Origin of the sequence: Luteimonas terrae (assembly GCF_031457535.1) — a bacterium.
Taxonomy (GTDB): domain Bacteria; phylum Pseudomonadota; class Gammaproteobacteria; order Xanthomonadales; family Xanthomonadaceae; genus Luteimonas; species Luteimonas terrae_A.
The window spans coordinates 1-54089 of sequence record NZ_JAVDWO010000018.1 but is presented as its reverse complement, the minus strand read 5'-3'; the positions used below and the strand labels follow the sequence as shown (position 1 = coordinate 54089).

The following is a 54089-nucleotide window of genomic DNA, read 5'->3' as shown; positions in this document are numbered from 1 at the left end:
TCGGCTCGATTCATGCACTGCACCCGATAAGCCGCTTTCACTCGGCGATGGCGACCGCTGGCTCCGCGGGCTTCACCGCTTCCGGACTCACCTTTTCGATCGAGTGCCGCAGTTCACGGCCGAGGATGACCTTGGCGTCCTTGGCCCAGGTGGCGAGGCGGTCGTCGAAGACGAGTTTGCTGTTGCCGTCGAGTTTGACGAGGCCGAGTTCGCGGAGTTTCTGAATGAAGCCGCGGAACAGGGATTTGTCGAAGAACTCGGGCGCCGCCGGTGCGTACAACAGCGACAGGCGCTGGGCGGCGAGCTGGCAGAGGCTTTCCAGTTCTCCGGCGCCAAGCGTGCCGGGGCCGTTCTTGGCGAGCACGGAAATCGCGATGTAGTACCGCTCGAACGCCTGCTGCAGCGGGTGGCTCAGTGCACGCAGGCGGAAGACTTCATCGGATTGGCCGGCGTTGCGGGCGTAGATGCCGTCGTCCTCGTCGCTGACGCGCTCGAGCAGCGCTTCGCGCTCGAAGGTTTCCAGCGTCAGGGCGATGCGCTCGGCGAAGGTGTCCTCGTCCCACGGTAGGTACAGCTCGGCCTGCAGGAAGGGATACATCGTGCGCCCCAGGCGCAGCAGCGTGTGCCGGCTCATGCGCCGGTTGTGCAGGAAACAGCACGCGATCCATGCCGATGCGGTGAACAGGTGCAGCACGTTGTTACGGAAATAGGTCAGCAGCACCGACTTCTCGTCGTCGACGCGGAACACGTCGCCGAGTGGATGTGCGACACGCTCGAGCACGCCGATCTCCTCGCCGTGCGCGACGATCTCCTGCGGCGTATGCGGGGTGACCGTAACGCGATCCGAGTACGGCACGTCGACCAGCAACTGCTTGGACAAGGTGATCTGCGCGAGCAGGTCGGCCTCGCCCATCGCGTGCTTCGGCGTCGACAGCAGCGCGAGCGCCAGCAGGTTGATCGGATTGACGTCGGCGGCGCGGTTGATGTTGACGTTGATCTTCTGCGCGATGACGTCGACCGTACGCGACAGCCACTCGGGTCGTTCGCTGTCGGCGACCGCATTGCCGTCCCAGCCGGTCGCGTGTTCTGCAAGCACATCGGCCAGCGCGATCGGCTCGCCGAAGTTCACCACCACCTGGCCGTAGTTGGAACGCAGCACCTGCGGAATGCTCCATAGCAGCTGCCAGATCGATTCCTTTTTCTTGCTCTTGCCCGACAGCTCGTCGAGATAGCTTCCGCCCTCCATCAGCTTTTCATAGCCGACATAGATCGGCTGGAACAGCACCGGGCGGGTGGGCTGGCGCAGGAATGCGCGCAGCGTCATCGACACCATGCCGCCCTTGGGCGCAAGCAGGCGTCCGGTGCGCGAACGTCCGCCTTCGACGAAGTACTCGATCGAATAGCCACCTGCGACGAGCTGGGCGACGTACTCGGCCAGCACGGTCGAATACAGCGCATTGCCGCGGATCGAGCGGCGGATGAAGAACGCGCCGCCCTTGCGCAGAATCGTACCGATGACCGGCAGGTTGAGATTGATGCCGGCGACGATGTGCGGCGGCACGATGCCGCGGTTGTAGAGCAGATAGCTCAACAACAGGTAATCCATATGGCTGCGGTGGCTGGGCACGTAGACGATTTCGTGCCCGGGCGCGGCCGCCTTCAGCGTGTCGATGTGGTGCACCAGCACGCCGCGGAAGATGCGGTTCCACACCGTGGTGAGCAGGTAGCTCGCCGAACGCACGACCGGGTGCGAGTAGTCGGCCGCGATCTCGTAGGCGTAGGCGTGGGCCTTCTTCCACGCATCTTCGGGCTTGCTGTTGTCGCGCCGCGCCTGGTCGCCGATCGCGTCCTTGACCGCCGGCGAGGCCAGCACCTTGTCGACCAGCAGGCGGCGGGTCGACAGATCCGGGCCGATGATCGCTTCGCGCACGCGGTTGAAGTGGGTACGCAGCACGCGCGAGAGCTTGCGCACCGTGCGCTCGGGATCGAGGCCTTCTGCCAGCAGCGGCCGCACGTCGACCGGTTCGGCGAAGCGCACCAGGGTGTCGCGGCCATTGAGCAGGATCGCCAGCAGCCGGCGGAAACGGCCGACGATGGTCCAGTTCTCGGAGAACAGCACCGCGAACCAGCCGTTGTTCTTGTCCGGCGAGCGGCCGACGAAGATCGAGACCGGCACCACCTGCACATCGAGTGCGTGATCGCGGCGATGCGCTTCGAGCAGACGGGCCAGCGATTCGGAATGCGTTGCTTTCGATTGTGGCTGGCCGGTGGCCATCGCCAACGCGCCGCCGGCATTGCGTCGCGATAGCGCCACATAGGCGCGCTTGCGGCCGAGCGGATCGCCGGGCAGCGGCTGCAGCGGGGACGGCAGGCCGGCCTCCCGGCACGCGCGTTCGAGGATCAGCGCATTCGACAGGCCGTAGTCCTCGAGCACGTAACAGACCGGACGGTGGTCGACGAGCGTCTCGGGCGTCTGCGGTTCCACCTTCAGGCCGATCCACGGTCGCATGACCCGGCCCAGCAGGCCGGCCCACCAAGGGCGGCGCACCGCGCGACGCGGCGCGGCCAGCGGCACCGGCAACGCACCCGGCGCGATGGCGGCAGCCATCGGCCCGTCGCCCACAGGTGTCGCACCGGATGCGGGCGACGGGCCGTCGTTCGCGGGCGGCGTATCCACTGTGGGTCCGGACGTGGCAAGCGGGGCCACGGCGTCATCGGCCGGGCGCTGGTCGGCGCGCCGGGCGTTGTCGCCGTCCGGGAACTCGAGGGTCGGTTGGTCAGGCATCGTCGGCATTATGCCCAAGCCGCCCGTCCGGGCCGCACCCGTGGACGCGCACTCAGGGTTCCGATGGCGCAGATGCCGGCGCGGCGGTCGCTGGTGGCGCCGCGGCCTGTCGGGCATGCGTCAGAAAGTCGCTGAGGTACCAGCGCCCGTCATGGCGCTCGACGGCAATGACCGCATCGACCGGCCGGCCCGCCAGCAGATAGCGCATGCGGACCCGTGCGGTGTCGCCGGTCTGGCTCTCCAACGTGGCTTCCACGCTGTCGAAGGTCTGGTCCAGATCCAGTCCATAGGCTGCAAGCCGACGCTTGCCGGCATTGAACAGGGGCGACAGCCGGGTCAGCCCCTCGTGCATGCCGGCGGCGCCCAGGGCCGCGTCGCTGGCGAGACCACCTTCTTTCGCGGCGGCCACCAGTGCGGCGATCGTGTCCCGTGCGCGACCGCGGTCGGCGAGCGGCGCGGCAGTGGCCCATTCGCTGGCGGCGGCGATCAGCTGCGTGTAGTGCGCACGTTCGTCTTCACTGAAGTCGCCGCCTTGTTCCAGGTACTGGATGGCAAAGCCGCCCAGCCCTACCGCGGCCGAACGCATCTCCCGCTCGGCGCCGGCGAACTGCCGGTTGAAGGTCTGCAGCAGCACACGCTCGGCCTGTGGCGCGCTCAACGCCGCCAGCACCGACGGCAGTTGCGCCGAGAGCGGCAGCTCGTCGAGCGGCCAGCGTGTGCGGCCCGCGCGCCAGGCCGTGTCGAGTTCGGGCAGCAGATCGGGCGTGGCCGCGTCCTGCGCAAACGCGGCCAGATCCCCGGCGCGCAGATGCGCCGTGAGCAGGGTCACCGCCTCCACCGGCGTCGCAGCACCGGTCGTAGGCGCCGCCTCGACCGCATCCTCGCGCTGGCAGGCCGCCAGCCACAGCATCAGCGGCAGCAGCAACGCAGTGGTGGCGCGGCGCCGGGCGGGCGCGCAGGCGGAGGGGGGCATGGGCGGAATTCTCTGAAGCCGGACATCGCATCTTGCAAGCCGGCTGATGACCGGACAAGCGCGTTGGTCAGAGGTCGCGCAACACCCAGCCGTGCGGCGTGTCGGTCGCGCGGGCATCAAGCGCGGCCTGGGCGATCTCGTCCGGGCTGCGACCGGCCTTCCAGGCGCTCGCGATCGCCGCCAGACGCTCTCGCGTGGCACGGGTATACGCACCTTCCAGCTCGTTCTGCGCGTCCACGGCCAGCTTCTGCGGATACAGCGTGCGTGCGTCCTCGGATTGGTTCAGCAGCGCGATCATCCGCGACAGGCTGGTGTGGAAGGTCTCGGCCGACAGCGCCGTGCGCTGGGTGCGCTGCAGGTGCCAGACGGTGAGGTATTCGACCGGTCCCAGCATCCGGCGCGGTGTGCCACCGAAGAACTGGCCCGAAAAATCGCTGGCCGACACAGGCGCGGCGCTGTCGGGCAGCCGGGTCGCGCCCCAGGAACTCAGGGCCCCGCCGGGCAGGTCCATGCGCCGCAGCGCGGTGCCGATCGTATCGGCCAGCAGGCGCTGCGCACGGGGATCGTCGCTCTCCGCCACCACGCCCAGCAGGCGTAGAAACACGGGATATCGGTCTTCCCCCAGCCGCCGCACCAGCCGCTTGAGCACCGTCAGGCGGTATTCGGGATCGCCATGCGCCGCCAGCGCCGACACCATGCGGTCGGCGGCGGCACGCAACGATTGCGCGGAAGGAACGGCGTTCATCGACGGGAACCAGCGTCAGACGGGAAGTCGGGGTGCCCGGACTTTAACCCAGCCGCTGGACGGGCCTAGGCGGGGAGAAGATCAGTGGACGTCAGGCGAGTGCGTCGAGAATCGCGTCGGCGCCTTGATCGGCCGCCTGTGACAGATCGATCGCGGACAGGCGCGTTTCGAACGCAAAATCACCGGGCAGCTGGCGACTGCCGGCTGCAATCCCCTCCCAAGCCGCGACGTTGAGCACATCCTCCCCAGGATCGGCCTGCGGGCCGCGTGGGGCATCCGCATAGCCACCATCGGCCGGCGCGAGTCCGGTGCCCGGCTGCTGGCGCAGATCGTCAAAGGCAACGTGTCCATCCAGCCGGTCGAGGCTGGCGGCACTGAAGCTGACGTCGGAAGGAATGCTGCTCATCGGAACGGAGGCCTGAGAAACCCTTGGGGACGGGACCGCTTCTGCGGCGATGGCGGGACTGTAACGTCCGTGCCATGGAACGGCTATCTCGGGCTGGCCCTAGGGTGCCTGCAAACCCGCCTGGCCGGGGCCTCGTGGCTGAATCCCAGCGCGCTGGTACAGGGTCGCGGCCTGGCATCCGCCACGTGCGCGAGGGTCTGTAGTTCGAACAGACGCGTCACCCACGCATGCTAGCCTGCGGGCCAGACGCGCGATACCGCGCGCATTCGATCGATCGGAGTGCGGATGGCCGAAGAGAACGAGGGCGCCGACAAAACCGAAAAACCCACCAGCAAGAAGCTCAAGGACGCGCGCAAGGACGGCAACGTCGCCAAGAGCCGCGAGCTGACCAGCACCGTGCTCATCATGGGCTGGCTGGCGGGTGGCTGGATGCTGATGGGCTACATGTTCAGGCGGATCAGCGGGCTGTTCGATCAGAGTCTGAACGTGATGAACCAGCCGTTCGACATCGCGTTGCGCACGATCGGCCCACTCGCCGCCCAGACCCTAGTTGCGGTCACATTGCCGCTGTTGCTGCTCGCCGTGTTGCTGGCCCTGGTCGTCGAGTTCCTGCAGGTCGGCCCGGTTGTGACGCTGAAGAAGGTCACGCCGGACCTGTCCAAGATGAATCCGGTCAGCGGCGTCAAGAAGATGTTCTCGATGGACAACCTCGTCGAGCTGATCAAGAGCATCCTCAAAAGCGCAGCGCTGCTCACCATCGGCGGCTTTGTGCTGTGGGGCATGTTGCCCAGCCTGCTGCACCTGCCGTTTGCGCAACCTGCCGCGATGGGCAGCGCCATCTGGCATGCGCTCAAGTGGATCGGCATCTGGACGATCTTCGTCTTTTTCTTCGTGTCCGCCGTCGATGCCTCGTACCAGAAGTATTCCTACCTGAAGAAGCTGCGCATGAGCCGGCGCGACATCAAGCAGGAGGTCAAGGAAAACGAGGGCGACCCCTACGTGAAGCAGCGGCGCAAGCAGTTGCACCAGGAGTGGTCGCAACAGAACATGCTCAACGCCGTCCGAGGATCGAACGTCATCGTGACCAATCCCACACACATCGCCGTCGCACTCCAGTACGAGCAGGGCGACGACCTGCCGCTGGTCGTCGCCAAGGGCGAAGGCCACGTCGCCGAAGAGATCAAGCGTGTCGCAGAGGAAGCCGGCGTTCCGATCCTGGAAAACGTCCCGCTCGCGCGCGGCCTCAATGCACGCGTCGAGATCGACGACTACATCAGCGACGATTTCTTCGAAGCCGTGGCGCAGGTGCTGTACTGGGCCGAAGGCGTGCGCATGGGCGAACATCGCCCGGAGCCGCCGGAATTCGACCCGCCGCCGGACATGCGCGAGGAGATAGGCCTGGCCGATCCCGAGGCGTTGCCGCCGCCGCTGGCGGACGATCCGTCGGTGACGGTGCGGTTCGAGGATCCGCGGGATCCAATGCGATAGAAATGTGTTGCGGCGCTAAGGCGCCGCTTTTATTTTTCACCTCTTTTCCGGGCGCGCCCGGCACGCGCTGATGTGGGGTTCCTGCGTTTCGCGTTTCGAGCCTGCCTCGGCTTTTGCCTTTGCCTTTGCCTTTGCTTTCGGCTTCGGCTTCGGCTTCGGCTTCGGTTCTGGGCTTTGCTGTGCTTTTGATTTGAATCGAGCCGTAAAGCGAGCCGAGCATCGCAGGGCGGCGGGGTCGAAGAGCAGCCCATGTCTGAGCGTAGCGAGTTTGGGCTGCGTGCCCCGTCGTCCGAGAAGCGCAGGGGACCGCCGCGGTTGTATCGCGGCGGATCGCGTCCGGCGAAGGGACCTTTTGGTTCCTATTGGGTCCATCCAAAAGGGACTCGCACGCGCAGCGGGCGAAAGCCCTGCACTTGCTCGGGCTTCTTCGCTCGTCGCTTTGCGACTTTGATGTTCCGATCAAAAAAGAATCAACCGCAGGAGCGAAGATCAAGTACAGGGCTTCCGCGCTGTCGCGCGGCTTACTTTTGTCTTGGCAAAAGTAGGCAAAACCGTCTTCGCCGGACGCGATCCGATGCGATGAAGCCGCATCGGTCCCCTGTGCTCCTCGCCTGCCGCGGCACGCAGCCCAAACTCGCTGCGCTCAGACATGGGCTGCTCTTCGGCCACGCCAAGCTCCGGTGCTCGGCTCGCTTTACGGCTCGATTCAAGTCAACGGCTGGAAGCCAAAGCCAAAAGCCAAAGCCAAAGCCAGAGAGCACGTCAGAGCCGAAGCTCAACGCACGTGTGCGCGTCGAAGCGTTCGGCGCCTAGGTCGCACTGAACGCGTGCTTGAGCGCCTCGATCAAGCCACTGTTGTCGACCAGTCGCGTCATCACGATTTCGACGAACACCCCGATCATCAACAGGATGATCGCCGTCGCCAGCCACGCCTTGATCGGCATCGTCAGGGCGAACACGTTGAGCTGCGGGGCATAGCGGTTGACCAGTCCGAAGGACAGGTCGATCACGAGCAGAATCACCATCGCCGGTGCGGCGATCAGCAACATCGCGGTCATCAGGTAGCCGAACTGGCCGACGAATAACGCCATCCCGCTCATGCGTAGATCCGGGAAGAAACTCATCACGGGCCAGACCGTGTAACTCGTCATCAGCAGATCGAGGAACACAAGGAACGCGCCGCTGGCCATGAACAGCCAGGTCGAGAACTGCGACAGGAATTCGCCGTGGAGCGAGGTCTGGTGGCCCTGGATCGGGTCGAAGATCTGCGCCATCGACATGCCGACCTGGGTGTCGATGATCACACCGGCCGAGCTGATCGCCCAGAACACGATGCCGTAGCAGAACCCGATCGAGATGCCGATGAAGGTCTCCTTGAGCACGATCAACGACCAGTGCGAGGTGCCCGCCGCCTCGATCAATGGCGCGCCGGCGAGTGCGATCGGAATCGCGACGACCGCCAGGCTCACCATGAAACTGTTGCGCACCATCGCCGGCACCGTCTCGGTGGTCAGCAGCGGCAGCATCAGGAACGCGCCGGCCACGCGTGGCAGGGTCAGCGCCAGGGCCAGCATCGGGTTCGTGCCAAAGTCCATCAGCGTCGGACGAGGCCGGGGAAATCGATGAAGATGCGGTCGGCGAACACGTACAACGTACCGCCCATCAGCGAGGCGGTGACGAACAGGGTGATCACGACGGCCAGGAATTTCAGCGCATAGGGAAACGTCTGTTCCTGCAACTGCGTGGCGGCCTGCAGGAACGCGACGACGAGACCGATCAACGCCGCTGCCGCCACCGGTGGGCCCGACAGCAGCAGCACCAGCCACAGGGCTTCCTTGGTGAACTCCAGCACATCGCTCATGTGGTCACTCCATAGGTGAGCACGAGGCCGTGCACGAGCTTGGCCCAGCCGTCGATGAGCACGAACAGCAGCAGCTTGAACGGCAGCGAGACCGTCGTCGGCGACAGCATCATCATGCCCAGCGCGAGCAGGATGTTGGCGACGACAAGATCGATGATCAGGAACGGCAGGAAGATCAGAAAGCCGATCTGGAACGCGGCGGTGAGCTCGCTGACGGTGAAGGCCGGCACGATGACGATGAAGTCGTCGGGCGTCAGGCCGCCGCGGCGCTCGGGCGGCAGCATGCGCTGCACGCTGCGCAGGAAGAACGCCCGTTCGGAATCGCTGGAGTGCTGGATCAGAAAAGTGCGCAGCGGCTCCTTGCCGGCATCGATCATCAGCAGCATGCGGTTGGTGTCGAAGCCGCCACCCGCTGCCGCCGGCGCAGCGCCGCCAGTGCCGGCGTTGCCGCCGGTGATTTCTTCCGCCAGGCCACGCGATTGCTCGGTCGCGGCGTCTTCGCGCGGATCGTTGCTCGAGCCACCGCGTACGCCAGCGAACATCGGGTCGACGCCTTCCGGCGTGCCCTGCGCCTGCGCTTCCGCGGCGAGCGCATCAGCGGCGGCCGGGCTGGTCGGCGCCGACGGCGCTTCGGTCTCGGCCGGTGCCGGCGTGGATGCGGGACGCACGTCGATCGGTCGGCCCTCGCGGATCGCCTGCTGCTCGGCCCGCGCCTCGATCTGCCGCTGTACCGAGGCCGGCGGTGGACGCCCTTCCAGACGCGCATTGACCGCGTCCTGGACGTCGAGGATCACCGGATACATCACATAGATCGACAGCACGATCGCCAGGCCGTTGATGACCACGTTCGGCGGCACCTGCTGCAGGCCGAGCGCGTTGCGCAGCAGACTCAGCACCACGACGATCTTGGTGAACGAGGTGACCATCACCGCCACGAACGGCGCCAGCGCGAGGCTGACCACCGTCACCAGGACGAGGGCGGGCGAGAACGTGCTGAAATCCATGCCTCAGCTCCAGGACAGCAGGCGGACGCCCAGCGTATCGCCGACCGCGACCAGTTCGCCCTGTCCGGCGACGCGGCCATTGGCGCGGATGGTGACGTTGGCGCCCTCGAGGTGCACCGGCAACGCGAATACGTAGCCGGGTTGCAGGCCGGCGATCTCCGACATGCGCAGCTCGACCTTGCCGACTTCGAACTCGACCTCGACCGGCAGGCGGCCGGTCGGATCCTCGGCGGCGGGCGCCTCTTCGGTCTGCGGCGTTTCGGTTGCGTCGGTCTCGCTCATGCGGGGGGTCTCCTGGTGGCGGGGGCGTTGGGTGGGCGGGCCGTCGATGCGCCATCCGTCCGGTCCGGATCGGACCGGCCAGCGCAGACCGACGGCAGTGGCGTGGAGGGGCGGCATTTTGACGTGGCCGACCACGATGACGTCACCGGGCCGCAGGCCGTGGAGATCGGCGCGCGTTAACGGCGGCGCGGGGATCGCGATCGTCGCGATCGTCGGCAACTGGCGCCAGTGTCCCGGATCGATTGGCGGACGCGGCTCGGCGTCCGTGCGTGCAAGCAAGGCCTGCAGCCAAGCGGCCGGCGCGCGCAGTACGCCGCTGACCGTAGCGCCACCATCGATGGGGGCGAAATCGAGTTCGAGCCAGAGTGCGTCGCTCGAAGGCGCCTCAAGCGGCGCATCCGGCAGGGGCAGTAGCGAGGTGCCGAGCGCTTCGCTGATCTGCACCAGCGTGGTCTCGTGCGCCAGGCTCCAGGCCAGCACGCGGCCGCGGCCGCGCCGGTCCTGCCAGTGCAGGCCGTCGTCGTCCGTGCGCGGCGGCGATGCAAGTTGCAGTGCGAGCCGCGTGCCGTCGGCATCGAGCTCGAATACGCCGCCGTCCATCGTCGCAACCGCGGGCGCCCGTCCGCTGCGCAGGCGCAGCAGGCCGGTCGGCGTGGTCCATTGCCGCGCGCGCGCGTGCAGGCTGCGCAGGGTGTCGGCCTGGGTGGGCGAAAGGCGTGGCAGGCGCTCGCGCAGCGGCGCATGGGAGGGCGCCTGGGAGAGGGTGGCAGGGGTCGCGTCATCCATGGCCCAGTGCCACCTTCATCAGTTCGGGGAGAGAACGTACTCCGAGTTTGCTCATCATGTTGGCCCGATGCAGTTCGACGGTCTTGATGCTGATGCCGAGGATGTCGGCAATGATCTTGTTGGGTTTGCTGGCGACGACGAGATCCAGCACCTGCCGTTCGCGTGGGCTCAATTTCGCGAGTGCGGCCGCTTGTGGCGAGCCTGCCTGCGTGCGTTCGCGGCTGAGCGCGTTGCGGATCGAATCGACGATCGCATCATCGCTAAAGGGTTTTTCGAGGAAGTTCGAAGCGCCTTTGCGCATCGCTTCGACCGCGAGCGGCACATCGCCGTGCGCGGTCACGAACACCAGCGGCAGTGTGGAGCCTCGGCGCAGCAGTTCGTCCTGCAGTTGCAGGCCGCTCATTTCCGGCATCCGGATGTCGGATACCAGACATTCCCCATCGCCATGGCGGGTACTGTCGAACACGGTCAGGAACGCCGCGCCGGATGCGAACGCGCGTACCTCGAAGCCCGCGGTTTCCAGCAGCCATGCGGTGGAGTCGCGGAAGCCATCGTTGTCGTCGACGAGATAGACACAGATTCCGGTCACGCGTCAGATCCTCCTGTCCGGGGTCGGTAGCGTGAACCCGAACACGCTACCGCCGCCATCCCTGGCCTCGAAGAACAGACGGCCTTCGTGGTATTCGATGATCGAACGGCAGATTGCCAGGCCGATGCCCAGCCCGTCCGACTTGGTGGTGTAGAACGGCGAGAACAGCTGTTCGCTCTCCGCCTGGCTCAGCCCGGGACCGCGGTCGCAGACCCGCACCTCGACATCGCCATCGAGGTTCACCCGCGCCTCGATGCGCAGGCCACGCTGCGCGGCGGGCACTTCGCGCATGGCTTCGATCGCGTTCTTGACCAGGTTGAGCAGAACCTGCTCCACCATCACCCGGTCGGCGTACACCTGCGGCAGTTGCGGCGCCAGTGCCAGTTCGACCCGCAACTGCTGGCGTTCCGCCTCCAGGCGAAGCAGCTCGAGCACGGTGTCGACGATCAGCGGCAGATCCTGCGCATCGCGCCGTGGCTCGCGGGCCCGCACGAACTCGCGGACGCGCGCGATCACCGCGCTGGCGTGCTCGGCCTGGGTGCGTGCGGCCTGCAGGGCGCGTTCGACCTGGACCGGCCCGCCGGCCTGGTCGACCAGACGCAGGCTGCCATTGAGGTAGTTCACGATCGCCGCGAGCGGCTGGTTGAGCTCGTGCGCAAGCGTTGCCGCCATCTCGCCGACCGACATCATTCGTGAGGTGAACAGCAGTTTCTCCTGCTGCGTCTTGTGCGAATCCAGCGTCTCGATGCGTTCGCTGATGTCCACTGCGGTCAGCAGCGACAGCGCGCGCCCGCCGCAATCGAGGTTGCGCCAGTGCAGGGCATACCAGCGGCCGCTGCCCGGCGCGCGAACCTCTTCGCCGCGGGCTTCACCCGTGACTTCGCCATAGAGCGTCGCCAGCAGCGCGTCGCGCTGCGCATGGCCGGGGAGGGTGCCGAGATCACTGTCGAACCGGCAGTTGGCGGCCACCCGCACGCCGGTGCCTCGGTCGAACGCGGCGCAGGCGAAGGGCACGGCTTCGAGCACTTCGGTCAGCGCCTTCGCGCTGTCGTCGACAGCTTTTCCGGCAGCGCGTGCGGGGCCTGGGCGCCGGGTTCCGGTCGACGGCGTCATGCGAAGCGCGACATCGTTTGACTGCTAACGTGGCGGCGCACCAGCAGGGTGTCCCTTCCGCGAGAACCCATGATCCGCGTCGCCTGTCTCCGCTCCGCCCTCATCCTCCCCGCATTGCTGTTCGCCACATCCGTGCAGGCGGCCGCAACTCCGGCGCGCACGCCAAGCGATTCGTTCGTCGGGGAATTGCTCGCCATCGTGATTCCACTGGTTCTGATCATCGCGGGCCTGGTGTTCCTGCTCCGGGTGGTGCGGCGGCGGTACGGGTTGTCGGGCAGCGATGCCCCGTTGTCGGTGCTGCAGATCCTGCCTCTGGGTCCCCGGGAGCGCCTCGTGCTGGTGAAGTCGCGCGCTGGTCGCGTGTTCGCGATCGGTGTCGGAGCGCACTCCGTGACGTTCATCACGGATCTCGACATCGACGACCTCGAGGCCCCCGCAGCAGCGGCCTCCCTGACCACCTCGCATTCAATGTCCAATATCGACGAGGATCGTTAAGTCCCTGTGACGCTTGGGTTTTTCTGCTGAGGCACCCGCCCGGGAAGCGTTTTCACACTGGATCGACACTTTGAGTGGAACCTCCTTGCAACATGGGTTTGACCTGTAGATAACATAGTTCGACTATCGTACAGGGGCACAATGTGACGCACGAGGGCAGGGGCTTATGCGCCGAATGGACACCAGAGGGTGTGGAGTTGCCGTTTCCGGCACGCGTATCTATATGCGTGTCCGTGACGCGGTGATGTCTGCCCGTGCGTGCAAGGCGGTGGCCGAATGAAGGCCTTCTTCGCCACCCTAACCGGCGCGCCTGCCGGCGCTGCGCCCCGCGGCAAGCTGGGTTACAGCGATATCGTGCTGGCGTTCGCCGCGGTCACGATCATCAGCGTGATGATCCTGCCGTTGCCGCTGGTGATCATCGACACGCTGGTCGCGGTCAACATCTCGATCGGGTTCGGCCTGCTGCTGCTCGGCATCTATATCCCCAGCCCGGTGGCGTTCTCCAGCTTCCCCAGTGTGCTGCTGCTCACGACGCTGTTCCGGCTGGCGATCTCGATCGCAATCACCCGCTCGATCCTGCTGCACGCCGAAGGCGGTCACATCGTCGAGACCTTCGGCACTCTGGTCGCCGGCGGCAATCTGGTCGTCGGTATGGTGGTGTTCCTGATCATCACCGTCGTCCAGTTCATCGTCATCGCCAAGGGCGCCGAGCGCGTGGCCGAGGTCGCGGCCCGCTTCACCCTGGACGCGATGCCCGGCAAGCAGCTGTCGATCGACTCCGATCTACGCGCCGGCCTGATCGACAAGGACGAGGCACGCAAGAAGCGCCGCCTGCTCGAAACCGAAAGCCAGCTGCACGGCTCGCTCGATGGCGCGATGAAGTTCGTCAAGGGCGACGCCATCGCAGGCATCGTCATCATTCTGATCAATCTGCTCGGCGGTCTGGCGATCGGCGTGCTCCAGCGCGGCATGCCACTGGCCGAGGCGACGCGCGTCTACAGCATTCTCACCATCGGCGACGGCCTGGTGTCGCAGATTCCGGCGATCCTGGCGACGATTGCTGCCGGTCTCGTGGTGACCCGCACGACTGGCGAGATCGACGATCGCCATCTGGGCGACGCGATCACCCGGCAGGTGTCGAACCAGCCGCGCGTGATCCTCATCACCGGCATCCTCGCGCTGCTGATGACCCTCGTGCCGGGTTTTCCATGGCCGGTGTTCCTGGTCCTTGGGTTGGGCCTGCTGACCTTCAGCGCCTACCACTACCGCTACCAGTTCGAACTGCTGCGCCGCGCGTTCCGTGTGACCGATGAAGAAGTGGTTGCGGATATGCACGCCTCGGTCGATCACGACGATCTGGCGCCGCCCGCGCCGCTGCAGCTGCAGGTGTCGCCGCAACTGGCCCAATCGATGGGCGCGCACAATCTCGAAGCGCGCGCGGTCGACATCGCGCAGCGCCTGCGCGAGGAATACGGCGTCCCGGTTCCAGTGCCGTCGTTGCGCATCGTCGCGACGTTCGCCGAAGACGAATACCGCATCACCGCGTTTGGCGCGCGGATCGCGACCGGCCGCCTGCGCAGCGACGCCGTGTTGCAGCCGCAGCCCGCCACTGCGGCGGACGCGAACAAGTTGCCCGGCTTCTATCCCGCGGTGATCGCTGGCGAGTGGGTGCAGAGCGGCGAAGGCACGCAGCCGCCGCTGGAGGTGCTGGGCGCGCACATGTCGGCTGCGGTGCGCCGTCGCATGGGTGGCTTCCTCGGCATCCAGGAAACGTCGAACCTGTTCGCGAAGATGCAGCGCGATTACCCGGATCTGGTCAAGGAAATGCTGCGCGTGGTTGCCCCGCAGCGCGTGGCCGATGTGCTGCGGCGTCTATCGGAAGAAGGCGTTCCGGTACGCAATCTGCGCGATGCGTTCGAGGCGATCACCGATGTCGGCGGTCGCGAGAAGGACGTGGTGCTGTTGACCGAATACGTGCGCGTCGCGCTGAAGCGCGAGATTGCGGATCGCTATTCAGATGACGAGCGCACCCTGCATGTACTGTTGATCCATCCGGAACTCGAGGACAAGTTGCGGCAATCGGTCCGCGTGGCGGGCGGTGCCAGCCAGCTTGCGATCTCGCCGGAACTGGCCGGTCGTCTTGGCAACGAGGTGCGTGCGCACCTGGGCCGTCAGGCGCCGGGGATCAAGCCGGTGCTGCTGTGCTCGCTGGACGTGCGCCGGCATCTGCGCAAGCTCATGGAGGTCGATTTCTTCGATCTGCCGGTGTTGTCCTATCAAGAACTGGCACCGGATCTGCGCATCGTGCAGGCGGGACAGATCAATGCATGACCGAGTCGCATCATTACGGGGCGTGCGCGCCGCCTCCTCCGGATTTCCGGCGGCAGGCGCAGCGCAGGCGATGAGAGGACTGACATGACCGAACACACGCAAACCCAGTCGAACAACGTGCTGCGTATCGTCGACGGCCTGCACGCCGGTGCCAGCCGCGTGCTCGCTGACGAAGAGATGATTCTCGTCGGCAGTGGCGAGGACTGCGACATCGTGCTGGCCGACGACGCTGTCGCCGCGCACCACGCGCTGATCAGTCTCGTTGGCGGCCGCTTCCTCGTCCGTGCGCTCGATGCGCCGGTGAAGGTCGGCGTCCTGGATATCCACCCCGGCGATCCGGTCGAATTGTCGGCCGTGCAACAGGTGCGTATCGGTGAGGCCGTGATCGCATTCGGTCGCGAGAATGATCCGGCGTGGGACGAGTTCGTCACGGTGTTCGCACCGAATGATGAGGAGCAGATCCCGCGCAGCGGCTTCGTGCGCAAGTTGCCCTGGATCGGCGGCATCGCGGCCTTGTCGCTTGCATCGCTGGCGATCTTTGCCGCGGTGTTGCCCGCGCCCGACCAGGGGCCGGATCAGCGCGAGCGCTTGACCGCCCTGCTGGAAGAGCATCGGGTCGCCAACGTGCAGATCACAGATGGCCTCGAGGGTGGCGCGACCGTGAGCGGGGCCGTCGATGACAGCGCCACGCTCGAGCGCCTGCGTAACCAGGTGCGGGCAGAGAACATCGACGCGACCTTGCAGATCCGGACTGGTGAGCACATCGCCAACGATGTCGCGGAGATGTTCCGCGGTCAGTCCATTCCGGTGCAGGCGCGCTATGTCGGCAACGGCGATGTCGAGGTCGTCGGTGAGTTCAAGGATGGCGCGGAGATCGAGCGCCTCGCCCAGTCCCGAGCGATTTCCGACATCCCGGGCGTGCAGCGCATCCTGCCGCGGACGCCGAACGGCGTGCTGCCACAGGGCGGGGTCGAACAGCCGCAAGCGCCGCCGGAGGTGCACATCGTTCAGATTGTCCGCGGTGATAATCCGCATCTGCTGTCGTCCGACGGCCAGCGCTTTGTGACCGGCGAGGACGTCCCCGGCAAGGGCACGCTCGTGGCCATCGGTGAGTTTGCGCATGTGCTGGCACCCGACGGCACCACGATCAAGATCATTCCTGGTCCGCCGCCGGCACCGGACGACGCGCTGGAAACGGCAGCCGCCAGTCCGGATGCGGAAAACGCCCAGGCCAGCGATCCCCGCTTTTCCGCGGTGGTCGCCAGCGTCAATGCCGGTCACCGCGCTGTGCAGGTGCCCGCGTCCGAGCCGGCTCGCACCGTCGCGCCAACCACGAGTCACTGAGTTCCCAATGACGTAGTTCGAATCGTATTCAACGCTGTATCACTTTCAGACCGTCGCAAGGAGTACTTCCATGACCACGATTTCCAACGATCAGATCGGCAGCTTCATTGGCCGCGCCTCAATGCAGGGTGACAACGGCGTGCGTAAAGCCGGTGGCGGTGCGAGTTCATCGAGCTGGTATGAAGCCATGTCGCGCGCGTGGGGCCAGACCCTCGACCAGCAGGCGACCAAGATCACCAACCTTTCCGACGTCATCGGCCAGGGCGGCGACCAGCCGTCGAACGTGGTCCAGCTGACCGCCGAGAGCCTGCGCATGCAGTTCCTGTCCAACAACGCCTCCACCTCGCAGAACAGCGTCGGTCAGGCGCTCGAAACGCTGGGCCGCAAGCAGTAAGCGATTCCCGCAGACAACAGCAGCAAGGAGAAGATCATGGTCGACGCGATCCAGGCCGCGGGGCTCGAAGCCGCGGCACAGGGGGCATCGGGTGCCGGCGCAAACCAGCCGGTTGCCGCCGCGTACGAGGTCGGGCAGTTCGCCCAGGCGATGGACCGGGCGGGCACGAGTTCCGCCGCGGCGTCGAACGCGCCGCAAGGTGTGGCCAGCGTCGGCGCATCCGAGCCTTCCGAAGGTGTCCGCATGCTGATGTCAGCGATGGACAACCTCAACGGTGGTGCATCGAGCATCCAGGACCTCGCCAAAACGATGACCCAGAATTCGGGTGAACTCACGCCGGGTCAGGTGATCGAAATGACGATGAAGTCGCATCACTTCCTGTTCCAGTGCGAGATGACGTCGAACGTCGCCAACCGGACGTCCGATGGTATCCAGCAGCTGTTCCGCCAGCAGTCCTGATCGAGAGGTGACCGGCATGCGCGTTCTACAACCTTGCGTAACCAAACGATGGTCCGCGTGGATGGGCATGCTGCTCGCCTGCCTGCTGCTCGCCGGTTGCGGCGGCACAGCGCTCTACAGTTCCGTGGACGAGCGGCAGGCCAACGAGATGATGGGTGCGCTCATCGGCTCGGGCATCCAGGCCCAGAAGAAGCCGTCGGCCACCAAAGTCGGCTGGGATGTATTCGTCTCAGAAGGCGACATTCCGCAGGCGATGGCAGTGCTTGGTTCGCGCGGTCTGCCGAGGGAGAACTTCCAGAACCTTGGCGACATCTTCAAGAAGGAAGGCTTCGCATCGTCGGCGACCGATGAGCGCGGTCGTTATCTGCACGCCCTACAGCAGGAAATCACCCAGACGCTGACGATGTTGCCGGGCGTTGCCCAGGCCCGAGTGCACCTCGCGCTGCCCGAACGCGATCCGCTCGGTGGCTCGAATGGCAAGACCTCGGCTGCGGTGTGGATCTTCGAACAGCCCGGTGCGAACGTCCGCGACCGCGAGGCCGACATCAAGATCGTGGTGAAGGACGGCGTCGAAGGTCTGACCGATATCAACCAGGTGTCGGTGAAATTCGTCGCGATGCCCGCGCCGCCAGAGGCCGCGTCTTCGGGTGGCACGGCGATGGCGTTGTCGGCCGTGAGTCCGATGGCGATCGTCATCGCCGCGCTGGTCGTCGCGTTGCTGGCTGTCGCTTTCGCATTCGCTGGACGGCTGAAGGCCCGCAAGCCCGCGGCCACGGCGAAGGAACCGCCGGCACGCTGGCAGGGCTGATCCATGACGCTGGAAGCGCTGCTTGCCGAGGTCGACCCTCGTTGGCACGGCGCCAGCGAGGCCGGCTTGGATGACGCGCTGTTGCAGCGTGCCCATATGAGCCGCCTTGGCCGCCGGCTTCTCGCCGGCGCCCTTGCCGATGGTCCAGCCGCGTCTCTGCTGGCGCCATCACCGGAAGGTTTTTCCGGTCTCATCGCGCGCTGGCCCCTTGCGCGGTTGACTGCGCTGCACCGCGATCTCGGTGTACTGGCGTATGCACCGGCGATTCGCGCGGAAGTTGGCCGTGATGCGGTCAAGCGGATCAAGGCGGTACTGGGCAGCAGTTACCTGTTGGCGCTCGATCGCAGCGTGTGGGATGCGAAAGTCGACGCATCGCTGCAGAGCACACTGGTGGCGACGCTTGCCACCGTCTTGGCGAGCGGGGACGCGTTTGGTCCACGGTTGTTTGAAGTGCTGGAGCTGCAAGGGCGCGCTGAGCTGCAGACCTGGGCACGTCAGCGCGAACCGGCGCTGGCCGACTGGGCCCAGCTGGTGTACCCGCCGGGCCAGCTGCCGTCGGCGCATCTGCCGGAGAAGCCATTGCTCGTCGTCCACACGCATCATCAGAATCGCGCTGTCGCGGCCTGATCCCTTTTTCCTCCCGGAGCCCGCATGTCGATTCCCGATACCGCCGCTACGATCCCCGCCCGACGCGCGTCAGGCGCGGCCGTGGTGTTCGAACGCCGCGAGTTTCGGCGCGGTGTGTCGGCGCCGATCGTGCGCGCTGCGGAATGGCAATCGCTCGGCGAGCTCGACACCCTGCTGGCGCGGGTCAACGCACTCCATGAAGAGGCGCAGGCGGAAGTACAGAAGGCGCGCGAACAGGGCTACGCGGAAGGATTCGCCGAAGGCCTGGAGCGCGTGAAGCAACAGATGACCGAGCAGCTGGCCTCGCTCAACGAGCGCCGCGCGCGCGTGCTGGGCGATGCGGCCGGTCGCATCGGCGATCTCGCCTGCGCGATCGTCGCGCGGATCGCACCGGATTTCGAGGCCTCGAAGGTCGTGCCGGCGCTGGTGATGCGCGCGGTCGAATCCGCGCAGGCCGAGCAGTTCCTGATGATCCGTGTGCATCCCGGTGCGCGCGCTGGCGTGGAGCAGGGCCTTGGCGCGGTGCGCCAGGCGCATCCGGGCGTCGGCGTGATCGAGCTGGTCGACGACGAGAGTCTGGATCCGCTGAGCTGCGTGGTCGTCTCCGAGGCAGGCGAAGTGCGCGCGGGCGTCAGTCAGCAGATCGAGGCGATCCGGACGGCGCTGGCGCAGGCCAGTGCGGTGGCGAGCGCATGAATCCCGGCCCCGCCCTGTCGCTGCTCGACGAACTCGGCGCCAGCGCCGTCGTCAGCGATCCGCTGTTGCACGCGCTCGGGCAGGTGCAGGCCATCGAGCGCGTGGGCCGCGTCAGTGAGGCCTATGGCACGCTGATCAAAGCGACGGGGCTGCGCGCCGCGATCGGTGAGCTCTGCTATCTGCGTAACCCGGGTAACAGCAGTTTTGAGCTCGCCGCCGAAGTGGTCGGCGTTGCAAGGCAGCACACCTTGCTGACGCCGCTTGGACCATTGGACGGCATCGCCTCGACGACCGAAGTTTATGCGACCGGCAAGCAGGCCTCAGTACCGGTGGGCGAAGGCCTGCTCGGTCGCGTACTTGATGCGCATGGCGCGCCGATCGACGACAAGGGTTCGCTGGGAGCGACCATCGACGCGCCCATCTATGCCGCGTCGCCCAATCCGTTGTCGCGCAAACTGATCGACCGCCCGTTCTCCACCGGCGTGCGCGCGATCGATGCGGTGATGACGGCGGGTGAAGGCCAGCGTATCGGCATCTTCGCCGTCGCCGGTGGCGGCAAGAGCACGCTGCTCGGCATGCTGGCCCGCGGCGGCGATGCCGACGTCAACGTCATCGTACTGGTCGGAGAACGCGGCCGTGAGGTCAATGAGTTCATCAGCGACAACCTGGGCGCGGAAGGACTCGCGAAGTCGGTGGTCGTCGTTGCGACATCCGACCGCCCGGCGCTCGAGCGCAGCCGCGCGGCATGGGTCGGCACTGCAATCGCCGAACATTTCCGCGATCAGGGCAGGCGTGTGCTGCTGCTGGTCGACTCGGTCACGCGCTTTGCGCGCGCGTTGCGCGACGTGGGCCTGGCGATCGGCGAGCCGCCGGCGCGTCGCGGCTTCCCGCCATCGGTGTTCAGCGAAATGCCGAAGCTGTTCGAGCGTGCAGGCAACAACGACAAGGGGTCGATCACCGCGTTCTACACGGTTCTGGCCGAAGACGAGGACGGCGGTGATCCGATCGTCGAGGAAGTGCGCTCGATTCTCGACGGCCATATCGTGCTGTCGCGAAAACTCGCTGCGGCCTACCACTACCCGGCGATCGACGTGCTCACCAGCCTCAGCCGCACGATGCCGCGTGTCGTCGACAAGCCGCATCTGCGCGCGGCCGGGCAACTGCGCAAGTACCTAGCCAAGCATCAGGACATCGAACTGCTGCTGCAGCTGGGCGAGTACAAGCGTGGTACCGATCCGGACGCTGACATTGCGATCGAGAAGATCGGTCCGATCCGCACACTGCTGCAGCAATCCGAACATGAGTTGGTGCCGTTCGACACATCGTCCGGCGCGCTGCGGAAACTGTTCGGATGAAACGTTACCCGCTCCAGACACTGCTGCAACTGCGCGAGCACCGGACCGAAGCGGCGCGCATGGTGGTGCTGGAGAAGCAGCGCGCGTTGCAGCAATGCATCGAAGCCTGTACGCGCGTGCAGGGCGAACTGACGGATCTGGAGCGCGACCGCAGCGGGCACCGCGCGCGCCTGCTCGATCCTCCGCCATCGGGTGTGCCGTGGCCGGCCGCGCTGACACAGCGCGAGACCCACATCGACCTGCTCGGTGAGCGAATCGTCGGCGCACAGCAGCGATTGTCGAAAGCCCAGGAAGCGGTACGTCAGGCTGAAACCGCGGTGCAGGAAGCGCGTGATGCGTTCTTCCGTGCCAAGGGCCGGCAGGATGCGCTCGAGAAACGCCGCGATCTGTGGAAGCGAGAGCAGCGTGGACTGTTTGAACGGCAGGAAGAAGCGGTCAACGAAGACCTGATGCAGGCGCGATACATGGCGCGCAAGCAGTAGGCACGGACACGAGGAGACGATGATGAGCGTACAACGCAACGATTCCGCTTCCAGGCCGCCGGACCAGGCTGCGCGCAACCGTCAGGTCGACCGCGAAGCCAAGGCCGATGCCAAGGACGCGCCGCCGCGCGAACGGGTCGACCAGTTTCGTTCGATGATGCAGCAGGCGCGTGGCGACATGCCGGGCCTGCAGGGCGAGGCGGAACTGGCCAGCGGCATGCTGCAGGGCGACGGCGAACTGCAGGAGGGCGAGATGGCGGAACTGGCCAGTCAGCAAGAGGCGTTCAAGTCGCGGCAGTCGTTGTCGGATGTCGTCGACGCACGCAGCTTCCGCCAGCAGCACGACAACGGATTCGGTTCGCAGCAGGCGCAAGGCATGGAATCGGCCGCGATGCTGCAGGCCCAGATGGCACTGCGCGACGGCGCGCCCGCGGCAGCACCTGCAGCGGCAGCCTCCAATGCGGGCCAGCTGTTCGAGATGATGGAGAAACACGTGCGGCAGATGGCGGTCCACGACGCCCGCGACCCCGGCGGTGACGGACAGGTGCTGCTGCGGATGTCCGATGCCACATTGCCCGGTACCGATCTGTTGCTGAGCAAGAGCGCAGACGGCTGGGTGCTGCGCGCCGACAGCCGCTCGCGCGAAAGCTTCGATGCGATCCGCGAGGCAGGCCCGCAGCTCGCGAAGCGCTTCGCGCAGCAGAATCTCGGCACGCTGACGATCGATCCGCACTACCACGGCTGATCCGCGTCGGCGCCGTGGTGCGCGGGCATTCCTGGAGGTCAGCACGCTCCGGCGATCCGTGTGGATCGCCTCCTTACGATGCGTCGCCGGCCACCACGGGCGTCTCGCGTCGGGGGCGGAGTCCACGCCAGTCCGCCCGCGCCATGCGGAACCGCCGGGCCGGATTTCCGAACTGCGCGCCCCCCGCGGTCTCCGTGAACCCCAGGCGCAGCAACAGCGGCGGCACCGAACGGTTGTCCGGTGCGCACTGCGCGATCAACGCCGGCATCGCCAGCGTTTCGAACGCGTGCGTGCACAAGGCGGCGCCACCCTCGATCGCATAACCGCGCCCCCAGGCCGCAGGCAGCAGCCGCACCCCGATCGCGACATCACCCGCATCGCCGCTGGGCGTCAGCGAGAACATACCGATGAAGCGGCCCGCGCGATCCCGCGTGTGCCACAGCCCAAGGCCCGGACGTTCGCGGTAGAGCTTGTTCGCCCATACCACCAGGCCCATCGCATCGTCGAGTGTGGCGATCGGATCGTCGAGCAGCATCCGGGTGACGCGTTCCTCGCGGCCCAGCTGCAGCAGGTCGATCACGTGCCGGAAGGCGAAGCCATGCAGCCGCAGACGGCGCGAGCGCAGGTGCTCCTCGGTGGGATAGTCGCGGCCTTCCGCGGGGAGGTCGTCTCGCGAGAATGCAGGGGGCGATGGATCCGATGGCGGGGCCGCCGGTTGCGTGAGGTTCGTCGGCATGGCGTTGTTATAGCGCGGTCGAACTGGAGTGTGTCGAGAGCGCGTGAACTAGGGCGCACCCTAGATGGGGTACGACCTAGCTGTCATGTCGACGCAATGGGAAGACACTGCACCTGCAGTCGCGCACGTTGCGTCCAAGTACACAACGTTGGCGCGCAGGGTTTGCAAACGTTCTTTTCTTTTTTCAATCCAAAGGAGTTCCATCATGTCCAGCGACGTCTTCTCCGGTATTGGCTCTCTGGTTGGCACAGCGCTCGGCGGCCCGCTCGGCAGCCTCGTGGGCAACCTGCTCGGCGACCTGGTCGGCCAGCTCTTCGATTCGGCCCTTAGCGGCCTGTTCGATGGTCTGGGTCTGCCCCAGTCGGCCCAGGACGCTGTCAGCGAAGGATTCAAGGGCGGCTTCAATTTCAACTTCAATATCGGCGGCAAGTAATCCATGCAGCACGACCAGCAGGCGCAGCGTCAGGCATGGATCGATGGTCTCGCCCAGCTCCGGCAGCAGGGCGCGATCGACGCGGATGATGAGAACACCCTCATCCGGCATATGGATGAGCGTCTGGAAGCGGTACAGGTCGAGCTCAAGGCGCTGGTGCCCGAATACGAAGAACGTGTGGAACGCGACGGTCGAGAGGCTGCCGATGTCTGGCTTGGTCAGCGTTCCCGCGAGATGGGGGAGCGGGAAGGTACCGATGCCAGGCGGATGGTGGACTCGTTGACCTCCGCCAGAAGCGGCGCCTGATCCGATCGGAAAACCGCACGCTGACAATGTGGAAAAAGCGGGGCCGCGGAGAACGCGGCCCCGTTTCTGTTTGGTGAATACGAAGTCCCGCAGATACCTGACGACGACGCTCGGGGATTCCGGGTCCCCGGATCCGCTGTCGTGCACTAGGGGCGCACCTAGATGCAACGCGCCGCGCCAGTCGTCATGATCGGAGTGCAGTTATATGACGCGCCCGTCATATGCGATCGATCTACTCTGCTGTCTCGCATCGCCGTGCCGCGTTCCACTGCGATGCACGCACGCCCACTCAAAAGGAATCGTCCCTTATGTCAGCCGCATCTTCTCAGGACACCGACTTCGCCGCATTGCGGGCTTCACTGCTGAGCAGGTTTGAAGCCGAGTTGCGGGAACAGCGCGACATCGATGCCGCAAGCCGCGAGAGTATGTTGGCGCGTATGGATGAGGCGCTCCAGCAGCAGGGTCAATCGAACGCAGGCGACGCGTCCGCAGGTCACGTGCGTGCCGAAGTGACCGAAGCGATCCAGATGCTCAGCCAGCATGGTCTGCTCGACAGTTCCGGTGGTGAGGAAGTCGAGCGTGCATTCACCCAGGTCTACAGCGTGTTCGAGAACGACGCGGTCAATCGCGCGCTCGAGTTCGCACGTATCTCCCGTGAAGAAGGCGAGGAGGCCGCGCGCGCCTGGTTGGCGCTGAATGCGGCGCCCGCATCGACTGCCTAGGGTACGCCCCAGCTTTCAAACGCGGATGCCGCGCGCATGATCGAGACATGGACGAAAGCCGTCCCCCGGATCACTTTTTAACCACGTAATGGAGCGATTCCAATGATCAATGCAGACATCAACATCTCGGTGGCCGCGTCCGGCCTGAACGCGACGAAGGAGTCGGGTGGCGAGGGTGGATCCTGGCTGGTGGCAATGGCCAAGGCCCTTGGCTCCATGCTTGGTGAGAAGGCCGGGAAAATGGTCGAAACCTCGAAGGAGATGGAGAAGTACACCGGCGACAGCCCGGAAGATGCCAAGCAGTTCAGCATGCTGCAAACCCAGTTCCAGGCTGAGTCGCAGATGTTCAGCATGCTGTCGAATACGATCTCGACCGCGCTGAAGTCGATCGGTGAGGGTCTGACCGCCAACGCACGCAAGCAGTAAGCGGCGGCGTTTCAGGAAGGGCCAGGTGGATTCCGCCTGGCCCTTTCCTGTTGTGGAATAGGGAATGACTGCAACCTTGCGTGGATGAGCCAGCGTCGCGAATGCGGATGCATCGAATATTGAGGGGCGCCGAGGTGGCCATGCGTCGCTTGAAGTCATGGGCGTTGTGCGCGCCGCTCTGCTTTTCTTTCGTCGGCAGTGCATGCGCCGTCGATTCCGGGGTGCCACCCGTATTCGAGCAGCGCCCGTATACAGGCCCTCTCGAGGTGTGGGCCGAGTTGACCGACACTGACGCCATACGTGACAGCGGCCGGGGCGGCGCGGAGTTTCAATCGCTTCTTGGCGGTCGTTCCAGACTGGTGGTCTACGGAGATCTGGCGGGTTCTGGACGTAATCCGGCGCCCACCGGCAGTGCGGGCTTTGTGATGGAGGGTGGCGTCCAGGATGGTAGCTGGCTGGCCACGGGCGCTGATCTGCAACTTCGCATCGACACCGATGGGGTCATCACTGGAGGCGGACTGTTCCAGGGGGACCAGTACGCCTTTTCGGGACAGGTCAGCGCGGACGCATTCGACCTGCTGGTCAGGATCGGCCCGCCTGCCGACTCCAGGTCCGCCGCCAATGGGATCGTGGGGTTCGTGTTCGAGTACACACTGCGGCATCAGGCGCCGGGCGGGGTCGAGCACTCGCGCGTCCAGCCGCCTGCGAGCGCCGGGACGCCCTGCCGTGTTGTCCACTATCAGCCGCGCATGATCGCGAATATCGGCGGCGACTCGATGAGTACGGTCCAGGTCCCGGTTTGTGTGGGGTGATGTCTTGTGCGCGCGGATGACCCGGTTGTGATCGGGTCTCCAGCGGATGGGCGATTTGAAACCTTCGACGAGGTGATTCGATGATCAGAGCAAGCGGAATCATGACTGCGATTGTGGTCTCATCAATATGGGCCGCGGCGCCGACCTTCGCGCAATGGGATCCGGGCGCGACCCAGCAGCTGGGAATGGGCCATGGTCAGAACGCGATGTCGCAGTCGGCCCTGCGCAATGCGGCGGATCTGGACGGGGCGTCCGATCGGCCGATCCGCGGTTATGCAGGAAGCGGAATGAGCCGGCGTGAGCGCCTGCTTGCGCTTGAAGCGGAGTATCTCGAGCGCGTGGCGCGTGATGGCGTGGACAGTGCGAAGGCGTGGGCATTCGACGCCGGGCGTCAGGACGCGCGCGCGCGATGACCGCGCAGCCTGCGCGCATGGGGTGGCCCGGCCGCATGCGGCGACGCCACGTCGTGTCCCTGCTGATGGCCACCGTATTGATGGCGGGCTGCGCCCCCGACAGCGATGCGCGAGATGGCGAAGGGCATGGCGGGGGGCATCGGCCGGAAGCCCGTACACCGGATTTTCTTGAAGCCTACGAGGCCGGGTTCCAGCGTGGCATCGCCGAGGGCAAAGCTGGTCCGGACGCGTCCCCTGGGGCCGGGCAGTCGGCCGATCGCGACTTCGCCGAACGCTGGGCGGCGTTGAGCGGACTGGTCGTGCCCGATGTGGCGACCTATGTGCAATCGGGCGCAGCCGATGCATGGCTTGACCAGCGTTACCGTTCGCTCGGTTTCTCCCGCGACCTGGTGTCGGCCAATGCGCTCCTGTTTCTCGCCAACTGGGAGGCGTACACCGGCATGGAGGCTTCGCCTGCGCAGGCCGAAGGCGTTCGTCGACAGATCGAAGGCGCCGCGGGCGGCGCCCGGTCCAGGGAATCGGCCAGCGAACTCGAGCTCCGGCGCCGCGTCTACGAACTGATGGCGGCCACGCTGGCGCGTGAACATGCGCGCGTGCGGGCGGCGGGCGGAGCGCGCGTCGATGCGTTCACGCAGACGGTCCGGCAGGATTTCGAACGCATCTCGAACAACGATCTCGCCAAGTTCACGCTTACCGAAAAAGGCTTCGAGGAGCGCTGATGTGGCCATTCCAAGGAGAACACCTGTGACACAGATCCGTCAGCTCCATCCGGCCATCGTGCGGTGGTGCGTCCTCGTCTGCGTTGCCGTGCTGTGCGCAGGTGCGGCGCATGCGGCCGATGGGGATGCCGCCGTGCAGCGCGCGTTGCAGCGCGCCATCGCGCAGCCTGCGCCGGCGCAGGTCGATGCGCAGGCCGTCGAGACCCTGTCGTTCCGCCGCGACGCCGCGGTGAGCGCGCGCGTGCAGCAGGAAACGATCCGCGCCTTCGGTCGCGATCCGCAGCAGGTCGCGGATCTGGAGCAGGTCATCGGCTCGGGCGAGATGCTGCGCGAGTTCGACAAGATCCTGCGCCGGTACGGATACGACCCGACCAATCTCGGCGATGTGCTCGCCGCGCACCTGCTGATCTCGTGGGAAGTCGTCAACGACCGTGACTCGCGCCAGTCGCCGGAGGGGCGGCGTGCGGTGCGTCGCCAGCTGATCGGCCCGCTCGCGGCGGTTCCGGAAGTGGCCGCGATGTCGGATGCCGACAAGCAGGCCCAGGCCGAGCGAACCGCCTATCTCACAATGGTGTCGGCGCTGACCTATCAAACGCTGAAGCGGGACGGCAATCGACAGGCCCTGATCGCGCTGTCGGCGAACGTGCGCCAGGGCCTGCAGGGCAATGGTGTGGATCTCCAGCGGGTTTCGCTCGGTGATGGCGGGCTGGTAACGCGCTGAATGCCGTGAGGCCGTGACAGAAAAAGGGCGCCGCATGCGGCGCCCTTTTCTTGTGGGGCAAGCACTAACGACGGATCGGATCGGGTGGTGGTCGCTGCGCGCGCATGAGCTGCCGGCCGAGCCACCAGGCGCCAACAGCCGCCAACAGGCCTGCCCAGGCGAACTCGCCGGTCCAGCGGCGCAGCGTGGGCGCGGTGGGCAGATCGCCGAAGCTCAGCAGGAAGCTGACGAGCACGAGGCCGAGGCAACCATACGCCACGATGGCCAGTACCCAGAACAGCCACTGGAACGCCTTGGCGACTTCGCGTGGAGTGTCGTCGTCGCGCGGTCGCACCAGGTGCAGTCGACCCTGCGCCGCGGCGAGCATCCACTGTCCCAGTTCCTGCGCGCCGGCCTTCAGACGCCCGCGTCGGCGCAGACCGGGACCATCCAGGGTGTAGGTGCCGGTACCGGTCAGCTCGGCGCGGACCGGGCCGCCCGCATCGAGCGAGGCCGTGCCCGCGATGGGATTGCCGGACGCCTGCGCTTGCGGGTTTCCTGCGAGCTGTTGCGCGACAGGCGCCTGCGCCACGGTCGTGGCCAGCGGGACAGCCGCGAGAAGGGCGGCGCCTTGCGGTGCGCTGGGCGTGTTGGCCTGGACAGGCGGCTGCGCCTGCTGCGGAACCGCCGCACGATCGGCGGACGGGTTCCCCGCAGGCGCGAATGCTGCATCCGTCCGCGCAGGCTGCGCTTGTTGTGGCACCGGCACCGATGTCGCCTGCTGCGCGAGCGTGTTTGTCGTCTGTGGCTGTGCCAAGGGCTGCGAGGTCTGAGGCTGTGTCAGGGTCTGCGGGGTCTGCAAGGTCTGAGGCTGTGCCAGGGTCTGCAAGGTCTGAGGCTGTGCCAGGGGCTGCGGGGTCACGGACTGTTGTGCCGGCACCGCCGGCGTCTGCGCGGACGTCGGTTGTGCCAGCGCGGCCGGCTGCTGGGTAGACACTCCTTGAGTCGAGACCGGGTTCGGCGTCTGGGGAATCACGTTCTGCGCGCCAGGCAAGGCATTCGCGACGGTACGGACCACGTTCACCGCGGCATTGGCGACGTTGCCGGGCAGGTTGCCAAGGCTCTGTGCGGGACCGGGCGTGTTGACCGGACCAGTCGCCGTAACGGGTGCAGCGCCGCCGGGCGACGCAGGCGGCGGTGCGGCCGGCGTAGGCGCAGGTGGCGCGAGGATGTTGCGAAGCGTGGACGTGACGGTGTTGAGCACATTGCCGGCGGCGTTGATCAGCCCACCGCCGCCGGTCTGTGGCGCGGTGGGCGCGTGGGTCGCCGGGAGCGTGTTCGCGGCCGGTGTGCTGAAGGGTGTGGGTGGCGGCGGAATCGATACGCCACCCGGTAGGTTGAATGTGGGCAAGCCTGTCGGCCCGGGAGACGCAGGCATGTTGGTCGTCGACTGGGGCGACGGTGTCGCTCCCGGGTTGCCGCCTGCCTGGGTCCCCGGAAAGATGCTCGGGAGCAGGCGCCCGGGCAGCGATTGCATGAATCCGCCGAACTGCTGCGACAGGGACATGCCCGAAGCGCCGCCATCTCCACGGCCAATGCCGGGAAGCGCGGGCGGCTTCGGCAAGCCAGGCAGGCGCGGTAGCTCTAGGGACACCGTTGCCTCCGGGGGCTGGATGGCAGGCGGAAAGGGACGCGCAGGGGACCGCTTCGATGGCGGCTTGCTTCGAGGGTAGGCGCCGAGAGGCGCCTGCACACCCTGGGGTAAACCCTAGCGGGCGGCATTCTGCGACCGCGGTCGCAGCCCGTGTGGAGCAGTGTCCCAAATGGCGTCATTACCAAGCTTTCAACACGAACGCGGCGTCGCGCTTCACTGGTTCGGCCGAGTCGGGCTCAAACCGAGCAATCCTCGGCGCCGCTCTTGAACCGTTGCCTTCGCCTCGGGAATCCAGAACGCGGCTTTCCGAAAGTCTTCCGTAGCAAAGTGATGGGGCGCCTGCGGATCGACATCGGCGACCACGCCCCGACGGATGCGATTGCCGATCAGCTGCCGCATCGACTCGACGCGATACCGCTGCGACTCGGGTGAAGCTCCGCTGCTAGCGCCCGAGCATCACGCAACTGGCCCGAGCCAGAGTGCCGTGCTCCACGAGAGCGGGTCGCAGCATAAAAAAAGGGAGACTTTCGTCTCCCTTCAAGCCGGCAGGGCCGGAGGACATGGTGTGGCGGACGCAGGCTACCGCGTCCGGATACCTGATGCAACACTTCAAATAGTGTGATTCAAGTAATTGATTTTGTTAGTTTGCCAGTTCGAGCGCATTGCGCTTCAACTCGCGGCGGGCGCCTGTGGGCTGGTCCCAGGCGTTGTTGAACTGGGCCGGTTCCCAACCGCCGTAGCTCGGATTGGCCAGCATCCACCAGCGCTCGCCGAACCAGTCGCCGTAGGTGTCGAGCAGCTCGGTGCGGGCCTCGGGGGTATTGGCGAGGATGTCGACGAAGTCGCCCAGCTGATCGCCAAACTGCATCAGCACACGGTAGTCGCGACCGGCCAGGCGACGGCGGCAGGTCTTCTCGGTGCCGTTCTGTTCGCAGTCTTCGACGAAGGTGCCCAGGCCGAGGAACACGCTCTCGTCCTTCACCGGCAATCCTTCGGCGCGTAGGTTCGCAAGCGTCGCGTCCTGCAGGTGCTGGGCGCGGTTGGACAGGTACAGGATGGTCACGCCCTTGGCCTCGGCCGCCTTGGCGAACTCCAGCACGCCCGGCACCGGCTTGGCTTTCTTCTCGGCGACCCACTGCGCCCAGGTGACTTCGTCGTACTCCAGACCGTTCTGGATCAGCCGCGCCTGATAGGGCGAGTTGTCGAGCACGGTCTCGTCGATGTCCATGATCACGGCCGGCGGCAGCGCGGTCGCATCACCGATCAACTCGCGCTCTTCCGGCACCAAGGCATCCCAGTTCTTCTCGGCCAGCGCGTCGTCGAGGTGGTCGGCGGCGGCGCGGAAGATCGACAGGCTGTTTGCGCGGTACTCCTCGGAGCGCTGGATCCACAGCACCGCGTTGAGGTTGTCGCTGGGGGCGGTCGCGGCTGGCGCCTGCGGCACGGAGGTGGTGGGCGCGGCTGGGTCAGCGGCGTCCGCAGGTGCGGCGGCAGGCGTCGTCGGCTTGCAGGCGGCCAGCAGCAATGCGCCGGCAAGCAGGGTGAGGGCGGGTGCGGTCATGCGCATGGGCGGGTCCGTCGTCATCGTGTGAACACGCGAGTTTAACGGCCGCAGTCGTTGCGAACATGACAGGCCGGCATGCGGGGCGCATCCTGTCGCCCCCTTCGAGGCTGGAACTTCAATGGACGCACAGGCGCAGGACCACGACCGCTGGCCCAGACTCACCCCGATCGAGGCGCGCGTGCTCGGCTGTCTGGTGGAGAAGCAGGCGACCACGCCCGACGTCTATCCGCTGACCGTCAACGCTGCGCAGTCGGCGGCGAACCAGAAGACCGCGCGCGAGCCGGTGATGTCGGCCTCGTTCGGCGACGTGCAGCACGCGCTGCGGCAGCTGGAAGGCCACCGATTCGCCCGGCAGTCGTTTTCCTCGCGCGCCGAGCGGCACGAGCACGTGCTGGGCACCGCGCTCGATGTCCCGCAGCCGCAGGTCGTACTGCTGGCGCTGCTGATGCTGCGCGGCGCGCAGACCCTCGCCGAGCTTGTGACGCGCAGCGAGCGCATGCATCCCTTCGCCGATGCCGACGACGCGCGCCATCATCTCGAGCGTCTGGCCGGAAAAGGCTTGGCCGTGCGCATTCCGCCGTCGGCCGGGCGCCGCGAGGACCGCTATGCGCATCTGCTGTGCGGTCCGGTCGATGTGGCCGCCATCGCCGCAGCCGGTCCCGCGCGCGAATCTGCAGGCGATGCGGGTCTCGCGGCCCGTGTCGAAGCGCTCGAAGCCGAGGTCGCCGCATTGCGCGATGCCTTGGACGCGCTGACGGCACGCTTGCCGGTCTGACGGCTGGATTCCTGTGGGGGCGGCCTTGGCCGCGAAGGCTCCACCGGGAAAGCGCTTCGCGGCCGAGGCCGCTCCTACAGGTCAGCTTTCCAGCAGCGCTTTGATCGCAGCGAATCCGTGATCGGCGCGCTCGCGTTTGCGGGCAGCGTCGGCGACGGGATCGGCACCGTCGCGCTGGACCTCGGCGGCGGGGAGCTCTTCGAAGAACCGGCTCGGCGTGAGCCGCAGCTTCTGGCCCCAGTGCTGGGTCTCGCGCGGATGGCTCAACCACAGCTGCTCCTTCGCACGGGTGATGCCCACGTAGAGCAGGCGCCGCTCCTCGTCGATGCGGCCCTCATCGATGCTCGACTCGTGCGGCAGGGTCTTGTCGTCCATGCCGATGATGAAGACGTAGCGGAACTCCAGTCCCTTGGCCGCGTGCATGCTCATCAGCCGCACCTGGTTGCCGGGGTCGCCCTTGTCGGCGTGGCTCAGCAGCGCGAGCTGCGAGGCCAGTTCGCCGGGGCCTGCGCCGCGCGCGCCTTCGAACCAGTCGGCCAGTTCGTTGAGGTTGCCGGAGCGGATCCGGAACAGGTCATCGCTCTTGCACTGGGCCTTGAGCATCGCGATCAGCCCGGAGCGCTCGTTGAGTTCGCGCACCAGTTCGCCGGCCGGCAACCGGCGCGCGTCCTCGCGCAGCCCGCGCAGGATGTCGCCGAACTCGCTGAGCGCATTCGCCGCGCGCGGCGGCAACTGCTTGAGCAGGCCCATCGACTCGATCGCGCGCGACATCGGCATGTCGGCCGCGCGCGCCAGTTCCGACAACCGCGCCAGCGAGGTTTGACCGACGCCGCGCGCCGGCGACTGCACCGCGCGCAGGAAGGCCGAATCGTCGTCGGGGTTGGCCAGCATGCGCAGCCAGGACATCGCGTCCTTGACCTCGCCGCGGTCCAGGAACGCCGTGCCGCCGCTCAGGTGATACGGCACGCGCAGCAATTGCAGCGCTTTCTCCAGCGGGCGCGACAGATGGTTGCTGCGGAACAGGATGCAGAACTCGCTCCATTCCACCTGGCGCGAGGACTGCAGGAACTGGATCTCGCCGGCGACCTTTTCGGCCTCATGCGCGCTGTCGCGGCACTCCCAGATGCGGATGCGCTCGCCGTCGGCCTGCGCGCTCCACAGTGTCTTGGGGTGCTCGTGCGGATTGTTGGCGATCAGCGCGTTCGCCGCGCGCAGCACGCGGTTGCTGCAGCGGTAGTTCTGTTCGAGCTTGACGATGCGCAAGGTCGGATAATCCTCGCCCAGCGCGGTCAGGTTCTCCGGATTCGCGCCGCGCCAGGCATAGATGCTCTGGTCGTCGTCGCCCACGCAGGTGAAGTTGCCCTTCGGGCCGGCGATCGCCTTGAGCAGACGGTACTGCGCGTCGTTGGTGTCCTGACACTCGTCGACCAGCAGATAGCCGATGCGCTCGCGCCACGCGTCGCGCGCGTCCTCGTCGGACTCGAGCAGTTGCACCGGCAAACGGATCAGGTCGTCGAAATCCACCGCGTTGAACGCGGTCAGGCGTTCCTGATAGCGCGCATACAGCGCGGCGGCCTCGAACTCGCGCGCGCTGATTGCCACGTTGTGCGCTTGCTCCGGCGACAGGCCGGCGTTCTTCGCTTTCGACACCAGGCCCTGCAGCAGCTGGATCATGTCCGGCTTGACGCCCGGCAGCAGATCCTTGATCTGCGACGCGCTGTCGTCGGCGTCGAAGATCGAGAAACCGCGCCGCAGTCCGAGCTTGGCGTGATCGATCTGCAGCATCTTCAGGCCGAGCGCATGGAAGGTGCAGATCGTCAGTCCGTCCGCCGCGTCGCCGCGGATGCGCCGGGCGATGCGCTCGCGCATCTCCTTGGCGGACTTGTTGGTGAACGTGATCGCCGCGATGCGTTTGGCCGGATAGCGGCCCGACTGGATCAGATGCGCGATCTTCTCCACGATCACGCGCGTCTTGCCGCTGCCAGCGCCAGCGAGCACCAGCAACGGACCCTCGACATGGCCGAGCGCCTGGGCTTGTTGGGGGTTGAGACCGTGCATCGGGACCACGTCTGTCAGCGATGCGCATTGTAGCGTTCGGGCCTCCGCCGGGCCTGAAGCCCGCCGGTAGAATGGCCGCATGGCCAAGCTGTACTTCTACTACTCGGCGATGAACGCCGGAAAGACCACGACGCTGCTGCAGAGCGCGCACAACTATCGCGAGCGCGGGATGCGCGTCGCCTTGCTGACGCCGCGGCTCGACCATCGTTCGGGCGTGGGGCGTGTCGCGTCGCGGATCGGGCTGTCGGCCGATGCGATCGCGTTCGAGCGCACCGACGATCTGCTCGGCCGCATCCGCGCGCTGGTTGACGGCGATGGCAGCCTGCACTGTGTGCTGGTCGACGAGGCGCAGTTCCTGTCGCAGACCCAGGTCTGGCAGCTGTCGGAAGTCGTCGATGCGCTGCGGATTCCGGTGCTGTGCTACGGCCTGCGCACCGATTTCCGTGGCGAGCTGTTCGAAGGCAGCCAGCACCTGCTGGCGTGGGCAGACGAGCTGTCGGAGATCAAGACGATCTGCCACACCGGCAAGAAGGCCACGATGACCGTGCGCGTCGACGAGCAGGGCTACGCGGTGCAGGACGGGCCGCAGGTCGAGATCGGCGGCAACGAGCGCTATGTGTCGGTGAGCCGCGCGGAGTTCAAGCGCATCGTGCGCGGCGAGGGACGGATCGAGCCGGTGCAGCCTTCGCTGCCCTTGGTCTGACCCGCTCAGCGCGTCAGCGGCGTGCGATCAGTGAGCCGCAGCGCCGTCGGGCCGCGTCGATTTCCCGAGTAATCGCGCCGCCTTCGGGCTGCGCCGTGCGCACCTGACTAGCGAGTACCGCGAGATCATTGCGTGCAGTGGCGGCGCCAGGCGCGGCGCATCGCAGGGCTGCGGCATGGGCGCGTGCCACCCATGCGATCTTGCGCAGTTCGCTGTCGTCGGGCGGCGTGCGTGCGAGGCGGTCCAGTCCTGCCATCGCATCTGCATCGCCGGCGTCGGCGGCGATGCGATCGCGGGAAAGCGCCGCGCGCAGTGCGTTGGGATGCTGTGGGCCGTAGGCCGCTGCGGTGATGGCGGCCGCGTCTTCGAGATCACGGGTGCCCGCGCCGGGTTCGAGCGCAGCCTCCACTTCGCCGAGCATGCGCAGCGTGTCACCGACCAGCCCGTGCCTTGCGCCAAAGCGTGCGCGGCGTAGGGCAAGCGCTTCGAGCAGGAGCGGTTTCGCCTCGGCCTGGCGGCCGATGGCATGCAGCACCATGGCGTGGTTGAACAGGCCGTCGGCGAGCATGGCGTTGGGACTGGTCTGGCGCCAGATGTCGACCGTGCGGGCCAGCGATTCGAGCGCGGCCGCTTCGTCGCCGCGCTCCCAGGCCACGATGCCGAGGCTGTTGTGGATGCGGGCGACATCGGCGTGGCGTGCACCCAGCCGCGCGACGGTCCAGACCAGTGCATCACGGAATTCCGCATCGGCTTCGGCGAACCGCCCCTGGTCGACGTGCAGGGCGGCGAGCTGCCGGCGTGCATCGAGCGTCGCCGGATGCCGCGCGCCATGCAGGTCAAGCGCGAGCGCCAGCGCCTCACGGCAGCTCGCCTCGGCCGGACGCGTCCGCCCGTCCGCGCGCAGCAGCGCGCAGCGGGTGCGCAGCAATTCGACCGCCAGCGGATGCCGCGCATCGAGACGCTGTCGCAGCCGTGCGAGGGCGGCGTCGGTGGCTGCGAGCGCCGCCGTGATTTCGCCGGCGGCACTGTGCAGCGAGGCCAGATCGGCGAGGCTTTCGATCGTGCCGGCTTCGTCCGGGACCGGGCTGTCGCGCCGCAAGGCCAGGGCGCGGCGGAACAGCAGGCGCGCGGCGTCCGGCTCGCCGATGTCGCGTCGGCCGCGCCCCAGCTGCGTATAGAGTTCGGCGGCCTGGCGCGGCAGCACCTGTTCGCGCTGCAGTGCCAGCGACTGCTGCGGCTGCATCCAGGCGATCGCATCGCGTGGCCGGCCCAGCAACCGCAAGGTGCGCCCGTGATCGCTGGCCGATTGCAGGCGCAGGCTTGGGGGCGGATCGGGCATGCCGCGCACCAGCATCGACTGGCGCTCGAGCAGCGCCAGCGCCTGCTCGTAATCGCCCAGTCCGAGCCGCAGTCGCGCGATCACGCCATAGAGTTCGGCGCGGGCGACCGGCTGGTGCGCCAGCTCTGCATCGCCCCGCTGCACCCCGGCCTCCAGCAGCTGGCGGATGTCGAGCGGTGCACCACCGGCCGAGGCGCCGGCCTGTTCGAACAGGCCGACGACGAAATCCTGCATCGCCTGAGCGCGTGCCGATTCCTCGATCGCCTGGTTCGCCTGCCAGGTCACCGCGACCATCGATGCGACCAGGGTCAAGGCCACCAGCGTCGCACTCGAGACCGCCCAGCGATGCCGGCGCAGGTATCTGCCCACGCGATACGACAGGCGTTGCGGCCGTGCGAGGATCGGCCTGCCCTCGCGCCAGCGGCGCAGGTCGAGCGCGAATGCTTCGACTGATGCGTAGCGATCGGCAGGTGCCTTCGCAAGTGCGCGCAGCACGATGGTGTCGAGGTCCCCGGCGATCGCACGCGCCATGCGCCGGCGCTGCAGCGGCTCCACGCCATCCTCCGTGCCGCGCAGCAGCGTCTGCGATGGCCGGGGCGGATCGGCGTCGAGAATCGCCTGCTCCCACTGCGCATCGCTGGCGCGCGCGGGCTGGTAGGGCTTGCGTCCGGCGAGCAGTTCGTACAGCACCACACCGAGCGAGTACACGTCGGTCATCGTCGTGACCGGTTCTCCGCGGATCTGCTCGGGTGCGGCGTAGTGCAGGGTGAATGCGCGCAGGCCGGTGCGCGTGGCCTCCGATGCCTGGCCGGAGGTGTCGAGCAGCTTGGCGATGCCGAAATCGAGCAGGCGCACGTCGTCGAGTGCGGTGACGAGGATGTTCGACGGCTTGAGGTCGCGGTGCACGATCAGGTTGGTGTGCGCGTGGCTCACCGCGTCGCAGACCTGCAGGAACAGCCGGATGCGGTCGGCGACCCCGGGCTGATGCCGCCTGCACCAGTCGGTGACCGGCTCGCCGTCGATGTAGTCCAGGGCGAGATAGGGCTGCTGATCGATGCTGATGCCGGCATCGAGCAGGCGCGCGATGTGCGGATGTTCCAGGCGCGCGAGGATCTGCCGCTCGCGGGTGAAGCGCAGGCGCAGGTCGGGATCGGCCAGTCCCGGCCGCAGCAGTTTCAGCGCGACCCGGCGCTCGTACAGGCCGTCGGCGCGTCGCGCGAGCCACACCTGGCCCATGCCGCCTTCGCCGAGCAGGCGCTCGAGTTCGTAGGGGCCGACATGGCGGCCCGGCAACATGCCCGACAGCGCGGCGACGATCGGCTCGGCGAGGAAATCCTCGCGATCGGCTTCCAGCGCCAGCAGGGCTTCGAGTTCGGCGGCGAAATCGGGATCGCCCTGGTGCAACGTGGCGAGCGCCGCGGCGCGCCCATCGGCGTCGAGTTCGAGCAACGCATCGAGGGCCGGGGACAGCCGCTGCCAGCGCGCGCTGTCCATGCGCAGCGCTCAGTCTTCCCGCAACGACGCCAGCAGATACATCCGCGCCTTCTGCCAGTCGCGCCGGATGCTGCGCTCTGATCGCTCCAGAAGCGCGGCGATCTCCAGTTCCGACAGGCCGGCGAAATAACGCAGCTCCACCACGTGGGCGAGGCGCACATCGACCGCGGCCAATCGGGTCAGCGCGATGTCCAGCGCCAGCGTGTCCTCGTCCAGCCGCAGGCCGCTTTCGAAGTTCTCCGGCAGTTCGGTCACCCGGTGCAGATCACCGCCACGCTTCTGCGCCAGGCGTTGCCGCGCGTAGTCGACGACGACGCTGCGCATCGCAGAGGCGGCATAGGCGAAGAAATGCGCGCGGTCATCGAAGCGCGCTTCGTGACGGCCGATCAGTTTGAGGTAGGCCTCGTGCACCAGCGCGGTGGCATCGAGCGTATGCCCATGCTGGCCGGCGAGCTGGCGCCGGGCCATCTGGTGCAGCTCCTGGTAGAGCGTGGCGAGCACGCGATCGAGCGCGTCGCGATCGCCGCCGCGCGCGGCATCCAGCCACTGGGTGATCTCGGCAGTCTGACTCTCGCTCATGACCCGCCCTCGTCCCGCGCCGCGACTATAGCGCTTATCCAGTGCCGTCGCGGCCGGCCCTCAGCGCTGGCAGCGGGGGCACCAGACGGTGGCGCGCTGGCCCACCAGTGCCTGCCGGAGCGAGGTGCCGCAGGCCGGGCACGGCAGGCCGCCGCGTCCGTAGGCGGAGAGTTCCTGTTCGAAGTAGCCGGGCGCACCGTCGGGGCTGATGAAGTCGCGCAGCGTGGTGCCGCCGCGATGGATCGCGTACGCCAGGATCCGCTTTACCTCGGCGGCCAGTCGCGCATAGCGTTCGCGCGAAATGCGCCCGGCGTCGCGCACTGGCGAGATGCCGGCGGCGAACAGCGCCTCGGCCGCGTAGATGTTGCCCACGCCGACGACGATGCGCTGGTCCATCAGGAAGGTCTTCACCGGCGCCCGGCGGCCGCGACTGGCGAAAAACAGATGGTCGCCATCGAAGACATCGTCGAGCGGTTCCGGACCGAGATCGCGCAGCAGGGCATGGGTTTCGCCGCGCGGCTGCCACAGCAGACAGCCGAAACGGCGTGGATCGTTGAAGCGCAGTACCTGGCCGGAATCGAGTGTCATATCGACATGGTCGTGCGCACGCACCGGCACGTCGGGATCGAGCACGCGCAGGCTCCCGGACATGCCCAGGTGCAGCAGCGCGCTGCCGGCATCGGTGTCGAGCAGCAGGTACTTCGCGCGTCGACGGATCGCTTCGACGCGCTGCCCGGGCAACACGCTCGAGACTTCGCCGGCGATCGGCCAGCGCAGGTCCGGCCGCCGCAGCACGACGCTGCGAATCGTGCGGCCGAGCACATGCGGCGCCAGGCCGGCGCGGGTGGTTTCGACTTCGGGCAGTTCGGGCATCGGGACCGGCGGCGTGCGGGGACTGGTCTGTATCGGGCGCGCGCGGCCGGTTTCAATGTGCCGGGCTGAACGCCGCGCCGAACAGGCGTCAGCCGGTCCAGTCCGGCAGGCGCCTTGGCACGGCAGGCGCATCGACCGTCACGTACTTCGGCAGCCCGTCGCGGCCATATGGCGGCGGCGCCTCGCCGCGGATCAGCGGCTCGAGATAACGCCGCGCAGCGGCGGTGATGCCGAAGCCGTCGCGGCGGATGAAGCCGGCCGGCATGATCTTCTCGTGGTTGGCCACCTTCTCCAGCGGCGCGGCCTCGATGGTCCAGCGGTAGGGCGACTCCGACGTGCGCTTGATCGACGGCATCGTCGCGTTGCGGCCGGCGAGCGCGAACTGCACCGCCGCGCGTCCGACCGCCATCGCCTGGTCGACATCGGTCTTCGACGCCACGTGCCGTGCCGAGCGCTGCAGGTAATCGGGCAGCGTCCAGTGCACCTTGTAGCCCAGCGTGTCCTTGACCCGGCCGGCGAGATGCGAGGCCACGCCACCGAGCTGGGTATGGCCGAACGCATCCTGGCCGCCGCCGGCATCGGCGACGAAGCGTCCGTCCTTGTCGCGAATGCCTTCGCTGGCGACGACCACGCACCAGCCCACGCGCTCGACGACGCGTTGCACCTGGGCGAGGAACGCGGCCTCGTCGTAATCGCGTTCGGGGAACAGGATGATCTGCGGTGCGTCATCGGGACCCTGCCCGGCCAGGCCTGCCGCCGCGGCCAGCCAGCCGGCATGCCGGCCCATGGCCTCGTAGACGAACACCTTGGTCGAGGTATCGGCCATCGCGGCGACGTCGAGCGCGGCTTCGCGCACCGAGACCGCGGTGTACTTCGCCGCCGAACCGAAACCCGGGCAGCAGTCGGTCACCGCGAGATCGTTGTCGATGGTTTTGGGCACGCCGATGCAGGTCAGCGGATAGTCGAACTGCGCGGCGAGTTGCGAGACCTTGAGCGCGGTGTCGGCCGAATCATTGCCGCCGTTGTAGAGGAACCAGCGCACGTCGTGCGCGCGCAGCACCTCGATCAGGCGTTCGTATTTGGCGCGGTCGGCCTCGATCGACTTGAGCTTGTAACGGCACGAGCCGAATGCGCCGCCCGGTGTGTGCGCGAGCGCGCGCACCGTGGCCAGCGGAATCTTCGACGCATCGACCAGATCCTCGCGCAGCGCGCCAAGAATGCCGTTGCGCGCCGCGAGTACCTTGACGCGCCGGCTGCGCGCCTCCTGCAGCACCGCGGACGCGGTGGCGTTGATGACGGCGGTGACACCGCCGGACTGGGCGTAGAGCAGGGTTCCGGACGTCATTGCGCGTGTCCTTTCAATGGGTCGTGGCGGGATACGGTAAGCTGGCGCGGCCGTCTGCCGCCGTGTCGTCCGAGTGTACGTCGGGGCGGTGGCGCGATTCCCCACAGTTGCAGGAGCGTTCGATGCGTTTGGTTCTTCTCGGTGCGCCCGGTTCGGGCAAGGGCACGCAGGCGGCGCGGTTGAAGGACCATCTGCGGGTGCCGCACATCTCCACCGGTGATCTGCTGCGCGCCGAAGTGGCGGCCGGCACGCCGCTCGGCCTCGAGGCCAAGGCGATCATGGCGCGCGGTGATCTGGTGTCCGACGAGATCCTGCTCGGCATGCTGGAAGACCGCTTCTCACGCGACGACACGGCCTCGGGTTTCATCCTCGACGGCTATCCGCGCAATCTCGCCCAGGCTGCCGCGCTCGACGCGCTGCTGGTGAAGCTGGGTACGCCGTTCGACGCTGCCGTGCAGCTGGAAGTGGACAACGAGCAGATCATCGCCCGTCTCGCCGGCCGCGCCCAGGCCGAGGGCCGCGCCGACGACAGCCCCGAATCCGTGCGTCACCGTCTCAACGTGTACGACCAGCAGACCGCGCCGGTGATCGCGTTCTATCGCGATCATGACCAGCTGACCGTCGTCGACGGCGTCGGCTCGCTCGACGCGGTGTTCGACCGCATCGTCAAGGCGATCGGTCGGGAGCAGGCGGCCGCCTGAGCGCAGCGGCGGCAGGGTCCGGGCGGGTCCTGCGAGCATGCCGACCGCGTCCCTCACCCCATTCCTCTCCCAGGGGGAGAGGGGGAGACGGTGCCGGGCATGCATGACTTCGCCGCTTGTCTTCTGATCGTCCAGGAATCGGCTTCGTGAAACTTCATATCTTGGGTATCGCCGGCACCTTCATGGGCGGCGTCGCCGCGCTCGCGCGCGAACTCGGCCACGCGGTCGAAGGCAGCGACCAGGCCGTGTACCCGCCGATGTCGACCCAGCTCGAAACGCTGGGCATCACCCTGCATCAGGGCTACGACCCGGCGCACATCGGCGACGACGTCGACCAGGTCGTCGTCGGCAACGCGCTCTCGCGCGGCAATCCCGCGGTGGAAGCGGTGCTCGATGCCGGACGCGCCTACACCTCCGGCGCCGAGTGGCTGCGCGACAACGTATTGCCCGGTCGCGAAGTGCTCGCCGTCGCCGGCACCCATGGCAAGACCACGACGACGACCATCCTGTCCTATCTGCTCGAAGCCGCCGGCCGCGCGCCGGGGTTCCTGATCGGAGGCGTCGCCGAGGATTTCGGCGTGTCGGCACGCATCGGCAGTGGACGCGAGTTCGTCGTGGAAGCGGACGAATACGACACCGCCTTCTTCGACAAACGCAGCAAGTTCGTCCACTACCGGCCGACGGTCGCGATCCTCAACAACCTCGAGTTCGACCACGCCGACATCTTTCCGGATGTCGCCGCGATCCAGCGCCAGTTCCACCATCTGGTGCGCACGGTGCCGGCGCGCGGACGGTTGATCGTCAACGGTCACGACGCGCGTCTTGACGAAGTGCTGGCGATGGGCTGCTGGACGCCGGTGGAGCGCTTCGGTTTCGATGCTGCATTCGAGTGGTGCGCGGTGAAGCGCAGCGACGACGGCAGTGTGTTCGAGGTGCTGCGTGATGGCGCGTCGATCGGCACGGTCGAATGGCCGCTGCTCGGCGACCACAACGTGCTCAACGCACTTGCCGCGCTCGCCGCCTGCGCGGCGGTCGGTGTCGATATCACGTCACTGTTGCCTGCACTCGCGGCGTTCCGCAGCGTCAAACGGCGGATGGAAGTGCTCGGCACGGCGCGCGAGATCACCGTCTACGACGATTTCGCCCATCACCCCACCGCGATCGCGACCACGCTCGCCGGCCTGCGGGCCAGGGTTGGCGATGCGCGCATCGTCGTGGCGATGGAGCCGCGCAGCAATTCGATGCGTCTGGGCGCGCATGCGGAGGCGCTGGCGCCGTCTCTCGATGTCGCCGATGCGGTCGTGTTCCTGCATCGCCCGGAACTGGCGTGGGATGCCGGTGCGGTCGTGGCGGCCGTGCGCGGCGAAGCGCACGCGGTCGCCGATGTCGACGCGCTGCTGGCCGAACTTGGCGCGTGCGTGCAGCCTGGCGACCATGTGGTCTTCATGTCCAACGGCGGCTTCGACGGCGCGCCGCGTCGATTCGCGCAGCGTCTGCGCGACTGAGCGTTCGCATCGGCCTGCGTACACTGGGCGCATGCACGACGACACCTCATTGCCGCTGTTTCCGCTGCGCACCGTGCTGGTGCCCGGCGCCGCGCTGGGCCTGCGCGTGTTCGAGCCGCGCTATCTCGATCTCGTCCGCGAGTGTGGTCGCCGCGGCAGCGGTTTCGGCATCTGCCTGATCCTCGACGGCGATGAGTCCGGTGCGCCGGCGACGCCCGCCGGGGTCGGCACCGAAGCGCGCATCGAGGATTTCGACACCGGCCCCGATGGCCTGCTGACGCTGCGCGTGCGCGGCGCGCGCCGCTTCCACGTGCGCCGCACGCGGGTGCGCGACAGCGGCCTGATCATCGCCGATGTCGACTGGTGCGCCGCCGATCCGGTGATCGATCTGCAGCCCGAGCACGCGCTGCTCGGCGTGGTGCTGCGCAAGATCCTCGAACACATCGACGGTGCGGACCAGGCGTTCCCGGAGCCGCACTTCGACGATGCGGCCTGGGTGGGCTGGCGGCTCGCCGAACTGTTGCCGCTGGAGCAGCCGCACCGCCAGCAGCTGCTGCAATTAGACGATCCGGACGAGCGGCTGGAAACCCTGCTACGGCTGGTCGACGTCGTCGACGACGACTGAGCCGGCGGTCGTGCGCACCCGCAGCGTCGGCACACCCGACTGCGGATGCACCTCCTCGCGCGACGGGAAGGCGTCGAGCACCTCACGCAGGCCGCGGTGCACGCCGTACGCATCGGGCTGGGGCTGCCACAGGCCGAATGCACCGAACGGGCGGGTATAGAGCATCGACTGGCTGGTACCCAGCCACAGCTCGGCCCCGTTATCGAGCACTGCCGGTGCGCGCCACAGGCGCAGCACTTCGACCCGGTCGGCGTCACTGTCGCGGCGCATCAGCAGGCTTTCGGACAGCGTATCCAGCGTCGCCGGCAACACCGGCTGTTCGACCTGCGGCACGCTGTCATCGAGTAGATTGAGCACGCGCATCCAGTCGGCCTGCGCTTGTACTCGCCAGCCCTGGGCTTCGAGCTGCGCCTGCAAGGGACCCAGCGGGCCGGCGATCTGCAGGTCCAGCGGCCAACGATGGGCCGGGTCGCGCTCGCGCAGCTGGCCGGGCAGTCGGGTCCAGTCCGATGCCCACCAGTCCTGCGCCGACAGCGTGACCGTCGAGGGCTTGGGCGCGAACTTCGCGAGCAGCGGATCCACCGCGCGCGGCGCGTGCCACAGCGCGGCCACGGCAAAGGTGATGTAGAAGATCGCCGCGACCGGCCGCATCCAGAACGAGCGCTCGACGTGGCGCCGGTAGGCGATGCCCAGCACCAGCAGCCAGACCACGCCGAGCAGCATGCCGCCGACGATGTCGCTGAGCCAGTGCGCGCCGAGATACAGCCGCGCGAAGCCCAGCACCGCCACGACCACAGCCGACACCAGATACGGCCATACGCGCGTGCGCCCCGGCAGCTCGCGGGCGATCAGCACGGCGAAGAAGCCAAACACGATCGTGCACAGGGTGATCTCGACCGCCGGGAAGCCGAAGCCGCCGTGCACGGTGGGCGGCTTGGGCATGTCGATCACCGCGCCCAGCAATGCGGTCAGCGCCATGCCGAAGGCCAGCGCGGCCAACCAGTGCGCGGCGCCCAGCCAGCGGCGGCGCCAGATTAGCCATGCCAGCGTCAGCGCGACCGCGGGGCCGAGCACATGCACATCGCCGATCGAGGCCAGCCCGGCCATCAGCCGGTCGGCCAGCGGATTGCGCAGCTCGTACATGAACTGGAACACGGTCTGGTCGATCAACAGCGGCTCGCCGCGCATGATCACCGTGGCCAGCAACCCGAAGCAGGCCCAGCCGATGGCCAGCAGGCAGACCGCCAGGATCGCCAGCGAGGCCGATTCCGGACGTTTGGGATCGACCAGCGCGATGGCGTAGCGCCCCAGCCAGGGATGCGCGCGCGACCATGCGAGCAGGCGCGCCAGCAGGGAGTTGGCGTGCGCGTCGAACCAGCGGTAGCTGTAGATGACGATCGCCCAGGCGAGCGCCAATACCGCCAGCAGCGCGCCGAGTACCAGTGCCAACCGGTCGGCGACCGCCGCCACCGCGTCGTAGGACGCGCCGAACAGCCAGCCCGGCGCCAGGAACAGAGCGGCCCAGGAGATGCAGGCTGCGACACTGATCGGCAGGTACTGGCGCAACGGCATGTGCGCGATGCCGGCGATGGCCGGCACGAACGGGCGGATCGGACCGACGTAGCGCGCGATCAGGATGCTCTTGATCGCATTGCGCCGGAACACCAGTTCGCTGCGGTCGAGCAGCTGCGGGTACTTGCTGAAAGGCCACACGGTGCGCAGACCGTGGCCCCAGCGGCGCCCGACCCAGTAGCTCACACCATCACCGGCCATCGCGCCGAGCGCGGCACAGGCCACGGCGTAGGGCCCGGAAATTTCGCCCAGACCGATCAGCACGCCGATCGCGAACAGGATCGGCAGGGCCGGGACGATCGCGCCGAGGATGATCACCGAATCGCAGAAGGCGATCAGGAAGATCACGAAGCCGGCCGCGACCGGGTGGTTGCCCACCCACGTCACCAGGCTGTTGAAGAAGTCAGTGAGCATCGACCAATTATGACAGCGGTCGATGACCGTCCCCGGACCGCGCCGGTCGGACGGCTGTCGGCGAAGCCGCAGCCCAGCGATGCGGGCGCCGGCGCTCAGACCGCGTCACGCAAGCGTGCGGGCCAGGGGGCGGGCCGCTTTTGGAGTGAAGCGTGCGGCGCCGGTGACCAGCCGCCTGCCCATGGCATCGCTCCGTACAATGAGGCGATGTCCGCACCCGATGCCAAGGCCCCCGGGCCCACCGAAGCGCAAGCGCTGAAGTCCGACAGTTTCGGCCGCATCTCGCTGATGCGCGGCGCCGATGGCGGCCTGTTCGTGCGCCGTGACCTGCGCCACGTGCCGTTGTGGCTGCGGCTGCCCGCGTGGTGGCTGGCGCGGCGCGAAGCGCGCGGACTCGCGGCGGTGGCCGGCATGCAGGACGTGCCGCAGCTGATCCAGTGGAACGGGCGCCAGCTCGATCGCAGCTACATGCCGGGCGATGCGATGTACCAGCGCCCGCCGCATGGCGATCTCATTTATTTCCGCCGCGCGCGCCGCTTGTTGCAGGGCCTGCATCGCCGCGGCCTCGCCCACAACGATCTGGCGAAAGAGGCCAACTGGCTGGTGCTCGACGACGGGCGCCCGGCGATCATCGATTTCCAGCTCGCGGTGCGTGGCGATCCGCGTTCGCGCTGGATGCGGCTGCTGGCGCGCGAGGACCTACGCCACCTGCTCAAGCACAAGCGCATGTACTGCCGCGCGTCGCTCACGCCGGTTGAAAAGCGCGTGCTCAAGCGCACCTCGTGGCTGCGCGATGTCTGGTTCCGCACCGGCAAGCCGGTTTACCGCGTGGTGACGCGGAAAATCCTGAAATGGGAAGACAACGAGGGGCAGGGGCCCAAGCCCTGAGCCCGCCCGGGCTCGCGCTTACGTCAGCAGGCGCGGCTCATCGCGCTTCGCGCAACGCGATGACGCTGCGGCCCTCGTAGTGGCGGTCGGCGTCGAAGTCGTAACCCAGTTCCAGTGTGCCGACGTCCGCGCAGGCATGGCAGGTGCGCATGGGCACATCGAAACGCAGGCGCACGCCGCCGGCGGGCAGCGCCTCGCTGCCGACCGCCTGCGCCGGCGCGAACGGCATCGCATCAGGATGCGCATCGAGGAACGGCTTGAGTTCGCCGCGCAGCCGCACCGCGCCCGCGGGCAGCACGTTCTCGTCGATATCCACCGCGCGCCCGTCGCTATCGACCAGCCACAGGCCCTGGTTAGTGTTGGCGCGGAATGGGTAGGTGATCTCGGCATGGCCGACGCCCTCGACCTCGCGCCAGGCGCTGACATGGCCCGGGTTGCCGAGCGCGATCAGTCGCGTGCTGGCCGCCAGTGCCTCGGGCGAGGCGCCTGCGGCGCGCATCGTCGACAGCAGGCAGTCGTCGACGCCTGCGGCGCCGGTGCGGCAGGTCGAGAGATCACCCTGCCAGACCGACTTCGCGCTCACCACCAGGTCGCCGTCGGCTGCGTCGGCGAGATCGTGGGAGACCTCCGTCGGCGGTGAGGCATCGGCGGACGCGGGCGCGGGCGTGTCCGCGGCGGGCATGGGCGCGACAGGCGCAGCGACCGTCGGCGCGGCATCGCACGCGGCCAGGGTGAGGGCGAACAGCGCGAGGGCGACAACGTGGCGCATCGGCGGATCCTGCGGCGGGAGAGGCGTCAGTATCGCGCCGCTGACTGAACGTGTCGGAGACCCCGCGCGCATAATGGCGACGACTCCATCGCAGCCAGGACCGCCGCATGTCGACCCTCGCCGGCAAGACCCTTTTCATCACCGGCGCCTCGCGCGGCATCGGACTGGCGATCGCCGAACGCGCCGCGCGCGACGGCGCGAATGTCGCGATCGCCGCCAAGTCAGAGGTCGCCAATCCCAAGCTGCCCGGCACGATCCACAACGCCGCGCGCAGCGTCGAGGCGGCCGGTGGCCGGGCGCTGGCACTCAGGTGCGACATCCGCGAGGAGGACCAGGTGCGCGCCGCCGTGGCCGCGACGGTCGATGCCTTCGGCGGCATCGACATCCTCGTCAACAACGCCAGCGCGATCTGGCTGCGCGGCACGCTCGATACGCCGATGAAGCGTTTCGACCTGATGCAGGGGGTCAATTCCCGCGGCAGCTTCCTGTGCGCGCAGGCCTGCCTGCCGCATCTGTTGAACGCGCCGAACCCGCACATCCTGACCCTCTGCCCGCCGCCGTCACTGGACCCCAAGTGGTGGGCGCCGCATACCGGCTACACGCTGGCGAAGATGGGCATGAGCTTCGTCACGCTGGGGCTCGCCGCCGAGTTCGGGCCGCAGGGCGTCGCGGTCAATGCGCTGTGGCCGCGTACGCTGATCGGCACCGATGCCCTGAACATGATCCCAGGCGTCGAGCGCGGCAACGGCCGCAGCCCGACGATCATGGGCGATGCCGCGCATGCGGTGCTGGTGCGCGAGGCGGCCGGTTTCCACGGCCGCTTCCTGATCGACGACGAGGTCCTGGCCGAGGCCGGCATCACCGATCTCGACACCTATGCGATCGACCCCGCGCAGCCGCTGATGCCGGATCTGTTTCTCGACTGAGCGTGTCACAAGGGCTTTTCTTTCCGAACCCAAGCGCATCGCCGCCTGGTCCCTTTGGGAGAAGGCGGATGAGGGCGCTTCCGGATGTCGCCGCCTGGAGCCAAAGCACGCATCCGACTCGCGTTGCGCAACGAACTCTGCCGAAAGGAGCGGTGGGCACCACCTTCCAGCTCGGACGCGACACGCGTCTGGTCTCCACGGAGGTGGCCGGGCGGGAGTTGCGCCATCTGATGACCACGTGAGTCGCACCCACCCCCGTACAATCGGCGCCCCACGCCTGTCGAAGCCGCCGTCCATGTCCTCCGCCGCCGATCTCATCGCCCTCGCCCAGCGCCATGTGCTGCCCGTCTACCGGCCACGCGAACTCGTGCTCGAGCGCGGCGACGGCGCGCGCGTCTGGGACAACGCAGGCCGCGAGTACGTCGACCTGTCTGCCGGCATCGCCGTCTGCGGCCTCGGCCACAACGATCCTGATCTCGTTGCCGCGCTGGTCGAACAGGCCGGCAAGCTGTGGCATACCAGCAACGTATTCTTCAGCGAACCGCCGCTGCGGCTGGCTGCGGAGCTTGTGGACGCCAGCGGCTTCGCCACGCGCACCTTCCTGTGCAATTCCGGCACCGAGGCCAACGAGGCGGCGATCAAGCTCGTGCGCAAATGGGCCACCGCGCAGGGCCGCAGCCCCGAGCGCCGGGTCATCGTGACCGCGCGCGGCAGCTTCCACGGCCGCACGCTGGCCGCGGTCACCGCGACCGCGCAGCCCAAGTACCAGGCCGGTTACGAGCCGCTGCCCGGCGGCTTCCGCTACGTCGACTTCAACGACATCGCCCAGCTCGACGCCGCGATGGCCGATGGCGATGTCGCCGCCGTCATGCTCGAACCCGTGCAGGGCGAGGGCGGGGTGATGCCGGCCGCCGACGGCTATCTGGCCGCGGTGCGCGCGCTGTGCGACCGCCACGGGGCGTTGCTGGTGCTCGACGAGATCCAGTGCGGCATGGGCCGTACCGGCACCCTGTTCGCGCATACCCAGGACGGCGTCGTCCCTGACATCGTCACCCTGGCCAAGGCGCTCGGCGGTGGCTTTCCGATCGGCGCATTGCTGGCCGGCCCGAAGGTGGCCGAGGCCATGCAGTTCGGCGACCACGGCACCACCTTCGGCGGCAATCCGCTGGCCGCTGCCGTCGCGCGTGTCGCGCTGCGCAAGCTGGCGTCGCCGGAAATCGCCGCGAACGTGACGCGCCAGTCGCGCGCGCTGCGCGACGGTCTCGCCGCGCTCGATGCCGAGTTCGGCCTGTTCTCGGAAGTCCGCGGCCGCGGACTGATGCTCGGCGCCGTGCTGCGCCCCGAGCATGCCGGCAAGGCCGCGACGATCCTCGACCACGCCGCGCGCCACGGCCTGCTGATGCTGCGGGCCGGCCCCGATGTGCTGCGATTCGTGCCGGCGCTCAACATCACCGACGCCGACATCGCCGACGGCCTGGCGCGCCTGCGCGCGGCGATCGCCGATGCCGTCGCCGCCGGCTGAGTCCATCGCGTACGGCTGCGCGTTCTGCGCGATCCTTGCGGGCAAACTCCCCGCGAGTCTCGTCCACCAAGACGACCAGGTGGTCGCCTTCATGGACCTGCGGCAGGCGGTGCCCGGGCATGTGCTCGTGGTGCCGCGCCAGCACGTCGAAACGTTGTTCGACCTGGACGAAGACACCGCCGCGCAGCTGATGCGCGTTGCGGTCCGCATCGCACGCGCGACCGGTCGCGCCTTCGCGCCGGACGGCCTCAACCTGTGGCAGTCCAACCGCGAGGCCGGCGGCCAGGAAGTCCCGCATGTGCATCTGCACGTGCAACCGCGTATGTCCGGTGACGGATTGATGCGGATCTATCCGGCTGCGCCGCCTGCGCCAGCGGCCCGCGCCGTACTCGATGGGCTCGCGATGACGTTGCGCGCGGCGCTCGACAGGCTTCAGGCCAGACCGTAACGCCGCAGTAGCTTCCGCATCGACCGCGCGTCGACGACCGTGTCGGCGTGTAGGCCCGCCACCCGTGCGCCCTGGACGTTGACGAACAGGTCGTCCACGAACAGGGTCTCCTGCGCGCGCGCGTCGAAGTGTGCGAGGGCCTTGTCGAAGATCGCGCGGTCCGGTTTGCGCACGCCCAGCGCGCCGCTGCACAGCACGCGGCCGTCAAGCAGAGGGAACAGCGGCGCGACGATGCGGGGCATGGCGTCGAGCAGCAGTGCGCCGTTGTTGGTGAGCACGCCGATCTGCGCCCGCGAGGCCACTGCCGCGACAAGTGCCAGCACCGCGGGATCCGCCATCATCGCGGCGACCCGGGCGTCGATCCACGTGGCGGGATCGATCCTGCAGCCGAGCCCGTCGCCCAGCCGTTGCAGATAGGTCGCGGTACCGAGCGCGCCGCTGTCGTAGGCGCGCTCCAGCCCGGAATCGAACAGCACCTCGGCCACGCGGGCCGGGGTGCAGCCGGCGACGCGCGCCAGAGACGCGAGCCGGGCGTGGCGCGAGTAGCGCGCCAGCACGCCATCGAAATCGAACAGCACCAGCCGCACCGGCGGCGGGGTTTTCACGGCGTCGGTTCTTCCGGCGGCAAGCCGCTGCCGCAGCGGCGGCAGTGCCAGGCTTCCTGTTCGTGGTCCTGCAATCCGCATTCGCGGCAACGCACGTGGCGCCGCTTCGGGCGTAGCGTACTGGCGAGTTCCGCGGTGTAGATGCCGGTCGGCACCGCGATGATGCTGTAGCCGATCAGGATCAGGATCGACGTCACGAAGCGCCCGAACGGGGTGCCCGGCGAAATGTCGCCGAAGCCCACGGTGCCCATCGTCACCACGGCCCAGTACATGCCGGTCGGGATGCTGGTGAAGCCATGCTCGGGGCCTTCGACCACGTACATCAGTGCGCCGAAGATCACGACGATGGTGATCAGCGCGCACACGAACACCGAGATCTTGCGCCGGCTGCGCGCCATCGCGGTGATCAGCACGCTGGCCTCGCTGGAGTACTGCACCAGCTTGAGCACGCGAAACACGCGCAGCAGCCGCAACACGCGGATCACCAGCAGGTACTGGCTGCCGGCGAACAGCAGCGACAGATAGCTGGGCAGGATCGCCAGCAGGTCGATGATCCCGAAGAAGCTCGTCGCATAGCGCAGCGGTCGCCGCACCGCCCACAGGCGCAGGCCGTATTCGATGGTGAACACGATGGTGAACGCCCACTCCGCTGCGAGCAGCGCGGAATGCCAGCGGTCTTTCACTGCCGGTTCGCTGTCGAGCAGCACCACGATCACACTGACCAGAATGGTGACGATCAGCGCAATGTCGAAATTGCGCTCGGCGGGCGTCTCGTGGTGGAACAGCAACCGGTACATCCGGTTGCGCAGTCCATCGGGGCTTGCAGGCAGCAGGTCGCGCTCGAACGGATTGGCGCGTTCGTCGCGTTCCGTCTCGGGCGCGGGCGCGCTCATGCGGCTGCCAGTTCGGCGAACGCGCCGCGCGCGGCCTCGAGCGTCGCATCGATCACGGCGGCGTCGTGGGCCGACGACATGAAGCCGGCCTCGAATGCCGAAGGCGCCAGGAACACCCCGCGCTCAAGCATCGCGTGGAAGAAGCGGTTGAACGTGGCGGTATCGCAGGCGACGGCTTGGGCGTAGGTATCCACATACGCCTCGTCAGTAAAGAAGAGGCCGAACATGCCGCCGACACGCGTCGTGGTGAAGGGCACGCCGGCATCGCGCGCGGCGGCTTCCAGACCGTCGCACAACGCGTTCGAGCTGGCTTCGAGCGCGTCGTGGAAACCGGGCGCGGACACCAGCTCCAGCATCGCCAGGCCCGCCGCCATCGCCACCGGATTGCCGCTCAGCGTGCCGGCCTGGTAGATCGGCCCGGCCGGCGCGATCTGTTCCATCAGGTCGCGACGTCCGCCATAGGCACCGACCGGCATGCCGCCGCCGATGATCTTGCCGAACGTGCTGAGATCCGGCGCCACGCCGTAACGCGCCTGCGCGCCGCCCAGCGCGACACGGAAGCCGGTCATCACTTCGTCGAAGATCAGCAGCGCGCCATGCTGCGTGCACAGATCGCGCAGGTGCTGCAGATACCCGTCGCGCGGCGGCAGGCAGTTGGCATTGCCGACGACGGGTTCGATGATCAGGCCTGCGATGTCGGCGCCTACCTCGTCGAACAGCGCGGTCGCTGCGTCGAAATCGTTGTAGGGCAGGGTCAGGGTCAGATCTGCCAGCGCTTTCGGCACACCCGGCGAGGTCGGCACGCCCAGGGTGAGTGCGCCACTGCCTGCCTTGACCAGAAACGAGTCGCCATGACCGTGGTAGCAGCCCTCGAACTTGACGATGCTGGTGCGCCCCGTCGCGCCGCGCGCCAGTCGGATCGCCGACAGTGTGGCCTCGGTGCCTGAGTTCACCATGCGGACCATCTCCATCGATGGCACCAGCGCGGTCAGGCGCTCGGCCATCGTGATCTCCGCTTCGGTCGGCGCGCCGAAGGACAGGCCGTCACCGATCGCGCGCTTGACCGCCTGGCGCACGCTCGCGTGGTTGTGACCGACGACCATCGGCCCCCAGGACCCGACGTAATCGATGTAGCGGTTGCCGTCGACGTCGAACAGGTACGGGCCGTCAGCGCGCTGCACGAAGAACGGTTCGCCGCCCACCGACTTGAATGCGCGCACCGGCGAATTGACGCCGCCGGGCAGCAAGCTGCGGGCGCGTTCGAACAGGGCATGCGAGCGGGACGTATCCATGGAGACTCCAGAAGGAAGAAGATTCAAAGGTCGAACGCGGCGCGATAGGCGTGCGCGGCGGACGCCGGATGGCGCGCGGCGAAGACGCCGCTGATGACGGCGACCAGATCGGCGCCGGCGGCTGCGAGCTGCCGGGCATTCTCCGGCGTGATGCCACCGATCGCCACCCGCGGCACGCCGAGCGTCTGCGCATCGCGCAGCAACGATTTGCGCGCGACGCGTGCGTCGGGCTTGGTCGGTGAGGGGAAGAACGCGCCGAACGCGACATAGCTCGCGCCGGCCTCCACCGCGCGCCGGGCCAGCGTGAGGTCGTCGTAGCAGGAAGCGCCGAGGATCGCGTCGGCGCCCAGTGCCGTGCGTGCGTCGATGAGCGCACCGTCGTCCTCGCCCAGATGCGCGCCATCCGCGCCAAGATCCGCCGCAAGCTGCCAGTCGTCGTTGACGATCAACGGCACGCCGGTCGCGCGGCACAGCGGTAGCAGGGCCTGCACCTGTGTCCGGCGCAGCGCGGCATCGGCGTGTTTGTTGCGGTACTGCAGCCAAGTGGCATGCGGCAGAACGGAAGTGACCTGGGCCAGCAGCTGCGCGGTTTCGGCGACGTCGGGTGTGAGCAGATACAGGCCGCGCGGTGCGGACGGGGGTGCGTTCATCGACGTGGGTTCCGGTGGGGGGAGCGCGATGGGACAATGCGACACTGTTTCCAATGCCGCATATGGTCATTATCCGATGAACGATCCGACGACGCAGGGCGCCTTCCAGACCTGGATGTGCGTAGTCTGCGGTTTCATCTACGACGAAGCCGTCGGCATTCCTGACGAGGGCATTGCCCCGGGCACGCGGTGGGCCGATGTGCCCGAGACCTGGACCTGCCCCGACTGCGGCGTCACCAAGGACGATTTCGAGATGATGGTGCTCTGAACTGGACCACTGAGCGCTTCGTCGATCCCGGCGCTTGCCGCGCTGGGTCCCGCTGACACGACATCTAATGCGCGCGGTCGCGCGCGCGTCCGATCTGAACCAGTTGCTCACGCACCGCATCCACATCGGCCGCATCCGGATACCGCATCACGTAGTTCCGCAGATCCTCGCGCGCGCCGGTCACGTGGCCCAGCGCCAGATACCCCAGTCCGCGGTCGCGCAATGCATCGGGCGCATCCCTCGACAGTGACAGCAGCCGATCGGCGCAGCGCACGGCGCGCGCCCAGTCTTCCGCTTCGGCGTAGGTGCCATGCAGATTGCGCAGCATGCGCATCAGCATCATCCGGGGCGTTGCCGGGCGCAGCAGCCCGGCCAGCGTGTCGTCGTCCGGCGGCCCACCGTCGACGTGCGGCGAGGCGCGGGACCGCAGTTCCTCGATACCCAGCGGACGACCGCCGTTGAACGGGTCCATCACCAGCATCCCGTCGCCCACCGGCAGGCTGACGAGAAAGTGGCCCGGGAAGGAAATGCCTTCCAGGGCTACGCCGAGCCGGCGCGCGACGTCCATCTGCACCACCGCGAGCGTGATCGGATTGCCGAGCCGGCGCTCGATCACCTCGTTGAGATAACTGTTGCGCGGATCGTAGTAGGCATCGTGGTTGCCGGCATAACCGGCTTCCTCGAACAGATACCGGTTGATCGCCTGCATCTTCAGCGGCGTCGGACCGATAGCATCGACTTCGATCTGCAGGTGGCGCGCATGCGCCTGCAGTACCGCGTCGCACCGCGCGACATCGAGTGCTGGGTATTCGTCGCGCGCAATCAGCAAGGCACAGGCAAACAGCGGCATCGCCGTGTCAGGGGTGCCCGATAACGACGCCCAGTCGGGCAGCTCCAATTCCGCACTCATGATGTCGACGTCCGCATGGCGATCCAGTCGTTCGAAACGCGTGGATCAGGGCACCGGGATCGACGGCGACAGCATGAGCGTCTCGCCGTCCTTCAAGCCGATCCGTTGCGCTTCCCCTGCGTTGAGTTCGAGGACATAGCGCGCAGGGCCTTCGCTCGGATACGAGGGGCAACGATTGCCGCCGGAGCACGGCGGGACATCGCGCTGCTGTGACACCAGTCTGCGGGCATCGTCGAAATAGAGGATGTCGAGCGCGATACGCGTGTTCTTCATCCAGTAGGCCTGCGGCGCCTCGCTGTCATGGATGAAGAGCATCCCGTGTCCGTCCTCAAGCGTGTCGCGGAACATCAACCCACGTGCGCGCGCCTCGTCGGTCGCGGCGATTTCGACGGTGTAGCGGTTGCCCGCAAGTTCGACCCAGTCCCCGCCGCTGGCACACGCGGGCAGCAGGAAGGACGCAAGCACAGAGAGCAGAAGAAGACGAAGAGCGCGCATGGCAACACCACCAGGAGGGACGGCCCCCACCTTCGGCAAGCGCTCTGCGAGCGTCAAGAAAAAAATCTTGTGCGAAGGGTTCCCAAATCCAATGCATCTATGCATAATTCGCGCCCCGCTTGACGGGCTGCACTTCGGGGCAGCGGTTGAAGCGGGACGAGAACGACAACAGCCTTCACGCGGTGTT

57 protein-coding genes and 1 pseudogene are annotated in these 54089 nt (G+C 67.4%); 30 read left to right on the top strand and 28 right to left on the bottom strand.

All coding sequences use genetic code 11. The features are described from left to right. Positions 1-37: 37 nt before the first annotated feature. The 4 genes from plsB to J2W68_RS17130 form a co-directional block, all read right to left on the bottom strand. Positions 38-2794, bottom strand: coding sequence for a glycerol-3-phosphate 1-O-acyltransferase PlsB (gene plsB / locus J2W68_RS17145; protein WP_310238380.1), 2757 nt, complete (start codon positions 2792-2794; stop codon positions 38-40). A 43-nt stretch (positions 2795-2837) separates the two neighbouring features. Beyond that, on the bottom strand, positions 2838-3758 hold the full coding sequence (locus J2W68_RS17140; protein WP_310238377.1) for a hypothetical protein: 921 nt from the start codon (positions 3756-3758) through the stop codon (positions 2838-2840). Positions 3759-3825: 67 nt separating this feature from the next. After that, a complete protein-coding gene (locus J2W68_RS17135; protein ID WP_310238374.1) occupies positions 3826-4503 on the bottom strand; it encodes a hypothetical protein in 678 nt (225 codons plus the stop codon). A gap of 91 nt (positions 4504-4594) precedes the next feature. Continuing rightward, positions 4595-4909, bottom strand: coding sequence for a hypothetical protein (locus J2W68_RS17130; RefSeq protein ID WP_310238372.1), 315 nt, complete (start codon positions 4907-4909; stop codon positions 4595-4597). A gap of 285 nt (positions 4910-5194) precedes the next feature. On the opposite strand from J2W68_RS17130, the gene sctU reads away from it, so the two are divergent. After that, positions 5195-6397 (top strand): type III secretion system export apparatus subunit SctU, encoded by a 1203-nt coding sequence (gene sctU / locus J2W68_RS17125; protein WP_310238369.1) that lies wholly within the window; start codon positions 5195-5197, stop codon positions 6395-6397. A gap of 809 nt (positions 6398-7206) precedes the next feature. On the opposite strand, the gene sctT is transcribed toward sctU, so the two are convergent. The 7 genes and pseudogenes from sctT to J2W68_RS17095 all read right to left on the bottom strand — a co-directional run bounded on the left by sctT (position 7207) and on the right by J2W68_RS17095 (position 12032). Next, entirely contained in the window at positions 7207-7992 is a 786-nt protein-coding gene (gene sctT, locus J2W68_RS17120; protein ID WP_310238365.1) for a type III secretion system export apparatus subunit SctT, read from the bottom strand. Continuing rightward, complete coding sequence (gene sctS / locus J2W68_RS17115) at positions 7992-8258, bottom strand: type III secretion system export apparatus subunit SctS (RefSeq protein WP_232117257.1); 267 nt, start codon at positions 8256-8258, stop codon at positions 7992-7994. The genes sctT and sctS overlap by 1 nt, the downstream gene beginning before the upstream one ends. Beyond that, positions 8255-8926 carry a hypothetical protein gene (locus J2W68_RS17110; protein WP_430539768.1) on the bottom strand — a complete coding sequence of 224 codons (672 nt, stop codon included), beginning with the start codon at positions 8924-8926 and terminating at the stop codon, positions 8255-8257. Before J2W68_RS17110 ends, sctS begins: the two co-directional genes overlap by 4 nt. Positions 8927-9025: 99 nt before the next feature. Then, positions 9026-9262 (bottom strand): annotated as a pseudogene (locus J2W68_RS18045) (hypothetical protein); the annotation flags it as partial. 3 nt (positions 9263-9265) lie between these two features. Then, positions 9266-10330 (bottom strand): type III secretion system cytoplasmic ring protein SctQ, encoded by a 1065-nt coding sequence (gene sctQ, locus J2W68_RS17105; protein ID WP_310238361.1) that lies wholly within the window; start codon positions 10328-10330, stop codon positions 9266-9268. Continuing rightward, positions 10323-10919 carry a response regulator transcription factor gene (locus tag J2W68_RS17100; RefSeq protein WP_310238360.1) on the bottom strand — a complete coding sequence of 199 codons (597 nt, stop codon included), beginning with the start codon at positions 10917-10919 and terminating at the stop codon, positions 10323-10325. Before J2W68_RS17100 ends, sctQ begins: the two co-directional genes overlap by 8 nt. Positions 10920-10922: 3 nt before the next feature. Continuing rightward, the gene (locus tag J2W68_RS17095) at positions 10923-12032 is read right to left on the bottom strand and encodes a sensor histidine kinase (protein WP_310238359.1); all 1110 of its coding nucleotides are present in this window, start codon (positions 12030-12032) and stop codon (positions 10923-10925) included. A 69-nt stretch (positions 12033-12101) separates the two neighbouring features. On the opposite strand from J2W68_RS17095, the gene J2W68_RS17090 reads away from it, so the two are divergent. From J2W68_RS17090 to J2W68_RS17040, 11 genes are all read left to right on the top strand, one after another. Then, entirely contained in the window at positions 12102-12527 is a 426-nt protein-coding gene (locus J2W68_RS17090; protein WP_310238358.1) for a FliO/MopB family protein, read from the top strand. 276 nt (positions 12528-12803) lie between these two features. Beyond that, complete coding sequence (gene sctV / locus J2W68_RS17085; protein WP_310238356.1) at positions 12804-14858, top strand: type III secretion system export apparatus subunit SctV; 2055 nt, start codon at positions 12804-12806, stop codon at positions 14856-14858. A gap of 84 nt (positions 14859-14942) precedes the next feature. After that, positions 14943-16202: an FHA domain-containing protein gene (locus J2W68_RS17080; protein WP_310238354.1), complete on the top strand. Its 1260-nt coding sequence runs from the start codon at positions 14943-14945 to the stop codon at positions 16200-16202. Between the two features lie 70 nt (positions 16203-16272). Continuing rightward, positions 16273-16596 carry a hypothetical protein gene (locus tag J2W68_RS17075; RefSeq protein WP_310238352.1) on the top strand — a complete coding sequence of 108 codons (324 nt, stop codon included), beginning with the start codon at positions 16273-16275 and terminating at the stop codon, positions 16594-16596. 36 nt (positions 16597-16632) lie between these two features. Further along, positions 16633-17055 (top strand): hypothetical protein, encoded by a 423-nt coding sequence (locus tag J2W68_RS17070; protein WP_310238350.1) that lies wholly within the window; start codon positions 16633-16635, stop codon positions 17053-17055. Between the two features lie 61 nt (positions 17056-17116). Next, positions 17117-17863, top strand: a complete 747-nt coding sequence (locus J2W68_RS17065; protein ID WP_310238348.1) for a hypothetical protein — start codon at positions 17117-17119, stop codon at positions 17861-17863. A gap of 3 nt (positions 17864-17866) precedes the next feature. After that, positions 17867-18490 carry a hypothetical protein gene (locus tag J2W68_RS17060; protein ID WP_310238346.1) on the top strand — a complete coding sequence of 208 codons (624 nt, stop codon included), beginning with the start codon at positions 17867-17869 and terminating at the stop codon, positions 18488-18490. Between the two features lie 24 nt (positions 18491-18514). Next, positions 18515-19186 (top strand): FliH/SctL family protein, encoded by a 672-nt coding sequence (locus tag J2W68_RS17055; protein ID WP_310238345.1) that lies wholly within the window; start codon positions 18515-18517, stop codon positions 19184-19186. Further along, positions 19183-20541, top strand: a complete 1359-nt coding sequence (locus tag J2W68_RS17050) for a FliI/YscN family ATPase (protein WP_310238343.1) — start codon at positions 19183-19185, stop codon at positions 20539-20541. The genes J2W68_RS17055 and J2W68_RS17050 overlap by 4 nt, the downstream gene beginning before the upstream one ends. Next, positions 20538-21023 (top strand): hypothetical protein, encoded by a 486-nt coding sequence (locus J2W68_RS17045; RefSeq protein WP_310238341.1) that lies wholly within the window; start codon positions 20538-20540, stop codon positions 21021-21023. Before J2W68_RS17050 ends, J2W68_RS17045 begins: the two co-directional genes overlap by 4 nt. Positions 21024-21045: 22 nt before the next feature. Next, complete coding sequence (locus J2W68_RS17040) at positions 21046-21768, top strand: hypothetical protein (protein WP_310238340.1); 723 nt, start codon at positions 21046-21048, stop codon at positions 21766-21768. Positions 21769-21841: 73 nt separating this feature from the next. Here the strand turns inward: J2W68_RS17040 and J2W68_RS17035 are convergent, their stop codons facing one another. Further along, a complete protein-coding gene (locus tag J2W68_RS17035) occupies positions 21842-22504 on the bottom strand; it encodes a GNAT family N-acetyltransferase (RefSeq protein WP_310238338.1) in 663 nt (220 codons plus the stop codon). A 205-nt stretch (positions 22505-22709) separates the two neighbouring features. Here J2W68_RS17035 and J2W68_RS17030 point away from each other — a divergent pair, with 205 nt between their 5' ends. The 8 genes from J2W68_RS17030 (at position 22710) to J2W68_RS16995 (ending at position 27056) form a co-directional block, all read left to right on the top strand. Continuing rightward, entirely contained in the window at positions 22710-22937 is a 228-nt protein-coding gene (locus J2W68_RS17030) for a hypothetical protein (RefSeq protein ID WP_310155806.1), read from the top strand. 3 nt (positions 22938-22940) lie between these two features. Further along, positions 22941-23243, top strand: coding sequence for a hypothetical protein (locus J2W68_RS17025; protein WP_310238336.1), 303 nt, complete (start codon positions 22941-22943; stop codon positions 23241-23243). Between the two features lie 221 nt (positions 23244-23464). Then, positions 23465-23965 (top strand): hypothetical protein, encoded by a 501-nt coding sequence (locus J2W68_RS17020; protein ID WP_310238334.1) that lies wholly within the window; start codon positions 23465-23467, stop codon positions 23963-23965. A gap of 102 nt (positions 23966-24067) precedes the next feature. Then, on the top strand, positions 24068-24391 hold the full coding sequence (locus J2W68_RS17015; protein WP_310238333.1) for a hypothetical protein: 324 nt from the start codon (positions 24068-24070) through the stop codon (positions 24389-24391). 278 nt (positions 24392-24669) lie between these two features. Continuing rightward, positions 24670-25203, top strand: coding sequence for a hypothetical protein (locus J2W68_RS17010; protein WP_310238331.1), 534 nt, complete (start codon positions 24670-24672; stop codon positions 25201-25203). Between the two features lie 101 nt (positions 25204-25304). Next, entirely contained in the window at positions 25305-25616 is a 312-nt protein-coding gene (locus tag J2W68_RS17005; RefSeq protein ID WP_310238329.1) for a hypothetical protein, read from the top strand. Next, positions 25613-26335 (top strand): hypothetical protein, encoded by a 723-nt coding sequence (locus J2W68_RS17000; RefSeq protein WP_310238327.1) that lies wholly within the window; start codon positions 25613-25615, stop codon positions 26333-26335. Before J2W68_RS17005 ends, J2W68_RS17000 begins: the two co-directional genes overlap by 4 nt. A 25-nt stretch (positions 26336-26360) precedes the next feature. Beyond that, entirely contained in the window at positions 26361-27056 is a 696-nt protein-coding gene (locus J2W68_RS16995; RefSeq protein ID WP_310238324.1) for a DUF6683 family protein, read from the top strand. Between the two features lie 64 nt (positions 27057-27120). Here J2W68_RS16995 and J2W68_RS16990 read toward each other — a convergent pair whose 3' ends face one another. The 3 genes from J2W68_RS16990 to J2W68_RS16980 form a co-directional block, all read right to left on the bottom strand. Then, a complete protein-coding gene (locus tag J2W68_RS16990; protein ID WP_310238323.1) occupies positions 27121-28446 on the bottom strand; it encodes a hypothetical protein in 1326 nt (441 codons plus the stop codon). Positions 28447-28902: 456 nt separating this feature from the next. Next, the gene (locus J2W68_RS16985; RefSeq protein ID WP_310238320.1) at positions 28903-29088 is read right to left on the bottom strand and encodes a hypothetical protein; all 186 of its coding nucleotides are present in this window, start codon (positions 29086-29088) and stop codon (positions 28903-28905) included. 241 nt (positions 29089-29329) lie between these two features. Next, positions 29330-30250, bottom strand: a complete 921-nt coding sequence (locus tag J2W68_RS16980; RefSeq protein ID WP_310238319.1) for a 5'-nucleotidase, lipoprotein e(P4) family — start codon at positions 30248-30250, stop codon at positions 29330-29332. A gap of 121 nt (positions 30251-30371) precedes the next feature. Between J2W68_RS16980 and J2W68_RS16975 the strand changes: the two genes are divergently transcribed. Beyond that, positions 30372-31028 carry a YceH family protein gene (locus tag J2W68_RS16975; RefSeq protein ID WP_310238317.1) on the top strand — a complete coding sequence of 219 codons (657 nt, stop codon included), beginning with the start codon at positions 30372-30374 and terminating at the stop codon, positions 31026-31028. Between the two features lie 81 nt (positions 31029-31109). On the opposite strand, the gene J2W68_RS16970 is transcribed toward J2W68_RS16975, so the two are convergent. Next, positions 31110-33086: a UvrD-helicase domain-containing protein gene (locus tag J2W68_RS16970; protein WP_310238315.1), complete on the bottom strand. Its 1977-nt coding sequence runs from the start codon at positions 33084-33086 to the stop codon at positions 31110-31112. A 79-nt stretch (positions 33087-33165) separates the two neighbouring features. Between J2W68_RS16970 and J2W68_RS16965 the strand changes: the two genes are divergently transcribed. Continuing rightward, on the top strand, positions 33166-33789 hold the full coding sequence (locus J2W68_RS16965) for a thymidine kinase (protein ID WP_310238313.1): 624 nt from the start codon (positions 33166-33168) through the stop codon (positions 33787-33789). A 13-nt stretch (positions 33790-33802) separates the two neighbouring features. On the opposite strand, the gene J2W68_RS16960 is transcribed toward J2W68_RS16965, so the two are convergent. The 4 genes from J2W68_RS16960 to J2W68_RS16945 all read right to left on the bottom strand — a co-directional run bounded on the left by J2W68_RS16960 (position 33803) and on the right by J2W68_RS16945 (position 39419). After that, positions 33803-36622 (bottom strand): serine/threonine-protein kinase, encoded by a 2820-nt coding sequence (locus J2W68_RS16960; RefSeq protein ID WP_310238311.1) that lies wholly within the window; start codon positions 36620-36622, stop codon positions 33803-33805. A gap of 9 nt (positions 36623-36631) precedes the next feature. Next, on the bottom strand, positions 36632-37201 hold the full coding sequence (locus J2W68_RS16955) for an ECF-type sigma factor (protein WP_310238309.1): 570 nt from the start codon (positions 37199-37201) through the stop codon (positions 36632-36634). Positions 37202-37261: 60 nt separating this feature from the next. Beyond that, the gene (mutM, locus tag J2W68_RS16950; protein WP_310238307.1) at positions 37262-38074 is read right to left on the bottom strand and encodes a bifunctional DNA-formamidopyrimidine glycosylase/DNA-(apurinic or apyrimidinic site) lyase; all 813 of its coding nucleotides are present in this window, start codon (positions 38072-38074) and stop codon (positions 37262-37264) included. 88 nt (positions 38075-38162) lie between these two features. Further along, on the bottom strand, positions 38163-39419 hold the full coding sequence (locus J2W68_RS16945) for a 6-phosphofructokinase (protein WP_310238305.1): 1257 nt from the start codon (positions 39417-39419) through the stop codon (positions 38163-38165). Positions 39420-39541: 122 nt separating this feature from the next. On the opposite strand from J2W68_RS16945, the gene J2W68_RS16940 reads away from it, so the two are divergent. The 3 genes from J2W68_RS16940 to J2W68_RS16930 all read left to right on the top strand — a co-directional run bounded on the left by J2W68_RS16940 (position 39542) and on the right by J2W68_RS16930 (position 42250). Continuing rightward, on the top strand, positions 39542-40120 hold the full coding sequence (locus J2W68_RS16940) for an adenylate kinase (RefSeq protein ID WP_310238303.1): 579 nt from the start codon (positions 39542-39544) through the stop codon (positions 40118-40120). Between the two features lie 137 nt (positions 40121-40257). Then, on the top strand, positions 40258-41625 hold the full coding sequence (mpl, locus tag J2W68_RS16935) for a UDP-N-acetylmuramate:L-alanyl-gamma-D-glutamyl-meso-diaminopimelate ligase (protein WP_430539767.1): 1368 nt from the start codon (positions 40258-40260) through the stop codon (positions 41623-41625). Positions 41626-41656: 31 nt separating this feature from the next. Beyond that, positions 41657-42250: an LON peptidase substrate-binding domain-containing protein gene (locus J2W68_RS16930; RefSeq protein WP_310238299.1), complete on the top strand. Its 594-nt coding sequence runs from the start codon at positions 41657-41659 to the stop codon at positions 42248-42250. Here the strand turns inward: J2W68_RS16930 and J2W68_RS16925 are convergent. Next, the gene (locus J2W68_RS16925; protein ID WP_310238297.1) at positions 42218-44236 is read right to left on the bottom strand and encodes a bifunctional DedA family/phosphatase PAP2 family protein; all 2019 of its coding nucleotides are present in this window, start codon (positions 44234-44236) and stop codon (positions 42218-42220) included. The genes J2W68_RS16930 and J2W68_RS16925 overlap by 33 nt on opposite strands. 207 nt (positions 44237-44443) lie before the next feature. Between J2W68_RS16925 and J2W68_RS16920 the strand changes: the two genes are divergently transcribed. Then, entirely contained in the window at positions 44444-45124 is a 681-nt protein-coding gene (locus J2W68_RS16920) for a serine/threonine protein kinase (protein WP_310238295.1), read from the top strand. 37 nt (positions 45125-45161) lie between these two features. On the opposite strand, the gene J2W68_RS16915 is transcribed toward J2W68_RS16920, so the two are convergent. Beyond that, the gene (locus tag J2W68_RS16915) at positions 45162-45893 is read right to left on the bottom strand and encodes a hypothetical protein (protein ID WP_310238292.1); all 732 of its coding nucleotides are present in this window, start codon (positions 45891-45893) and stop codon (positions 45162-45164) included. A gap of 107 nt (positions 45894-46000) precedes the next feature. On the opposite strand from J2W68_RS16915, the gene J2W68_RS16910 reads away from it, so the two are divergent. The 3 genes from J2W68_RS16910 (at position 46001) to J2W68_RS16900 (ending at position 48789) form a co-directional block, all read left to right on the top strand. Continuing rightward, the gene (locus J2W68_RS16910) at positions 46001-46819 is read left to right on the top strand and encodes an SDR family oxidoreductase (RefSeq protein WP_310238289.1); all 819 of its coding nucleotides are present in this window, start codon (positions 46001-46003) and stop codon (positions 46817-46819) included. 295 nt (positions 46820-47114) lie between these two features. Continuing rightward, entirely contained in the window at positions 47115-48341 is a 1227-nt protein-coding gene (locus J2W68_RS16905) for an acetylornithine transaminase (RefSeq protein ID WP_310238287.1), read from the top strand. After that, positions 48322-48789: an HIT family protein gene (locus tag J2W68_RS16900; protein ID WP_310238284.1), complete on the top strand. Its 468-nt coding sequence runs from the start codon at positions 48322-48324 to the stop codon at positions 48787-48789. Before J2W68_RS16905 ends, J2W68_RS16900 begins: the two co-directional genes overlap by 20 nt. Here the strand turns inward: J2W68_RS16900 and J2W68_RS16895 are convergent. Genes J2W68_RS16895 through thiE form a run of 4 tightly spaced genes read right to left on the bottom strand, consistent with a single transcriptional unit; the run spans position 48774 to position 52229 of the window. Then, positions 48774-49394, bottom strand: a complete 621-nt coding sequence (locus J2W68_RS16895) for an HAD-IA family hydrolase (RefSeq protein WP_310238282.1) — start codon at positions 49392-49394, stop codon at positions 48774-48776. The genes J2W68_RS16900 and J2W68_RS16895 overlap by 16 nt on opposite strands. Next, complete coding sequence (locus tag J2W68_RS16890; protein ID WP_310238280.1) at positions 49391-50287, bottom strand: ion transporter; 897 nt, start codon at positions 50285-50287, stop codon at positions 49391-49393. Before J2W68_RS16890 ends, J2W68_RS16895 begins: the two co-directional genes overlap by 4 nt. Next, a complete protein-coding gene (hemL, locus tag J2W68_RS16885; protein ID WP_310238277.1) occupies positions 50284-51579 on the bottom strand; it encodes a glutamate-1-semialdehyde 2,1-aminomutase in 1296 nt (431 codons plus the stop codon). The genes J2W68_RS16890 and hemL overlap by 4 nt, the downstream gene beginning before the upstream one ends. 23 nt (positions 51580-51602) lie before the next feature. Next, positions 51603-52229, bottom strand: a complete 627-nt coding sequence (gene thiE / locus J2W68_RS16880; RefSeq protein WP_310238274.1) for a thiamine phosphate synthase — start codon at positions 52227-52229, stop codon at positions 51603-51605. Positions 52230-52305: 76 nt separating this feature from the next. On the opposite strand from thiE, the gene J2W68_RS16875 reads away from it, so the two are divergent. After that, entirely contained in the window at positions 52306-52497 is a 192-nt protein-coding gene (locus J2W68_RS16875; protein WP_430539766.1) for a rubredoxin, read from the top strand. Positions 52498-52561: 64 nt separating this feature from the next. Here J2W68_RS16875 and J2W68_RS16870 read toward each other — a convergent pair whose 3' ends face one another. Further along, positions 52562-53407, bottom strand: a complete 846-nt coding sequence (locus tag J2W68_RS16870; protein ID WP_310238267.1) for a SirB1 family protein — start codon at positions 53405-53407, stop codon at positions 52562-52564. Positions 53408-53452: 45 nt separating this feature from the next. Continuing rightward, positions 53453-53902, bottom strand: coding sequence for a DUF192 domain-containing protein (locus J2W68_RS16865; RefSeq protein WP_310238428.1), 450 nt, complete (start codon positions 53900-53902; stop codon positions 53453-53455). Positions 53903-54089: the final 187 nt, after the last annotated feature.

Bases quoted from the DNA above. Each gene is read 5' to 3' on its own strand.
- J2W68_RS17140 (WP_310238377.1), bottom strand. From the start codon at position 3,758: ATGCCCCCCTCCGCCTGCGCGCCCGCCCGGCGCCGCGCCACCACTGCG.
- sctU (WP_310238369.1), top strand. From the start codon at position 5,195: ATGGCCGAAGAGAACGAGGGCGCCGACAAAACCGAAAAACCCACCAGC.
- J2W68_RS17005 (WP_310238329.1), top strand. From the start codon at position 25,305: ATGACTGCGATTGTGGTCTCATCAATATGGGCCGCGGCGCCGACCTTC.
- J2W68_RS16875 (WP_430539766.1), top strand. From the start codon at position 52,306: ATGAACGATCCGACGACGCAGGGCGCCTTCCAGACCTGGATGTGCGTA.
- J2W68_RS17015 (WP_310238333.1), top strand. From the start codon at position 24,068: ATGATCAATGCAGACATCAACATCTCGGTGGCCGCGTCCGGCCTGAAC.
- J2W68_RS17060 (WP_310238346.1), top strand. From the start codon at position 17,867: ATGACGCTGGAAGCGCTGCTTGCCGAGGTCGACCCTCGTTGGCACGGC.
- J2W68_RS17130 (WP_310238372.1), bottom strand. From the start codon at position 4,909: ATGAGCAGCATTCCTTCCGACGTCAGCTTCAGTGCCGCCAGCCTCGAC.
- J2W68_RS17075 (WP_310238352.1), top strand. From the start codon at position 16,273: ATGACCACGATTTCCAACGATCAGATCGGCAGCTTCATTGGCCGCGCC.
- J2W68_RS16915 (WP_310238292.1), bottom strand. From the start codon at position 45,893: ATGCGCCACGTTGTCGCCCTCGCGCTGTTCGCCCTCACCCTGGCCGCG.
- J2W68_RS16925 (WP_310238297.1), bottom strand. From the start codon at position 44,236: ATGCTCACTGACTTCTTCAACAGCCTGGTGACGTGGGTGGGCAACCAC.
- sctQ (WP_310238361.1), bottom strand. From the start codon at position 10,330: ATGGATGACGCGACCCCTGCCACCCTCTCCCAGGCGCCCTCCCATGCG.
- J2W68_RS16955 (WP_310238309.1), bottom strand. From the start codon at position 37,201: ATGAGCGAGAGTCAGACTGCCGAGATCACCCAGTGGCTGGATGCCGCG.
- J2W68_RS17135 (WP_310238374.1), bottom strand. From the start codon at position 4,503: ATGAACGCCGTTCCTTCCGCGCAATCGTTGCGTGCCGCCGCCGACCGC.
- hemL (WP_310238277.1), bottom strand. From the start codon at position 51,579: ATGGATACGTCCCGCTCGCATGCCCTGTTCGAACGCGCCCGCAGCTTG.
- J2W68_RS16900 (WP_310238284.1), top strand. From the start codon at position 48,322: ATGCCGTCGCCGCCGGCTGAGTCCATCGCGTACGGCTGCGCGTTCTGC.
- sctV (WP_310238356.1), top strand. From the start codon at position 12,804: ATGAAGGCCTTCTTCGCCACCCTAACCGGCGCGCCTGCCGGCGCTGCG.
- J2W68_RS17035 (WP_310238338.1), bottom strand. From the start codon at position 22,504: ATGCCGACGAACCTCACGCAACCGGCGGCCCCGCCATCGGATCCATCG.
- J2W68_RS16920 (WP_310238295.1), top strand. From the start codon at position 44,444: ATGTCCGCACCCGATGCCAAGGCCCCCGGGCCCACCGAAGCGCAAGCG.
- J2W68_RS17095 (WP_310238359.1), bottom strand. From the start codon at position 12,032: ATGACGCCGTCGACCGGAACCCGGCGCCCAGGCCCCGCACGCGCTGCC.
- J2W68_RS17080 (WP_310238354.1), top strand. From the start codon at position 14,943: ATGACCGAACACACGCAAACCCAGTCGAACAACGTGCTGCGTATCGTC.
- J2W68_RS17045 (WP_310238341.1), top strand. From the start codon at position 20,538: ATGAAACGTTACCCGCTCCAGACACTGCTGCAACTGCGCGAGCACCGG.
- J2W68_RS17020 (WP_310238334.1), top strand. From the start codon at position 23,465: ATGCGATCGATCTACTCTGCTGTCTCGCATCGCCGTGCCGCGTTCCAC.
- thiE (WP_310238274.1), bottom strand. From the start codon at position 52,229: ATGAACGCACCCCCGTCCGCACCGCGCGGCCTGTATCTGCTCACACCC.
- J2W68_RS16980 (WP_310238319.1), bottom strand. From the start codon at position 30,250: ATGACCGCACCCGCCCTCACCCTGCTTGCCGGCGCATTGCTGCTGGCC.
- J2W68_RS17040 (WP_310238340.1), top strand. From the start codon at position 21,046: ATGAGCGTACAACGCAACGATTCCGCTTCCAGGCCGCCGGACCAGGCT.
- mutM (WP_310238307.1), bottom strand. From the start codon at position 38,074: ATGCCCGAACTGCCCGAAGTCGAAACCACCCGCGCCGGCCTGGCGCCG.
- sctT (WP_310238365.1), bottom strand. From the start codon at position 7,992: ATGGACTTTGGCACGAACCCGATGCTGGCCCTGGCGCTGACCCTGCCA.
- plsB (WP_310238380.1), bottom strand. From the start codon at position 2,794: ATGCCGACGATGCCTGACCAACCGACCCTCGAGTTCCCGGACGGCGAC.
- J2W68_RS16985 (WP_310238320.1), bottom strand. From the start codon at position 29,088: ATGCGGCAGCTGATCGGCAATCGCATCCGTCGGGGCGTGGTCGCCGAT.
- J2W68_RS16960 (WP_310238311.1), bottom strand. From the start codon at position 36,622: ATGGACAGCGCGCGCTGGCAGCGGCTGTCCCCGGCCCTCGATGCGTTG.
- J2W68_RS16975 (WP_310238317.1), top strand. From the start codon at position 30,372: ATGGACGCACAGGCGCAGGACCACGACCGCTGGCCCAGACTCACCCCG.
- J2W68_RS16865 (WP_310238428.1), bottom strand. From the start codon at position 53,902: ATGCGCGCTCTTCGTCTTCTTCTGCTCTCTGTGCTTGCGTCCTTCCTG.
- J2W68_RS16970 (WP_310238315.1), bottom strand. From the start codon at position 33,086: ATGCACGGTCTCAACCCCCAACAAGCCCAGGCGCTCGGCCATGTCGAG.
- J2W68_RS16945 (WP_310238305.1), bottom strand. From the start codon at position 39,419: ATGACGTCCGGAACCCTGCTCTACGCCCAGTCCGGCGGTGTCACCGCC.
- J2W68_RS16890 (WP_310238280.1), bottom strand. From the start codon at position 50,287: ATGAGCGCGCCCGCGCCCGAGACGGAACGCGACGAACGCGCCAATCCG.
- J2W68_RS17030 (WP_310155806.1), top strand. From the start codon at position 22,710: ATGTCCAGCGACGTCTTCTCCGGTATTGGCTCTCTGGTTGGCACAGCG.
- J2W68_RS16905 (WP_310238287.1), top strand. From the start codon at position 47,115: ATGTCCTCCGCCGCCGATCTCATCGCCCTCGCCCAGCGCCATGTGCTG.
- J2W68_RS17055 (WP_310238345.1), top strand. From the start codon at position 18,515: ATGTCGATTCCCGATACCGCCGCTACGATCCCCGCCCGACGCGCGTCA.
- J2W68_RS17065 (WP_310238348.1), top strand. From the start codon at position 17,117: ATGGGCATGCTGCTCGCCTGCCTGCTGCTCGCCGGTTGCGGCGGCACA.
- J2W68_RS16940 (WP_310238303.1), top strand. From the start codon at position 39,542: ATGCGTTTGGTTCTTCTCGGTGCGCCCGGTTCGGGCAAGGGCACGCAG.
- J2W68_RS16910 (WP_310238289.1), top strand. From the start codon at position 46,001: ATGTCGACCCTCGCCGGCAAGACCCTTTTCATCACCGGCGCCTCGCGC.
- J2W68_RS16965 (WP_310238313.1), top strand. From the start codon at position 33,166: ATGGCCAAGCTGTACTTCTACTACTCGGCGATGAACGCCGGAAAGACC.
- J2W68_RS17025 (WP_310238336.1), top strand. From the start codon at position 22,941: ATGCAGCACGACCAGCAGGCGCAGCGTCAGGCATGGATCGATGGTCTC.
- J2W68_RS17000 (WP_310238327.1), top strand. From the start codon at position 25,613: ATGACCGCGCAGCCTGCGCGCATGGGGTGGCCCGGCCGCATGCGGCGA.
- J2W68_RS16930 (WP_310238299.1), top strand. From the start codon at position 41,657: ATGCACGACGACACCTCATTGCCGCTGTTTCCGCTGCGCACCGTGCTG.
- J2W68_RS16870 (WP_310238267.1), bottom strand. From the start codon at position 53,407: ATGAGTGCGGAATTGGAGCTGCCCGACTGGGCGTCGTTATCGGGCACC.
- sctS (WP_232117257.1), bottom strand. From the start codon at position 8,258: ATGAGCGATGTGCTGGAGTTCACCAAGGAAGCCCTGTGGCTGGTGCTG.
- J2W68_RS17090 (WP_310238358.1), top strand. From the start codon at position 12,102: ATGATCCGCGTCGCCTGTCTCCGCTCCGCCCTCATCCTCCCCGCATTG.
- J2W68_RS17070 (WP_310238350.1), top strand. From the start codon at position 16,633: ATGGTCGACGCGATCCAGGCCGCGGGGCTCGAAGCCGCGGCACAGGGG.
- J2W68_RS17050 (WP_310238343.1), top strand. From the start codon at position 19,183: ATGAATCCCGGCCCCGCCCTGTCGCTGCTCGACGAACTCGGCGCCAGC.